Below are 54,069 nucleotides of genomic sequence, written 5' to 3' on the forward strand. Positions count from 1 at the left end.
CCGACCTGAGCAACCTTGGCCAATGAATCGAGAGTGCCGGCAAGGAAAGTGCCGTTATCGGCCCCTACGGCTTCGGCCAATAGCTCATAGCCTAGTGCCGGGTCAGGGTGGTCCACCGCGAGCGATGCGATGCGCTTACCGCCATCTTCGCTCATCGAGATTTTTATTTGCGGGACCGGACGCTTGCTCTCACGGCGCCTGTTGTAGGCAGCCTTTGATGCAAGTTCCCGAGCTGTCGGCTCGTATGACTTCACTACAGCGGTTTCCGCCTTGGCCCTCTTGGGCATTGGGACAACGGTCATCAGTGCCTCACCATACCTGCCTGCTGAATGCCGATCGCCATCAGATCCCCAAGCGCATCCGCAGCCTTGCTGAGCAAGTCCTGGCCCATGGCGTGAAAGAAGCCCGCGTTGCTGATGTCGCCCCGTTCTCGATATGCTTCCGCCAAAGCGTGACAGCCTTGGCCGTAGGCGATGAAATTGAACAGGTCGGTTTCGGTTGCTGCGGTGCACGTGAAGACATCGGAAAGGCTCTGCGCAAGCTCAGGATCCATATCAACAGAGGCGGCCTCCATGCGCTTCTCGACATAGACCATGTAGTCAGAAAGGGTTGGAATGGTCATCTCGCTACAGCCTTCCTCGACCCGGCTCTCTGGACAGTCTGGCTAGGCACGCTTATGTTTTGCGAATGGATAGAAACATCCGCGGCTTCCTCTACGCCGCCGCTTTCATAGTCGCGGCTGTTGCGATGTTCGGCGTTCATTGGCTGATGACCGGCATCAGCAAGGATTTCGGCATGGGCATCACTGTCGGTCTCTTTCTCGGTATCGGCATTGTTGCCTTGGCCTCCAAGCAGGTCAGAGAATCCGATTAACGCACCGGTAGGGCTTGCCGCTGCATCGCAGCTTCCACTGACATTGCTTGTATGAGTTCTCGCGCTCTTTGTGCCGAGATATCGCCACGTCGTTGCGCAGCCTGCACGATCCAGACCCTGCGAGTTACCGACGCCGGATCGTTCGAGGTCAGGATTTTCGCAAGCTCTGTGTTTGATGCGCGTTGGGAGGCCGACCGGGAACCACCGATGATTTTGTCCACTGTATCAGCAGCAGTATCACCGAACCTCAGGTTTAGCGCCGAACGCACAATGCCGGGGCCACCTTTCTGCGGAGCGATGTCTTGCATGGCGGCTGCCCGAGCTGCGGTTTCCGAATTGCGCGTAACGATGCCGCTCGTATCTGCGAACTGTCGCTCGCTATCGAGAATGGCAAGGATGCGGGCGGCTCGTCCCTGGCCGAACAGCGATGCCAAGCGGTCGCGGTTCCAATCACCCTCACCCTTCACAAGCCGCTGAAGCGCAACCCGGTCGTTAGCGTTGGTCCCCACGATGCGATCGATTTCCGCCCGCGCGCCTTGGCGAAGGCGAAGCGGGACGGCTGACGGCCCGAGCGTATCGCCTTGTGGCAATGCGCCGTTGTTAATCTCTGCCTGCAGCTCTGCCGGCCTTGGCGCAGTGCGACCGCTATCAAGTGCCTGCTGGCCACGCAAAAGGGCGTCGTTCTGCCGGGCGAGTTCCGCGAAACGCGCATCCACTTGGCGAATACCGGGAACCGCTCTTTCGAGTTCTTTATTTATCTGCTGTCGCGTGACGGTCAGAGCGCGAATCGCATTGCCGTCAGTCGTGCTCTCCATCAGGCCATCAATGGCTCGCCTAACCTCGAACAAGGTGCGAGGGTTAGGATCGAGGGTATTTGTTCCCGTCGTGTTGAGCATGCCGCGCACACGTTGCACCACTCGTTGTGCGTCGCCGCGCAATCCGGTTGCCATAGTGTCGAGATTGTCCGCGATTGGCCCAACGTTTACCGCTCGTGCGTTTTGGAATGCTTGGTCATAGGCCGGTCCGAGAGCTTGCTGATTGGTCTTTATCTCTCCTGCGATCTGCGAAGGTATCCGAGCCGGTCCTAGCTCACGATCCAACCCTTGAATGATGCGCGAGTTTGCAGCGGCGTCGCGCGCTGCGATGGCAGATCGAATGATGCTCTGTCCCTCACCTGGAGTCGCGGCCAATGCTCCAGCCTGGCGCTGGAGGTTCGGGCCAAGATCCATCGGCATGGCCCTATCGCCAAGGGCCTGAAGGCGCGGAGACATGTCGAGAGCGGAATCTGCCGTAGCCGCCCGGCCGAACATGCGCTCCGCAGCAGATATGGCTGGCCCGCCATAGCGCTGCGCAAGCGCACCAACGCCTTTCCCGACAAGTTGGCCGATGCCAGGCATTACAGCCCCTAAGCCACCGCCCCACGCCAGACCCTCAGGAACAGCCGCCAGCCCGTTTCGGACCCCGGCATCTGCTCCGCCGATTGCAGCGCCAGTCGCGCCTCCAGCAAGCATCCTGGCCAGCAGGGAGGCAGTCCCCGCACCAAAAGCCTCCGGAGCGGCGAGAACGGCCGGCACAGTCCCGAGTACGCCGCCGGCAATACCGCCAGCCTGAGCTGTACGCGGGTTTTTCGCCCGCACATGTTCATCCGCGCTAAGCATACCGTTGCGAATGTCATTGTAGGATTGATCGGCAAAAGGCCGCGCCAGCCCAGCGGCAATAGCTGCCGCGAGGTTTGTCATTCCCGGTCCTAGAATAGGCATCCCGTTGATTGCGCCCCCCGCGAAAGCGCCGAGCTTATCGCCGGGGCGGTTGATCTCGCCAGACTGCGGGTCATAGCCCGTCACGCCCGGGTCAAAGGCCGGCACACCGGGTGGCTGATTTGTCGTCGGGTCGACCGCCGTAGCCGGGGCCATCTCAAAGCCGGGCGGGGGCGGCGGAAATGCGCTGCCACTGCCAGCTGATTGTGACGGCAGGATTTCGAAGCCAGGGGGCGGGGGCGGCAGCTGATTATTCATTGAACTGGCACCCAGTGCGTTCCATCCCATTCGACTGATTGGCCGGTCTGACGGTTCACTGCGCGCGGCCTGGCTTGGGTTCGGTCTGGGTTGTTACCCGCTGACGGGTTCGGATTGTTGACCCGCGAGGGGCCAGCGCCGGGATCGGTCGTTCGCGTAGCCTGAAAGATTTGATCGCCCGCATCCTTGCCATGAACGACACGAAGCAAGGTGCGCTCGTAATCGTCTAACTGGTTTTGGAAATAAGGCGACTTCGGATCGAGCGCCCCCGACTTAGCGGCGAGCATCTTGCCTTCGCCCTCGGTGACATTGCCGAGTGCACCGCCGGTTTTCGATTGCGCGCGCATGGCTTGGAGATTCTCGATTGTCGCGTTCGATTTCAGAACATCAACTTGGCGATAGACCTCCGCCGCCGGGGTATTCGGGATATAGGAGGCGCCAGCCCCAACCAAGCCGGTTGCGCCCGGCTCCTTTGAAAGCGTCCTGATCTTGCCGGCGGCGCCCGTGATGACATCGGTTGCCGTGGCAGCGTTTTCACCTTTGGTCGCATTGGCCAATGATTCATCAGCAGGACCACCCGGAATAGGCTGCATGGTCCAAGCGCCGGTTGCCTGGTCTTGTTTTGCCGCATAACCGGAGGGAATGGGGCCGATGTTCGGGGCGCCCGGCAGATTAACGTTAACGCCGCCTTTGTTGTCTTTCGTCCATTGCTCGAATGAGCCCCTATACCCGTTCTGTTTTGCGAACTGGAAATTCTGGATGTCGCTGGTCGGTGTGTTTTCGTCGCCGCCGAGCTTCCCAGTCAGGATGTAATTCCGGCCCTCTGGCGTGGTGGGGTCGAGATTGTATTGCGCGGCCACCGCAGCCCGCTGGTCGTATTCATTCGGCTCCTGGCTTTTCGACCTCTGAACGATGTAGGAGCGCAATGCGCTCTTGTCCGACGCAAGAACTGTGGCCGTGCCAGGATCGAGGCCCTGGCTTCGCAGCCACTTTGCCGTGACATTCTGGGCGGCCCGATTGGGCGCGATGATGTTCTGCAGGAAATCACCAAGGCCACCAAAACCGCCAGGTGCGGGCGAGGTGGCGGCCTGTGGAGAGCTTTCCGCGGCCGGCGCGCCCTGCCTCAGCTGCGGAGGCGTTGCTGGCCGCCTCTGGCCCTGCGGAGGCATCGCCTGCTGCTGAGGCGCTTGCTGTGGCATCTGAGGGGCAAAACTCTGCTGTGCCTGCATCAGGGCGGCGGGATCGGCGTGGTCCCCGACTCGCGACGGGAAGCCGACAGATGCACCGCCCTGTCCACCGAACAGGTTAGCAAGCAGCCCTTGGAGGTCCATTTCAGCGTCCTTTCGCAGACTGCATGGCCGCAAGCGCTGCCGATGGATTGAGCACGGCAAATCCGAAGCCGCTTTCGAGCGGTTCCACCCCGGCAAGTTTCCCGGCGCGAGCGTCAGCGACTATGGAGCCGATCGGGCGGCATTCGTCGCGGTGGAGCCGCCAGAATTGCATGAGGGTTGGCAGAGTCGCGGTGGTCATGCCCATGCCCTCACGACAAGTCTCCAGTTGGCATTCGTAAAGGCGCCGTTGCCACCGCCGGTTGTCTTGTTCAGGATTGACATGGTGGTGCTGCCGAAGCGAACGTTTATACTTGTCGCATCAGCTACCATAGAAACACCCTTGTTAGATGAGTTCTCGCTACTGAGCGGAATTTCATCACCGATACTGTATCCAAGTTCAGCTGTAGCGCATTGCAGGAGCGCTATATACAGCTTTGGCTGCACACCAAGGCCATGAGCAAGGGTCAATGCCCCAGCATTCGTGATGGTCTGCTGTGCGCTTTCGAAGGACGCTGTAAAGGGCAACGTCGTCCAAGCCGGGGCCGTCGCGCCCGCATTCATCAGAAGAGCCTGGCTCGCAGTTCCCCTAGCAAGACGGGCCTTGACCTTTGCGCCTGTGAAATACTCGATATCGCCGGCCGCCGTGCTTGCCGGGATCGGCAGGAACAGTTTCGGCGCCGCGCCGTCGCCGATCGTCAGAACGTTGTCGTCGGTGTCCCACTGGATATCGCCTTCAGCCGTAGGAGTTGGCGTTGCGCTCTGCTTCAGGGTCAGTGTCGGCGTTGTGAGGGTGGCCGTGGTCAGCGTCATGCCGCTGCCGGAGCCCCCTGTGATGGTCGGCGTACTGATTGCCGGGCTGGTCAGCGTCTTGTTAGTAAGTGTCTCGGCCCCGGTCCTGGTGACAAAGCTGCTGAAATCCATTGTCGGATTAAGCAATTGCCACCCGCCAGCGGAGGCGTTGAGCGCGCTCGAATACATCAGCAGATAAATGCCGTCCGCTTGGATCTCTGCGCCTGAAAGAGCAGAGTCACCGCTCACCGTCACTTTGCGGATCGACTTTGCTCCGATGCCGTTCACATTGATCGACGCGGCTGAGGTGTTGTCCGTGGCGCCTCGAAGGGCTAGGATCAAGCCGTCTGCATAGGCAGTGAACGCCGAATTTGCAGACACGGTCAAAACATTCGCACTGCCGCCCGCCGTCAGAGCCCCGCCGATGTCGCCGAGGAACTCGGCTTGCCGTGCCATCATTTGCCGGGCACTGCCGTTCACGGTGCTCGGCAACTGGCCTTCTTGCCAGTTGACGGCGCTATCAGCCGTCGCGTTGCTGGCGGCAACCTTGCTCCAGTCCCAGATCGACGACACTAGCGTTCACCTGCCGGCCGGGTAACGGCGGCGCGCACGTATTCGGATAGAGTTAGCCCACGTCGCTTGGCAGCAAGGCGAAGTGCCTGCTTCTCCTCTGGAGAAATCCGGAGCCGGATGTTTTCGATCATCGCTGCGCTGAGGCGCATGGGAAATCTCCTGTGACGAACACAGGAAATGTATCAGCCTGGGCTATTGCTGGCGTTCCGCATTACCGGCAATGTGCGACATATTCCGCATCGAGATGGGCAGGCCTGACGATTCCAGAAATGTGAGATGCAAGGCAGCCGTTGTTCCGGCTTGCTCAGATAAGCCGTAAGGCCATGCTCGCGGTATTTGCACAGCCTTCGGATCTGCTGGCCTAATGACATTCGTAGACGAGAACGGCGGAGGCTGGGCGTGCGGCCAACGAAGCAAAAGGGGGAGATGGATATGACGACCAGTGATGAAGAGCTAGAGCGGCTCGACACCAAAATTCGATCGCTGGCCCAAGCATTTCTAGCCGCGGGCCGACCATACTTGCTGAGCCGCCTCGGGAAAGACCTTGGCGATGATCTGAAGCTAGTAAAATTCGGATACGGACGAACGCTGGGCGATTACGTAGCCGAACGTCTGGCCGCGGAATATTCCGTCATTCTCATGGGGCAGCACAAAAACGTTCAAGCCATTGTGCCTAATAATGGAAGCGCCCTCGGAATTGGACAATCAGTGACCCCAGAGGGAATGCGAGGTCCTCGATACAACTACCGGTTCTGGGCGGCATTCTCCGTCCCTCTGATAGAGGGTAGTCGTTGGTTGAACCTCGATGATTTCACCTTCAAAGATGTCCGCGAAAAGCCTGACGGCAACTATATTGAGATTAAGTCCGACCTCGTGGCGCACGAGGACGCTGAAGATCGCGACGCTCTAATCAAATCTAATATCTCGAAATGGCTCGATTCAGAAGGACTATCTCAGGAAAGGTTTATAGCCAAACCTCAGGTGGGCGACGGCAAGGAGTCGGCGATACCTATCGGCCGAACACTGTTGGAAGCGGTTATTCAGGCGCTAGACCGGAAGCAGCTCTCCGCGACAACTTTAAGTCTTGACGTGGTTGCGGACCTCTTGCGCAGGCGGCTCTAAAAGTGACGTACACGATAGTTATCGCGGGCCTTGGTCCGTTGGCTTTTGATCGCGTACGAAAAGAGTCTGACAGCCGAATCGCGCCAGGCGGCCGAGTTGTGATGACGCCAAATCACAGCAACCACTCCTACTCGTCAAGACACGCGAAGGATCTTATTGCACAGGCGCATCAAGTCGCAGTTAAATCGAACGAGGCTGATAAGTTTAGCACGTTGCTTGTCTATTCAGATTTTGGCGACAAGACGACCGAACAGCTATGGGAGAGTTTTTTCCCCTTTTGTTTGCCGATCGCAATTCAACCTTTTTCACCTCCGCCTGACGCCAGTAAACGAGTCTTGAATGAGAGCCTGAATGAGGTTGCCGCGAGGGTGATAACGTCGGCAAAGCAGCTTCGCGACCGATCAAAAATAATATCCGAATTTACACAGCTAGCAAATCTGACACCGCTCCTTCTTCCACCGCGGAACTTCCGGTCGGACGCGTTGCATCGCCTTCTTCGGGATTTGTATCGGAATTTGGCTATTGCCGACGAGCCGACTGAACTGATTAAAGGCGCCCTACAAACGTTCTTCGCAGAATGTCCGAGAACACGCGCACCCGGTCAGGAACGGCACTGCTTTTCAGATGGGCATCTTTATTTTCAGAGCCCTGGGAAGGCGAGACACGGGTTTTTCCGCAACACGAATTCTGAGCGCCACGATATAACATGCCTTCTGAATGCGAGGAGTCGGCTCGGGGGGGCATACCATTATACGTTTCACTACGACTGCGTTCCGACAAAGGGCGGGCTGAGGGCCGAATATGACAACTGCCACGGCGCGCCATGCAAGCCGAAGCCAACACACGTCAACATCGCACCAAACGACTACATGGTGTAATTATAAAGCCGGCAGCCCTCTAAGGACTGCCGGCTCGAATTGTCGCTTGCTTTTGAACAACGGGATCGCAGTCTAGAACAATCTGTTCTCGGTGCTTCATCCCTCACACCTACGGATCTTAACGACCACCGTGAAGGCGTCCTGCAGGACGATGTTCACGATCTAACCGATAAGAACACGCCTCAGTTGAGCCGCAAGCAGCTAACCTTGGCTTCGGATGGCTTTCCAGAAACCCTTTCGGGGTTCCAGTCCGCTCGTGTGTGTCCTACTAAGAATGCATATGCGACCAAAAGGCTCCTCTCCGCAAGAGATTTCCTGGTGGGACAACGCTTTGTCGCACCTTCTGGCTGAAAAATCGTTAACGCTGATCCGACCCCAACACTGAGTTTAAATGGGATTTGCCGCCAAAAGATGCAAGAGGGGTCGCCACGTCACCGTGATACCGGCCGTTGGGGCAGTACCAGCAGCTTGCCGTCATCTGCCGGCAAACGCCCGGTCATATTGCGCCAGTGCGCCAGCGTCTCCCGCCACCACAATGGCCAGCCCCACCGGATCGACACGCCACGGCGCTTTGCTGTGAAGCTGCTTCCCAATCCCGTATCGCTTGCACCATCTGGCAATCGTGTCCGGTGAAACCCCTGCGATGCCGGCTGCCTGCTGGAGTGTGAGCGTCTTTGGCCTATCCAAGGCGGCCTCCTTCCTGCGCAGAGGCCTTTTCCGCCAGATAGGCCGCGATGCTGATCGACCGAACCGGCGAGGCAGGGCCAAATGTCCCCAAAGCGTTCGATTCCGGTCGTTTCTTAACGGGCAATATCGGGTTTGCCGGCGGGGGGCAGAGCGTGCGCTGCACCTTCAGCAGGGCAGGGAACAGGGGAGCCAGCCTATGGGGCATCTGCTTACCCTGCCGGCCGAGCCTCCTAGCCAGCCAGAGCGCTTGCCGTTCGCTCTTGAGGGCGCCAACATCAACCCCGTGCCTTTGCAGCCAGCTACGGAGCCCGTGTAGAGCCTCGGGCCATTCGTAGCATCTGGAATCGCCCTTGGAGGCCTTGAGGCCGTAGGGCGCTGCCTTGGGCGCTCTAGCCCCTTTCTTCCCTCCAAAGCCTCTTGCTGCCGGTGAGGGTACGCCATCGTTCGAGAAAATGACGGTGTGTGTTTCAGTCTTGTTTCGGTCTCGGTTTTTGTCTCCGTCTCGGTCTCTGTCTAGTTTCAGTCTCTGTCTCTGTATATCGGAGTGCTTGGAAAGGGCTTTCATAGGGCTATCCCCTCCCGTTGCCAGAGAGGTAGTTTGACCCGGTTAAACGGTCATTCCCTGGGAGCTTCTCCCTTACGGAAACTACATTGGGCGAGGTCTGCGCCTTACTCTCCAAACTTTCTTCAAGTTCGGCCTCTGCCGCCTCCCTGATGGGGTCGCTGTCCAACTCGGAGATGAGCCGCATCACGCCTTGCAGATGCTTGGGATTGGTCGTCTGGTTATGGCGAAACCACCGTGGAATGAAGTACTCGAATGTTTCGGGGTCGTGTGCCACCAACTCGCAAACCACTAGCGGCGTGCGGGCCGCCTGCACTCGTTCGATGGGCCAATTAAGGTTCTCTGCGGCGTAGGCGTCGGGGAGCCTGAAGCACCCCGCGCTGGATTGATGCTCGCATGTGAGCAGATATATGTAGAGCAGCCTGGAATCGTCTGTCTGGCTCCGAAACCTTGGAGAACGCCACACCTTGGGGCTGATTTTGGAATAATCGCGCACCTTAGCCTCCTCCAATCCGTTCAGATATGGACTTGAGGAATTGCAGCCGCTCCTGATAGCCCTCACGGGCAGCCTGCCGCAGATCCGCAGCGGTTTCGGGGGAGAAAACCGCACCACCGCCCATAATGGAGACGACGGTTGCAGCTACTTCCTCGATACCTTCCGGGGTCTGGGTGAAACCGGCGTGGATATCGGAATCGGCTACAAGCTTGGCGAATGCGCGGGCTGCATCTTTGATGAAAGGGTCGCCGGGGGTCATCATGCCGCTGCCCTCGCCCCATCGCTGTCTTCGAGAATGAGAACCGTCGAGCGGAGCACATAGCGGGCGTGCGAGCCTGCATATGGCCCTGTGTGGGCCTCATGAACGGTGTCGATCACCAACCCGAACTTATGTTTCAAGTCGTGTACGTACGCCGACCAGCGCGGCGCCGGCTGGTCTATAGGTGTACAGCCCCTTTCGTCGGCCTCGATCAGGCGCCGAAGGCACCAGGCCTCACGGCCATAGATGGTCATCGGCTCGCCATCGGGCAGCACCTTGGCGCGAACCCAGATCTTGTCCTTTGCGCGGCTCATGATGTGCCTCCCAAACCGGAGAGGGAGCAGACAACACGGGCTGTCTCGATCCGCAGACGGAAACGTGACGTGAGTTTCGCGGCGGCATAATCGAAGCTTGTTGCGATGTCGGTGCGGTTTTGGTAATCCTGAGGCGCGACACCTTTCGAGACTACCGAACCGGTCAGCCCTGCCAGGCTGGCCGTTTCCATTTGTGAATTCATCGCTCAAGCCTCCGCTGTCGGCAGGCTGTTGAGAAATCTCTCCAGGTCTGAAACGAGGATGAGTGTCCGGCCCCCATTCTTTCGCTTGGGGATACGATTTTCCTTGATCGCTCGATAAATCGCCGAGCGAGACATCCCGCTCATTTCGACCGTTTCGTTAATGGTTGCTGCAAGCTTTGTCATGGTGTCCTTCTGCGTTTGGTGTTGTCTTGCAGAAGGAAGATACTGTTACGGGCGCCAGATGTATGAGGGCAAATGCAAGCCGATTTTCTCTGTTCTATTTGCCCCCATCCGATTTCTTGCCTTTCTTCATCAGGGTACGCAATCGTTCAGCTACGCCTCCGGCTGAGGTAACAGGCTCGCGGAATTCTGCGGGGAACAGCCTGTTGAGCTCAAAAAGAAAGCGGCTGAAAGACGAGGGTTCTGCTACATGGTCAAGCGGTCCGTAGATGAAGCCGTTGTCCTTGGCCCACCTGCGCATCTGTTGAAGGAAATCCTTAAAAGCATTGCCTGGCGTGAAACCTGAATGCTGCTCCGCTTCTTCGTCTGAGATTTCCTTATCAACGGCGGCCATAACGCACCCCATCGATATTCCGAAGTTCATCAGAAATTGGGCGTCAATCTTAATTGCAAGCGACCGGGAATCCTCCACCCAGTTCCAGGCAGACGAGTTTGTATCCGCGGCCACCAGAATTTGCCTACCACGGACCGAGACCGGAAAGTCTTCTAGGTTGGAATTGATTTTGCCGGAAAGCACGCCTCCCGAATCTGTGCGCGGTATCATCGTTCCGTACGCGAATGACTGGAATGCCTGAACTGCCTCGCGCACGACATTGAACTGCCTCCGAACCTCGGCATAGTTTTCGCTGTTCAACTCGGCCTTCCGCCAGCGGAGAAAACTTAGCGACAGAAACTGTAGGCGTTCGCGAGCACCTTCGTTGATGGTGACACCGTAGATCCGCTCAAGACGAGCGAACTCGTCGTTCCCGAGTTCAAATGCTGGGGGCGGCCCCGAGGATGAAAACACGCTCAAGCGCGTTTTGTAATTTGCCATCGCAGCACCTTGGCGATGCACCTGAGGGCCGCAGGGAAACCGGGAGGTGCTACCCCGGCTTGTCGGATGGCCGTCCTATCCCTGCGATCTATGAAGCTCTAGCCGACGCGCAAAGGGACCACCTTGTCGTCATCGCTTTCGGGAGGCATCAGGGGCACCACCGCCCCGGCCGACAGTTCGTCCAGTGCGTCAATGATTGCCGACGAATAATGCGTCTCGATCATCCGCGCGCTCGTGTCGTGCAGCGCTGCCACAAGGCGGACCGGCAAACCATTTCGAAGCTGGCGAACGATGGAAGAGTGCCGCAAGGCATAGGGGACGGTCCCGGCTGGAAGCTCTGCCAGCTTGACGATTTCCGCCCATGGCCGGGAGAGTTCCGACGCGGTAACCCATGGCCCCCGACTGTCGCGGACCCAAACAGCTTTCTCGTGCCCCTTGTCTTGCTTATGCCGCCAGCGCTCTAGCAACGGCTCGCCGGGACGCCTACCGGCGACTACCGGCCGCAGCGCGGTCATAACATCGGCGCCAACGCGCACGGCACTGTGCGAAGCCTTTTTGACGCCTCGCCCCTTGTGACTGGTCGGCACCATCAGCCGGTTCTGCTGCACGTCCCCAACCGCCAAGCGCTTGACCTGGGAAAACCTTGCCCCTGTGGCACTCAACACCACGACGAGTCGTAACAGATCCCCGTCCCACCCTTCGCGCTCGTCCACGGTCGCGGCGGCCATAATGGCGCGACGAATGTCAGAATCGGGCAGGGCCGACTTGTCGCGGGCAGTCGGAGTTTCCGCCTGGGAGGCAGCAAGGCCATTCTTGATAATCAGTGGGATTTCAGCAGGGAGCCGCGCGCGGTCCTTTGTCGCCGCTGCGTTCAAAGCGGCCTTCAAATCGTTGATGATGCGACGAACGGTTGTCGCGGCCAACTCACTGGATAAGCCATCGCGCCATTTCGAAAGGTCGCTCTCTTTCAACGAATGAAGCATTTTGCCTGCCAGCGGAGATGAGAGGACATGGCGGGTTAGCCTCAAGCGAGCGTCACCCCGGCTGGCCTTTTCTCCGTCCCTGGCTACTTCGCGAGTTTCCTGTGCGACCAAATAGGCATCGATCGCTAGCCGCACGGTCGGGGCCGGTCCATCAATTGCCGCTAGATCATCGGCGCGCTTGGCTGAAACGTGTCGGGCCGCGGCAGCTTTGGCGTGTTCGAATGTGAGACATGCGACACCATCGGCCTCAAGCTTGCCATCGTCGGCTGTGCCTAACGTTTCCTGCTTGTACTTCTGATCGCCCTGATACCAACGCACAAGCCAGCGCCCGCCGCGTTTCTGCTTGCGGTAGCCAAGATGAACGTCGGGACTCAGCCCGCGCCAGTGCACACCCTGCGGAAGTCCGGCGCGCGCATTGCGGGTTGTTAGCGCCGCCTCCGTCAATGTCTTGGCCATGGGGGAATCACTAAACCGTCAAATATTCGTCAAATATACGCCCGTGCACGCCCTGACACAATGGGAGACGCTAGCTAATGTGTGCGTGAATCTTTAGCGAACAGAGACGAAACAGGCGTGGACAATTGAGAACAGACGGGGACGGGCCGTATAATATGCAATTGCCCTCTCACGGCGGGAACAGGGGTTCGATTCCCCTTGGGCGTACCAAGTCTCTCCAAGCTCTCGACAAACCATCAATCCGATCCATCGCCTCGGGTCGCGGCGGGTTTGGCTCATTGCCGCTTCTGGCGCAGCGGAGCCGATTGCATTAGCATTGCATCATGGGTCTTGAGGCGCAGCTTTAGCGGCGCGCAGAACGTCGCGCTGAAGGCGTCTACCACGCTGGTCGGCACTGCCTGGAGCCGACCTGAGCTACAGCTGCCGGCGACCGATCGTTTTGGCGAGCTCGGCGAAGGGCGCCTCTCCCTCGAAGGTGGATGCCGGGAATACTCGGCCCTTAGCACTGGCCAGCGAAGCTGCGCGCAACGCGCATGGCTGGGCTCTAGACGCCATACTCCAGTTGCAGTGTCGTAGCTTCTTTGCCGTTCGAATTTCTCTCAGTCATGGCTTCGCACGATACCAAGATATGCTGCGAACGACACATCCACGGCGCGCTCAACCATTCGATCTATTCCGGCAAGCCGAATAGTGTTTGCGCGCCTGCTATTCCTCCGAGCGGATGACTGCCCATGGTGATCATCGGCTCGGTAGTTTCTGCCTCGAACACTGTCGACGCGAGCACCATCCGTCCCAACGGCTTGCACAGCCCTTCGATGCGGCTGACAAGATTTACAGCCTTGCCGATCGCGGTGAAGTCCAACCTGCCGGCAGTGCCGATATTCCCCCAGAGTATCTCGCCGACATGCAGGCCAATGCCATATCCGAGCTCAGGGCCGCCATTGCGGCGCCGAGTTTGGTTGAGATGATCTATCCCGGCGCGCGTGGCCTTCACGGCGCGTACCGCCGCGTCACATGCGGCCCTTGAATCGCGCTCGCCAATCGGGAAAATCGCGAGGACGCCATCACCTATAAACTTGAGAACCTCGCCACCAAATGCGTGCACCGCGCCGGCGACGCAATCGAACCAGGCATCAAGTACCAACACGATCTCGTCTGCATCATGAACCTCGGATAGATCGGTGAAACCTCGAAGGTCCGCGCACAGAAGCGCAGCCCGTATCGTCTCTCCCTTTACTCGACGAGAATGACCGTTGAGCACATGTGCTGCGCTGCGCTTTCCCAAATATGCTTCGAGCAATGCGCGTTTCGCGGACCGTTCTGCGAGTGCGGTCATCGGAGCCGCAGCAAACCGGGAGACTTGCCGCAGCAGCTCTGACTGCGCCTCATCCGGAGTATAATCGAACGCCCACACCAAAGTCGGTGCGACACCGCCCGCTCGCTCGTCGAACACGATCGCCCGCGTCGTGCCAAGCCACTCCCGCAGCACGAACCGGGGATCGGCATTCTGGCCGTCGGCGCCTATCCCCAAAGCCTCGACCACTTCACCCCCAGGCGCTCGCCAGAGCCAGATGCGGCGTGAAATGATCGGGTCGGGAGCATCCTGCGCCAGCGCGCCGGCGATGATCGGCAAGCCGTCTTCCATCAAATGCGTTGAGAGCTGCAATAGAAGTCGCCCACCGTCGCCAATATGCGCGGCGTCGTCCAGAAGGAATGAAAGCGAGTTTGCGAGAAGCATCGGTAGAAGGTCACTCGGCACCGGCTTATGCTTACGCCTCGAACATCTTCTTGCAACTCCCCAAATTCGCTTCAATCATGTACGGCATTCGATGCGGATGTGACCTGGAGTGAGCGATGGCGGAATCGGTTTACACAGAGATTGAGGTCGCCGCGCCACAAGCGACCGTGTTCGCGCTTTTGACGGATCCGGACCAGATCGTGCGATGGATCGGGACCGAAGCGAATTTGGATGCAACGCCGGGCGGTCTGTTTCTCGTCAATGTCGGTGGTCGCCATATGGCGCGCGGTGAGTTCACCGAGGTGATCCCGGTCCACCGTCTTGCCTACAGTTTTGGCTGGGAAGACAACGAGACCGTGCCGCCCGGCTCCAGCCATGTCGAGATCGACCTGATCGCGAGGGATGCGGGGACACTGATCCGCTTCACGCACAGCGGACTGCCGAACGCAAAGGAGCGTGACAGCCACCGAATGGGATGGGAGCACTACCTCTCAAGGCTGAAGATCACTGCCGATGGGGGACATGTCGATCCCGACGTGCCGATGAAGAATATGTGATTTTCATCTAAGGGCGCCCGTAATCCGAACCAGGCGCGGCATGCGTCAACCGGGCCCCTTTGACCTGCCTCGCCAAACCGACCGCTCGGGAAACCCAGCGACGCGATCCCGGTGCCGCTCTTGGCGCCTGCGTGGAGTTCTTGAAACTCAGCGCTTCTGGCGCAACGCCTCGGATTGAATTAGCATCCGTTCATCAAAGCTCCGGCCGCACTCCTGCAGGATGCGGAATGCGGAGCGCAGGCGAGCGAGGCCGGGCGCGGTCACATGCCGGGCGCTGATCCAAGCGCGACTGGGCATCCGAACTTCCGTTCGGCGGCAAGACGGCGTGGCCGGGAGGAGACCAATGCAAAAACTGCAATCACAAGGCGTCCATCACATCACGCTGGTCGGGGCCGGGCGCCAGACCTCGATCGATTTTTGGGAGGGCGTGCTCGGCATGCCCTTCATCTTCGAGCAGCCCAACCTCGACAAGGCAAGCGAAAGCCACCTCTATTTCGACCCAGGCGATGGGCGGCTGATCACGGTCTTCACCGACGAGAGCCGCACACCAGTCAAGCGGCGCACGCCGACCGATACGGGCTGCGTCCATCACATCGCTTTTGCGGTGTCGCGCGTCACCTTTTTGCAGGCGGTCGCCCGGCTCAACGAGCGTGAAATCAAGCACAGCGGCGTCAAGGATCGCGGTTTCATGGACTCGATCTACTTCGAGGATCCGCTCGGCCTGCTGATCGAGCTCGCCTCCTACCGTTTCGAGCCGCCGGCGGGCTTCACCCATGCCGACGTGCTGATGCAGGCGCACAAGATCCGCGTTGCGCGCGGCGACTACAACATCGCCGAAGTGCACCTTGCCGATGCGATCCAGACGCTTGTCGAGCGCTCGCGCGCAACCTTGTCGGAGGATCGCGCACCGAAAAATCCATACTGACGACACGCCAACAATGGGAGGACATAATGGCAAAGACAGCAACGAAGAGTGCGAAAAGGCCCGCGGCCAAGACTTCGGCACCGATGACAGCCAAGCCAGGAGCGAAGCCGGCGGCCAAAGCCGCCGCTAGGTCAGCGGCGAAAGTGGCAAAGCCGGCGGCGAAGGTCTCCGCCAAAAAGCTCGCGAAGGCCAAGGCGAAACCGGCGAAAAAGCCGGCGCTCACGCTCAGCATGCTGAAGCCGAGCGTCAACAATATGAGCGTTCGGGTGTTTGCACGCGCCGCCGGGCTCGACCATTCCGAGACCGACGTATGGGGCCATACGCGCTCGCCCGAATATATGGCGCGAAACCCGGCCCATTTGACGCCGATGATCGAGGACAAGGGCCTGCCGAGAGGTGTCTTGTGGGAAAGCTGCGCCATCATGCAATACCTCGCCAACAAGCACGGGCTGGATAACCTATATCCCAAGGCGCCGGCCAAGCGGGCAATGATCGACAGTGCCATGTTCTACCTGATCGGGACGCTCTACCCCTATGTGGCGCGCGCCACCTATCCTGCACTGAATTTCCCGCAATATGCCGGCGAGGTTGGTCACAGCGACGCTGATCCCGACAGGAAGTCGGAAGCCCAGAAGGCCGCTATGGAAGCGATAGCCGAGCCGCTGGAGGTGTTTCACAGCTTCTTCAGGAACGGCAAGCCGTTCATCGGCGGCAAGAACCCGTCGATCGCCGACATCCGCCTGGCGGCGACGCTCGAATTCCTCGCCGTCATCGACTATGCGCTGCCCCAATGGGCAAAAGACTATATGGCGGCGATCGAGAAGAAGCTCGGCAAGGCCTATGCCGAGCCGGCCGGCGATGTGCGCGGCTACATCGCCTATGTGCGGTCGCAGGCCAACGCCTGAGGCACGGGCAGGCCGGCGACCGTCCGCATTCCCGCAGGAGCCTGCAATGATCTGGGGTAATTCTTTTTTACTCTCCCCTGTTTGCACGATGTGGGGAGAGTAAGGTTTCGTTAACCGAAACCCTTTCTACTGGTATCCACCTCCAGCCCGCGACCACGGATGTACTGGCGCGGATGGAAAGCAAAGGTCGGCTGCTCGCCGGCCTTTTGCTTGTTGCGGCGCTGCCGAAGTTGCGGCTGACGGCGCTTCGACGCCCTGCATGGCTGATGAAGCGCGTCGCCGGCATCTTGTCATCGCCGATGTCGGCCCTACCATCGAAGTAGTCCCCGTCCTCGAGGGCGGTTCAAGGACAGAGGCCCTGTCATGAAAAGCATTGCTGGAATGGTGGTGATTGCAGGCGCCATGCTGGCGGGTGCAGCCGGTCAATCGAATGCAGCGACGCTCAACACCATGCCCGAGGTCGGGGCTGCCATCCAGGCGTGCTGGACCCCGCCAGCGAATGCCGGGAATTCCACCGTCACCCTGAGCTTCAGCTTCAGGCGCAATGGCACGCTGATCGGCCGGCCCAAGCCGACCGCCATCCGCGTGGCCGGCGACGAGAAGGCGCGGCAAGCTTTTGTCGATGCGGCGATTGCGGCCGTGGACCACTGCCTGCCGTTGAGCCTTTCACCGGCGCTGGCTGAACGCATCCCGGGCAAGGTGTTCACTCTGCAATTCAACTCGCCTAAACAAAAACAGCCTGCAACGCGAGTGCAGGCTTCGCCTTGATCTTTTCCGACATCCGGATTCCACTTTTCCTAATGCATGTCGCGCAAAGTGTGCAGCGGTTTTGCGACAACGACATGCATTAGACAAGAACCTAAGCGCGTCACATGAGGCCCGGTCGACCGCGATGCGCTTTAGTGGCGGCTTCGTCTCGCCTCGACATGTCGCGCCAGTTCCGGCATTTCGAAGACATAGTCGCTCCAGGCCGATTCCGGTATCTGGCCGGCGAGATAGCACTCCAGCAACAGCCTCTGCTCGTGGTCAAGTGGCCTCGGTGCGCGTTCATGGTCCAACCCAAGTGAATGGAACAGATTCCTGGTCAGGTCCGCGACAGTGAAGTGGATCGACATTTGCGGTCTCCTCCTTGGCCGCTCAACGCCGAACCCAGGGCTAAGGTTTCAGCAACGGCCGGCCGGTAACGCCGGATTGATCGCGATGCGGAACCCGCCGCGCGCATCAAACGTCGCCGTGGCGGGCGTCCGCCGGCGTTGCTGCCGGTTCGTCTCAATCTTGAAATAAAAATGTAATATTGAATTTACACGAGTTGATCTAATACACTAGAGCTAAAGTCTCTGTCGGCAGTTCGATCTACTTCAATTAGGTGAAACTGATTTAGCCAGTACTTATCCATAGTCGACAAAGAAGAAATCCTGTTCTCGGCGCAACAAGGATAATGGTCGTTCCAATGACACGCTTCTGGCCCTTCACGATTCTGATGCTAGTGTCGGCAATAGCCGTTGCGCTCGGCACATCCTTCTCCTACGCGGATAGCTGCGGTGCTATCAGGAGCCAATTGGTTTCGGCGGGGCGCGGCGGCGGGACCAGCCCCGAGCTTGCCCAACTGCACCGGCAACTCGCCGCGCTTCAAAAGCTGGAGAGACAACGCCGATGCACGGTGAAAACGGCCGGCTTCTTCTTCAATCCCTGCGCAGACCTGGTCAGTAGCAAGGCGGAGGTGCAACGGCAAATCGCGAGACTGGCGAATTCGGGCAGGGACACGTCCGGATTGAAGGCCAGGTTTGTCGCGCTGGGCTGCGCCGCCCCGGCTGCCAAGAAACAGCAGGCGCAGCAACGCACAGCACCCAAAGCCCAGTCCGCAGGCACAACAATTGGCGGCAATCGGATGCTGTTTTGCGTTCGCTTGTCGGACGGATACTTCTTCCCCGCGCCAAAATCGCAGTTCGCCAAGAGCGACGATCTGAAGGAAACGGTCGATCAGTGCCGCTACATCTGCGACGATGCCGGCGTCGACCTCTATACGCTGAGCGACGCCACCCGCGAGACCGAAGAGATGGTCGCACTCGAGTCGGGAAAACCCTATGTGGAGCTACCTGCCGCGTTCCGGTACCGCGACGACGCGAATTTCAAGGCCTGCGACGTCAAGCGCTACTACCGGCGCGTCGCCGAACTCAGGGCACGAACCGTGACACCGGCCAACATGACCAACGCCATCATTCCGTTGCCGACGGCAAAGCCGGATTTTGGCATCGTCGCGGAAATTCCTGAATCCGGGATCGAAACCGCCGGTGCCGCTCCCGCAGAGGCAAAAACGCAGGCTACCGAGGTGCAAGGGGCTGCCCAGCATCAGTCGATCGAAAAAGCGGTCGGAGCGCGGCCGGTGAGAGTGGTCGGGCCGGCCTTTTTCCCGGCGGACTGACCAAGGCAGGCGGCGGTCCGAGACGGCGAACGGCTGGCCAGATAGCCTCTTCAAGGCCTGGAGGCGCGCGTCGACCGACGTCGCTGGTTATTCGCAGACCATGCGGGCCCGTTTGCCGGGCTCGCTGACGTTCCTGCAAGTTAGCGGCTTCGTCGGCTCCGGCGACGGCGGGTTGACGGCAACCCTCCTCCGTGGCGCTGCAACCGAAGCTGCGCTCCTGCGCACCGCCAGCCTTTTCGGCGTTTGCGGCGCCACTGGAAAGACGTCGGTCTCCAGTTGCGACTGTTCGGCTTGCGCCTGCGGCGAAGGCCGGTCCCAGAACCGGCGAACATCGAGCGGCTTGGGAATGATGACGGTGCCGTCATAGCTGCGCGCGCAGCCGCTTCCCAGAGGCAGCGCCAGGCACAGGAAGACAGGCAGAATCCGTCGAAACATCAGCAACACCCCTGCAAGCTTATAACGCTGCTTCGGCCTGACCGACAACCGGCGGAATAGGGCGGAGGGAGTAGATACGGTGAAGTAGAAGTCTTCGCACTTCCAGTCGAAGGCCTTGCTCGAAGATCGAGCGCCGGGTCGGGCGCGGATGGAGGTCCAGCGCGAGTTAGAAACGTGCGATTCGTCAACGCTTCCAGCGTAAGGCCATGGTGCGATCGCACCATACCAAAGCCGCGCTCAATCGCGACAATGGGATTCGAAGTTCCGCTCCTCCAGTTACGGGCGGGAGCAGCGACCGCCGGCAAGAAACAGGGTCAGATTTACCCCAACGGGCCTGTTTAGGCGATGGCGCGGCCATGACACGCTCTGGCTGCATGCAACGCGCTCCCGTCCGGCTTTTTTCTTTTCAAGGCCGGTGGCTGCGATCGCCGAGCAGACGATGCCGGGCCGGAATTCACGCAAGCTGCTGATTCCAACGGCAAAGCGCGGCCCACTCCGACAAAGGCCGCAGCCGCTCCTTCTTAACCCCGGCTGGACGACGTTACCGGAGCGACATGAAACTGTCATGCGACTGTAATAATCGGGGGCTATTGGCCTCAGCGGGCGCCGGAGGTATGGCGCCGAGAGACCATATTCCGAACAGGAGCAGGCCACATGAGACATTTCATCCGCTCGGCGGCCGTTGCGATTGCAATGGCTGCGGCGACGACCACCCTCACCCTGTCCGCCGCGCTCGCCGCGGACATCTCCGGCGCCGGCGCCACCTTCCCCTACCCGATCTATGCGAAGTGGGCCGACACCTACAAGAAAGACACCGGCGTTGGCCTTAACTACCAGTCGATCGGTTCCGGCGGCGGCATCAAGCAGATCAAGGCCAAGACCGTTACCTTCGGCGCTTCGGATGCGCCGCTGAAAGGCGAAGAGCTTGAAGCGTCCGGACTGGCTCAGTTCCCGATGGTGATGGGTGGCATCGTTCCCGTCGTCAATCTCGAAGGCATCAAGCCTGGCGAGTTGGTTCTCGACGGCCCGACGCTGGCCGACATCTTCCTCGGCAAGATCACGAGCTGGGATGACGCAGCGATCAAGAAGCTCAATCCAGACGTCAAGCTGCCTTCGCAGGCGATCGCGGTCGTTCACCGTTCCGATGGTTCGGGCACGACGTTCAACTTCACCTATTACCTCGGCGACGTCAGCGCGGACTGGAAAGAAAAGGTCGGCGTCGACAAGGCCGTGGAATGGCCCGTTGGCATCGGCGCCAAGGGCAATGAGGGCGTTGCCAACAACGTCTCCCAGACTGGCGGCGCGATCGGCTATGTCGAATACGCCTATGCCAAGCAGAACAAGCTCACCCACACCGACATGATCAACAAGGACGGCAAGAAGGTCGAGCCTGCCGCGGCGGCGTTTTCGGCGGCAGCGGCCAATGCCGACTGGAGCTCGCAGCCGGGCTATGGGGTGATCCTCGCCAACGAGCCGGGCGCCGAGTCCTGGCCGATGACGGCGGCGACGTGGATCCTCCTGTACAAGAAGCCGGACGACGCCGCGACCACCGGCGAGGCGCTCAAATTCTTCGCCTGGGCGTATGACAAGGGCGACGAGATGGCGGGCGAGCTGGACTACGTTCCGATGCCCGACAAGGTGGTCGAGAGCGTCAAGGCGATGTGGGCCAAGGAAGTCGTCGGCAGCGACGGCAAGCCGCTCTACTCGGCTATGTAATCTCCTCCAGGGAGGGCGTCGACGGCGCCCTCCCTGTTGCCTTTAATCGCGAGGACCCAATGACCATCGCTTCCGATGCCATGCCATCATCCGCAGCAGCCCGGGCCAGGGAAGCTACGGTGCGGCGCTTCGCGCTCACAGATGCCATATTCCGCGGTCTCACCCGCGCTTCCGCAATTCTTGTGCTGGTCATCCTCGGCGGTGTCGCGATCTCGCTGTTTGCCGGCTCATGGCAGGCGCTGTCCTCCTTCGGTTTTTCTTTCCTGACGACTGAGAGCTGGAATCCGGTCACGGAAAAATTTGGCGCACTGGCGCCGATCTACGGCACCCTGGTAACGGCGGCCATCGCCATCCTGATCGCGGTCCCGATCGGCATCGGCATTGCAATCTTTCTCACCGAGCTCTGCCCGCGCCCGCTCAGGCGCCCGATCGGCATAGCGGTCGAGCTATTGGCCGGCATTCCCTCGATCATCTACGGCATCTGGGGCCTGTTCGTGTTCGCGCCGTTCCTGCAGACGACGATACAGCCCTTCATAATCAACATCTTCCACGGCGTGCCGGGACTATCCAGCCTTTTCGCCGGCCCTCCTTACGGCATCGGCCTTCTGACCTCGGCGCTGATCCTCGCCATCATGGTGCTGCCCTTCATCACCTCGATCACCAAGGACGTCTTCGATACGGTGCCGGCGGTGCTGAAGGAATCGGCCTACGGCATCGGCTGCACGACATGGGAAGTGACCCGGCGCGTGGTCATTCCCTATACCCGCATCGGCATCATGGGCGGCGTCATGCTTGGCCTCGGCCGGGCGCTCGGCGAGACCATGGCGGTGACCTTCGTCATCGGCAACGCCCACCGCATCAGCGCCTCTCTGTTCGCGCCGGGCACGACCATCTCGGCCACCATCGCCAATGAATTCACCGAAGCCGACGGCGATCTCTACACCTCCTCGCTGGTTTCGCTCGGCCTGATCCTGTTCGTCATCACCTTCCTGATCCTTGCCGCCGCCCGCTATATGCTGATGCGGATCGACGCCCGTACGGGAGCCTGACCGATGTCGACATCCTCATCGCTCCACAGCCGCCGCAAAGCCAGGAATTCGGTGATGATGGCGCTTTGCGTCGTCGCCGCCGGCATCGGGCTTGCCTGGCTGGCGCTCATCCTCGGCGCGCTGGTCTATAAGGGCACGGCCGGGCTTTCGCTTGCGGTCTTCACCGAGATGACGCCACCACCGGGCGAGGCCGGCGGCCTGCTCAATGCCATTGCGGGAAGCCTGCTGATGACGATCATCGCTGTTGTCGTCGGCACGCCGATCGGCGTGCTGGCGGGAACCTACATGGCCGAATATGGACGTTTCTCGCGCATCACCACCGTCGTCCGCTTCATCAACGACATCCTGTTGTCGGCGCCGTCGATCATCATCGGCTTGTTCGTCTATGAGTTGATGGTGCGGCCAATGGGGCATTTCTCGGCCATTGCCGGCGCCGTTGCGCTTGCCATCCTGGTCATTCCGGTGGTCGTGCGCACCACCGAAGACATGCTCAACCTGGTGCCGAACGCATTACGTGAAGCCGGTGCCGCGATCGGCGCGCCGCGCTGGGTGGTGATCCGTTCGGTCGCCTACCGCGCCGCATTATCCGGCATCGTCACCGGCATATTGCTGGCGATAGCGCGCATTTCCGGCGAGACGGCGCCGCTGCTCTTCACCGCGCTCAACAACCAGTTCTGGAGCAGCAATATCAACGCGCCGATGGCCAGCCTGCCGGTGACCATCTTCCAGTTCGCTCTCAGCCCTTACGAGGAATGGCAGCAACTGGCGTGGACCGGCGCACTCATAATCACCCTGACGGTTCTGGGCTTGAGCATCCTCGCCCGCAGCCTTACCGGACGCAGAGAGGACAGATGACACAGATGTTGTCCCCGGACATGACGATGACCGAAACGGTCGCCGAGAAGACGAAGATCGAGGTCAAGAACCTCAACTTCTACTACGGCCAGAGCAAGGCGCTAAAGGACATCAGCCTGTCGCTGCCCGAGCGCAGCGTCACGGCCTTCATTGGGCCTTCGGGCTGCGGGAAATCGACGCTGCTGCGTGTGTTCAACCGCATCTATGAGCTCTACCCGAAACAGACAGCCGAGGGCCAGGTGCTGCTCGACGGCAAAAACATTCTCGACCGGTCGCAGGATCTCAACCTCCTCAGGACCAAGATCGGCATGGTGTTCCAGAAGCCGACGCCGTTCCCGATGTCGATCTACGAGAACATCGCCTTCGGCGTCAGGCTCTACGAAAACCTCGGCAAGTCCGAGATGGACGGCCGCGTCGAACAGGCGTTGAAGCGCGCCGCGCTGTGGAGCGAGGTCAAGGACAAACTCAACGCCAGCGGCTTGAGCCTGTCCGGCGGCCAGCAGCAGCGGCTCTGTATCGCCCGCACCGTGGCCGTGAAGCCGGAAGTCATTCTGCTCGACGAACCGGCGTCCGCACTCGACCCATTGTCGACCGCCAAGATCGAGGAACTGATCGACGAATTGCAAGCCGACTACACGATCGTCATCGTCACCCACAACATGCAGCAGGCGGCGCGCGTGTCGCGCCAGACCGCCTTCATGTATCTCGGTGAACTGGTCGAGTTCGACCGGACCGAGAAGATCTTCACGTCGCCCCGCGAGAAGCGCACGCAGGATTATATCACCGGCCGCTTCGGCTGAGCCGTTCCGATCATGCATATGAGGACAGGACCATGGGCGAACACACAGTCGCTTCTTTCGACGAGGATCTCGAGCAGATCAGCAAGCTGATCCGCGACATGGCCGACCTCGCCGGTTCGATGGTCGGCGGGGCGACCAAGGCCCTGTTGAATTCCGACAACGTGTTGGCGCAACGCGTCGTTTCCGACGACGCCATCATGGATGCGCGTCAACGCGAACTGGACGACCGCGCCATCACCCTGATCGCCAAACGCCAGCCGATGGCCCACGATCTTCGCCATGTGGTCGGAGCGATCCGCATGGCCGGCGACCTCGAACGCATCGGCGACCTTGCCAAGAATATCGCCAAGCGTGTGAGTGCGGTCGGCCTCAGCGTCACGCCGCGCGACTTGTCGCATTCCATCGACGCGATGGCGCAGCTGGTGCTCATCCAGGTGCAGGGCGTCATCGAGGAGTATGCTGCAGGCGATGCGGCCGCGTTGGCCAAGCTGCGTGCCGCCGACGAGCGCATTGACGTCAAATACACGTCCGTGTTCCGCGAGCTATTGACCTACATGATGGAAGATCCGCGCAACATCACCGCTTGCACGCACCTGCTGTTCTGCGCCAAGAATCTGGAGCGGATCGGCGACCATGTCACCAACATCGCCGAAAATGCGTATTATGTGCTGACCGGCGAGCAATTGCCGGTCAATCGTCCGAAGCAGGACGAAACGACAATGTCCGCGCCGGTGACATGATGGGGGTGCCCAGCTGATGATCGCACCACGAGTAATGGTGGTGGAGGACGAGGAGCCGTTGGGTGTGCTGCTCCGCTACAATCTCGAATCCGAAGGCTACCAGGTCGAGGTGGTGACACGCGGCGACGAAGCCGAGATCCGTTTGCAGGAGAATGTGCCCGACCTTCTGGTGCTCGACTGGATGATACCAGCGGTTTCCGGCATCGAGCTCTGCCGCCGGTTGCGGGTGCGCCCCGAAACCGAGCGGCTGCCGATCATCATGCTGACCGCGCGCGGCGAGGAGAGCGACCGGGTGCGCGGTCTTTCGACCGGCGCCGACGACTATCTGGTCAAACCGTTTTCTACACCGGAATTCATGGCCAGGGTCAAGGCGCTGCTGCGCCGCGCCAAGCCGGAAGTGCTGTCCAGCGTGCTGAAGGTCGGCGACATCGTGCTCGATCGCGAATCGCACAGGGTCTATCGCAAGAAGAGCGAGATCAGGCTCGGACCGACCGAATTCCGGCTGCTGGAGTTTATGATGCGGCATCCGGGCCGCGTCTTCTCGCGCAGCCAGTTGCTCGATAATGTCTGGGGCGAGACGATCTACATCGACGAACGCACAGTGGACGTCCATGTCGGCCGGCTGCGCAAAGCCGTCAATAACGGCCGCATGCCGGATGTCATCCGCACCATCCGCGGTGCCGGTTATGCGATCAGGGAAGATTGATCCGCCTGGTCAGGCGACGTTCTTTCGGACGCCGGGCCTCATTTGCGCGCCCGGCGCGAAAATCTCCTGGTCGACGAAGCTTAACGCCCGCATCGCGCAGCCTTCGCGGATCAGCGGCAATTCGTTCGGCTCAGTGTCGAAAGAGATCGAGCCGGAATGCTGGCCGCCGGCGGTCTGTGCGATTGCCTTGCGCAAGGCCGGCTCGATCAGATCGAAGGCGGCGGCACTGGCGCCGACCATCGCGACCGGTGCCGGATCGATCAGCGCGAACAGCGAGCCGAGACCGAAACCCAGCGCTTCGCCGGCCTTGCAGTAGGCCTCGCGTTCCGGCCCATCTTTCTCGCGCGCCCGGGCCGCCAGGGCGCGCATGTCGGCGTCGCTGACGTCGGCGACCGGTTCGCTGTCTTCGCTCATCTGCCTGGCGTTGCGCCAGATGGCGTAGTTGCCGGCATAGGCCTCGATGCAGCCGCGTCGTCCGCAACGGCAGAGCGCGCCGCCTGGACGATGGATCATGTGGCCAAACTCGCCGCCCGAGGAATGCGTGCCGGTGAACAGCTCGCCCTTCAACACTAGCCCCATGCCGATGCCATGCGAAAGCAGGATGGCGATGAAGTCGTCGCGATGGCGGTCCGGCTTGCGCCAGCGCAGAGCCACCGCCATCATATTGCAGTCGTTCTCCACCGTTGCCGGGATGCCGAATTCGTCCTCCAGCATGTCGGCAAAGGCAATGTCGGTCTGCGGCGTGATCGGCGACCACAGCATGGCGCGTGCAGGGGAGTCGGTAATGCCCTGGATAGCTAGGGCGATGCGGGCGACACTGCGGACGTCAAGGTCTGGATCCTCAAGTCGGCGCCGGACGATGGCCATGCATTCGCGGATCAGTTCGTCGCGCGGCATGGTCAGCGTGTCCAGCCGGCGCTGTTCCTCGGCGACCACCTGTCCCGCATAGTCGATAATGGCGGCCGACAGGAAATTCAGCGACAACACCACGGTCAACACCGCCGCAGCTTCCGGGTTGAGGGCGAGGCCGACCTGCGGACGACCGCGTTTCAACGAAACGGGCTCGCTTGCCTTGCTCTCGGCGAGGATGCCTTCCCGTATCAGGTCGGAGGAGATCGCCGATATGGTCGAATGGCTGAGGCCGGTGGTTGCTGCGATCTCAGTACGCGATGGCTGGCCGGCCCGGCGCACCGCCGAGATCACCATCGCCCGGTTGCGCCGGCGCAAATCGTCATGGCGGATTCCGACCGACATCGTTTTGCTTTCCTCCCGGTTGCCGCGGCCGCTCATGAACCGGAAGCCGTCGGTAATGTCCGACAAACAGTGTCGGATGCAGGCAAATAGTGTCAGATGCGGGTGGCGCTGTCATCGTTTATTCCGACGCTCGAAAAAACTCGCAAAGTCATCAAAATCCATCAGAATCGATGTTGACAGCAGCCGGAGATCGGGCCAGTATTTTTTCGAGGCTCGAAAAAATTAGAGCTTCTAAGCTGGTCTTTGAGCCAATTGGTCACGCCGTACGCGGCGCAGGGAGGATATGATGAAGAAATTCACGACCGCCATTCTGGCGGGTGTCGCCATGACGCTGGCGCTGGCGTCGGTGGCGCAGGCTAAAGACAAGGTCATCGGCGTTTCCTGGTCGAACTTCCAGGAAGAGCGCTGGAAGACCGACGAGGCCGCAATGAAGGCGGCCATCGAGGCCGCCGGCGACAAGTATATTTCCGCCGACGCGCAGTCCAACCCCGGCAAGCAGCTCACCGACGTCGAGAGCCTGATCTCGCAGGGCGCCAACGCACTGATCATCCTTGCGCAGGACGCCTCGGCCATCGGGCCGGCCGTGCAGAAGGCGCTGGACGAAGGTATTCCGGTTGTCGGCTACGACCGGCTGATCGAGAACAAGGACGTCTTTTACCTGACCTTTGACAACAAGGAAGTCGGCCGCATGCAGGCCCGCGAAGTGTTCAAGGTGAAGCCGGAAGGCAACTACGTCTTCATCAAGGGCTCGGGTGCCGATCCGAATGCCGATTTCCTGTTTGCCGGTTCGATGGAAGTGCTGAAGGACGCTATCGACAGGGGCAAGATCAAGAATGTCGGCGAGGCCTATACCGACGGCTGGCTGCCGGCCAACGCCCAGAAAAACATGGAACAGTTCCTGACGGCGAACGACAACAAGGTCGATGCAGTGGTCGCGGCCAATGACGGTACTGCCGGCGGCGTCGTCGCAGCATTGACGGCGCAAGGGTTGGCTGGATCTGTTCCGGTCTCGGGCCAGGACGGCGACCACGCCGCGCTGAACCGCATCGCGCTCGGCACACAGACTGTGTCGGTGTGGAAGGATGCGCGCGAGCTCGGCAAGAACGCCGCCGAGATCGCCTCGCAACTGGCCGACGGCAAGCAGATGACCGACATTGCCGGCGTGAAGGATTTCACCACGCCCGGCGGCAATACCGTCAAGTCGCTGTTCCTGACCCCGGTCGCCATCACCAAGGATAACCTCAACGTCGTCATCGACGCCGGCTGGATCAAGAAAGAAGAGGTCTGCGCCGGCGTGGCGGCGGGCACTGTTGCAGTCTGCAACTGAGCCGACGTTTCCGAGACGTCCGAACGCCGCGGCCGCTCGCCGCGGCGTTTTTTCAACAAGAGTTGTTTTTCCGCTTCCGGCGGATAACTTCTAGGCTGCTTCCGGCATCCGCGGCAGACGGCAACCCGGCGGGAGAAACATGATGACCGACACGACTTCCAACACGCCGGTCGACAGCACGGCAGACCGGGCGCGTGAATCCGAGCTCGGCATCGTTGCCCGATTTCTCAAGGCAACCGAACTCGACACGCGCATGCTCGGCATGGTCGGCGCGCTGCTGGTCATCTGGGTCGGGATCCACATACTCTCGGGTGGGCTTTTCCTCACGCCGCGCAATCTCTGGAACTTGTCGGTGCAGACCTCCTCGGTCGCGATCATGGCGACCGGCATGGTGCTGGTCATCGTGATGCGCAACATCGATCTTTCGGTCGGCTCCGTCGAAGGCGTGATCGGCATGGTGATGGGCGTGGCGCAGGCCGAATTCCTCATCCGCGTCATGGAGTTCCAGCTTGGAAATCCCTGGATATGGATCATCGCGCTGGCTGCCGGCGTGGCGCTCGGCCTCCTGATCGGCGCGTTCCAGGGCTTTATCATCGCCTATCTCGAGGTTCCGGCCTTCATCGTGACGCTGGGCGGCCTGCTGGTCTGGCGCGGCATGGCATGGTTGATGACGAGCGGGCGCACCGTCGCGCCGCTCGACGCCACCTTCCAGCTCATGGGCGGCGGGCCGCGTGGCTCGATCGGCGCAACCGCAAGCTGGATCGTCGGCATTCTCGCCTGTGTGGGCGTCGCCTTCATGCTGCTCAACGGCCGGTCGCAGCGCAAGCGGTTCAAATTTCCGCTGCGCCCCGTCTGGGCGGAGACCCTGCTGGGTGTTGTCGCCTGTGCCGCCATCCTCGGCGCTGTCTGGATCGCCAATTCCTATCCCTGGCCGATCGGCATCGTTCGCCAGTACGCCCAGCGGAACGGCATCACCCTCCCGAAGGCGGGCTGTTCATCGCCCATGGCATCGCCATACCGGTGCTGATCGCTGTCGCAGTCGGCATCGTCATGACCTTCATCACCAAACGCACCCGTTTCGGCCGCTATGTCTTTGCCATTGGCGGCAACCCGGAAGCGGCGGAACTCGCCGGCATCAACACGCGCTGGGTGACCATGAAGGTGTTCATGATCATGGGCGTGCTGGCCGCGATCAGCGCGGCGATTGCTTCGGCCCGCCTCAATGCGTCGACCAATGCGCTGGGGACCCTGGACGAACTCCTGGTCATCGCGGCGGCGGTGATCGGCGGCACGTCGCTCGCCGGCGGCTCCGGCACAGTGCTCGGCGCCATGCTCGGCGCGCTTTTGATGCAGTCGCTGCAATCCGGCATGGTGCTGCTCGGCATCGATTCGCCGCTGCAGAGCATTGTTGTCGGCGCCGTGCTGGTGGTCGCGGTGTGGCTCGATACCGTCTATCGCAAACGGGTCTGAGCATGATCCCGCAAGGTGGAAACCGGTTGTCGGACAAGATCATGCTCAAGCAGGATCTATAGGGAGGAAGAACAAGCATGGCAGACAAGACCGCTCCCACGCCGCTGATCGACATGCGCAACATCTCCATCGCCTTCGGCGGCATTCGCGCCGTCGACGATGCCTCGGTCGATCTTTTCCCGGGCGAAGTGATGGCTTTGCTCGGTCACAACGGTGCCGGCAAGTCGACGTTGATAAAAATCCTGTCCGGCGCCTACAAGCGCGATGCGGGCCAGATTTTCGTCAACGGCGAGGAGGCTTCGATCTCCAATCCCCGCGACGCCAAGAAGTACGGCATCGAGACGATCTACCAGACGCTGGCGCTGGCCGACAACGTCGATGCGGCCGCCAACCTGTTTCTCGGCCGCGAGCTGATGACCGGCTGGGGTACGCTCGATGACGTCGCCATGGAGGCCGAGGCGCGCAAGGTGATGGGCAGGCTCAATCCGCGTTTCCAACGCTTCAAGGAGCCGGTCGTAAAGCTTTCAGGCGGCCAGCGGCAGTCGGTTGCGATCGCCCGCGCCATCCTGTTCAACGCCCGCATCCTGATCATGGACGAGCCGACGGCGGCACTCGGGCCGCAGGAGACGGCGCAGGTCGGCGAACTGGTCAGGCAGCTCAAGGCCGACGGCATCGGCATTTTCCTGATCAGCCATGATATTCACGACGTGTTCGAGCTTGCCGACCGCGTCTGCGTCATGAAGAACGGTCGGGTTGTCGGCACGGCGCGCACGACCGACGTCACCCAGGACGAAGTGCTCGGCATGATCATCCTCGGCAAGTGCCCACCCGGCGCCATTCCGGGGCCGGGAGCCCTGAAGATTGCCGCATGAATGAGAATTAGCCGGCTAATCACAAGCCGCCAAAATGTGCCAGCCGTCACCATGCTTTGGCCTCGCCATTGTGTTGGCGTCGGGACTTGCCCATAAAGAGCCGAACCGTCCACGGGACGTATCAGCCATTGAAGAAGCTTTTTCCGACTGTCGCTTTTATCGCCGTCGCGCTGATCAGCCTGACGATGGCGGGTTTTGCGTATTTTGCCACCCAGGAGGCGGCCCGCATTAAATTCGACGCGACGGCGGACGACGCGCTTAACCGGATCGAAAGCCGCATCGACCTGGACCTGTCGCTGCTGCGCTCAACCCGGGCGCTGTTCGACGCGCGCAATGGCGGTATCTCGCAAGGCGAGTTCAAGGCTTTCTTCAACGCGCTCGACATCAACAATAATTTCGCCGGCCTGCGCGGCATCGGCTTCCTCCGCCTGGCGAAAACGGGCAACGAGGCGGCGGTCGAGCGCGACATCCTGCACGATCACGGCGCAAGCCATCCGATCTATCCCGACACGAACTTACCGTGGCGCACGCCCATCGTGCTGTTCGAACCGCTGGATCCGTCCAACAAATCCAGCATCGGCTACGACATGTTCACCGGGCCGGCGCGGCGCGAGGCGATCGAAAGGGCGATGGCCGACGACCAGCAGCACGCCAGCGGGCTGGTGCAGCTCGGCAAGGATACGGGTGCCGCGCAGACCTTTACCGGGTTCCTGGTCTTCGTCCGGCTCAATGTCGAAACCGCGCCGGACGCCGTGAACGCGTCGAGATCCTCGACTGCCGGCTTCCTTTATGCGGCCTTCCGCGCCCGTGATCTGTTCCAGGCCGCGCTCAGCCGGGCACCATTGCTGCCGGTCAATACCGAGATCTATGACGGCACGGTGGACAGCGACAACCTGCTGTTCCAGTCGGAAACGCCGCCTGTTTCGGGCCTCGGCGACAGGCTGCTAGTCACCCGCAAGATCACCGTCGCCGGCCGGCCGTGGGTCGTCCTGTTCAGGCCGACAAGTGCTTTCTCGCAACCTTCCTCGCGCGCCATCCCGGTGATGCTCGGATTGTTCGGACTGCTGCTTGCGGGCGCCATCGCGCTGGTGGCCCGCTATCAGGAGCGGGCCTATGAGGCGGTCTCGCTGCTTCACGAAACGACCGAAAAGAGCCTGCTGGAAAAAGACCTGATGCTGCAGGAGATGAAGCATCGCATCAAGAACTCGATCACGCGGGTGCTGGCAATCGCGCGCCAGACAGCATCGCACACCACCGACGTCCAGGAATTCTCGGCTTCTTTCTCGGCCCGGCTGCAGGCGATGGCGGCTTCCCAGGACATGCTGACGCGCTCACGCTGGCAGAAAGCCGATCTCGGCGACCTGCTGCGCATCGAGCTTGGCCAGGTGTTCGGCAGCGAGCTTCCTGAGGGGCTGTTGTCGGGACCGGAGGTTCTTCTTGACGAAAAAACGACGCAGGCACTCGGCCTCGTTTTTCACGAACTGGCGACGAATGCGCTGAAGCACGGCGAAGCCGGCAATTCAGTCGGTGCGCTGAAGGTCGACTGGTCGCTCGAAGGCCGCGGCGGCGCCCGGACATTGGCTCTCAACTGGCGTGAGGCCGGTCAGAAGAAGCTCGAGACACCGGCAAAGAGCGGTTTTGGCACCAGGCTGATCGATCTCAATGTCACGCGCGAATTGCGTGGCACAATCAGGCGCGATTTTCACGAAGATGGCTTGAACGTGGAAATCAAGGTTCCGCTGCCGGCCTGAAACCGCCGTCTCGTGGGCCGCATCGCGACAGCGCCTTGGAGGTGCAAACGCGGAGACAGGTGGCCTGTCTCCGCGTTTGCTGTTCGCCTGGAGCTCGAAACTAGTTGCAGCGAGCTGTGTAGATCCGGCCGTGACGATCTCTGTACTGGCAGTAGCCATTTTGCAGACGGCGAACGAGCAGACCGCCAATCGCACCAGCGCCGGCGCCGATCAAAGCGCCCTTGCCGCCGCCGACAGCGCCACCAATGAGTGCGCCGCCCACAGTGCCGATACCCACGTTCTCTTCCGTGGTGGTGCAGCCGCTGACCGCAACCACGGCAACCATGGCAATAATCATCTTCCGCATGGAGTCATCCTCACTTTTGTCCTCACTTTAATAAGCTCCAGCCGCCATTTAGCACGAAAGTACGGCCTTCGCCCGCACGATTTCATTGTTGATTAAGATAGTCTTTTTCGGGGCGTGCGCCGTTCGATGCTACCACGAACTTGGAAATCTCCAAGGACGCATCGTTTCAAGCCGATCAAGCAGAGGCGAGTTCGATTCAGATCAGTTGGGACGCGGCGGTCAGAACGATCGCGGCCATAAGCGCGACGGCGGCGAAGCGGAGGGGCGAAGCACGAGGCGCGGGCGCTGCGGACGCGTCGGGATCCTGAAAACCGCCCATCGAGACGCGAGCGGCCTGTTCCAGTCTGTTCAAGTCGGCAGCCGTCAAGGCCCATTCCTTTCATTTTGTGCCAAACTCAATCGATGTCCGGCGGATCGGCACGTTCGGGCAGGATCGGACTTTATGGTGAACAGTCGGTTAAGGTTTGGCGATGCGCAGCATGTCTTCTCGCGGCGACCGCCGTTCGTTCAATCCGTCTCGAAATTGCCGTGTGGAACGACAAGGCGGTATTCGAGGCGGTTCCCGGTGATCTCAAGTGTCGCCGTTCCATTCAATGAAGTGGGCACGACGCGTTCGAGCGCGACGCTGCCAAAACGTTTCTCGCTGCGCTGATTGTCGTTGGCTCCGATCACTTCGGCCCATGTCAGTGACAGCGCAGGCTCGCCAGCGGAAGCTGCCGTCAGATCGGCCGTCACCTCGACGAAACCGTCGCTGCGCGACAGTGCGCCATAGCTGACCGAATTGACGGCGAGCTCATGCATGGCCAAGCCGATGTGCAAGGCGGCATTGGGGTTGAGATATGGATTTGCGCCGCGGAAACGCAGGCTGTGCAAGGGATCCGCGCCGTACCTGCCGACCTGACCGGAAACCAGCTCGCGCAGCGACGCTCCCCGCCAGTTGGATGACGTAACCAAATCCTGCGAGGAGGCCAGCGACTGCAATCGGCCCCGGAAACGCGTCAGGAAATCGTCAATGCTGCCGGAATAACGGCCCGTCTGGGTGGCGATGCTCTGGATGATGGCCAAAAGGTTCTTGGAGCGATGACTGACTTCGCGCAGCAGCGCCTTCAACGTCTGCTCCCGGCGTTTCTGCTCGGTTGTTTCGACCATGGTGGTCACGACGCCCTGCACCGCGCCGGTCTCGCTGCGGTCGGCGTCTATCCACACCTGAAACCAGCGGGCGCCGTCATCGGCCGGCACGCTGAGTTCGAGATGTTGAGGATTGCCGGAGACGATGACGTCGTGCTTGGCGGCGCCGATACGCTCGGCCTGCGCCGACGGCAAGATGCCGTTGTTGTCGGAGGCATCGGAAGTCCATGGGGCGCGCATGTTGCGCGCCCACACCGTCTTCATCTCGCGATCCTGGTACAGGACGGAAATCCCGGCATTGTGCAGTGCATGGAGAAGGGCCCGGCCAAGCTGCATCCCGCTTTCGGCGGGATGCAAAGCGATGATCTCATCACTCTGGCCGCGGTCTTTCATTTTTCCGACTCTGGAACGCATCGGTCAATTTGCTCAACCCATGTCGGGCTGAACGGCTCGCGGAAGAATGGGTTCCAAAAGGAGGAGCCTCGTATCAAGCCTTAAAAAGCGGTCCGCCGAGCGGCATCCCGTTGGAGGACACTGCCCGGCGGTGGCTGGAAACCGTTTGAGGGGTGCGGCTTCCAGTGTTCGCTCGAATGGCCGCTTGGCATTCACGCTCGTCTGATCAGGCCGGCAATAAGCGATATGATCAGGAAGGCGAGAAAGATGAAGAACAATATCTGTGCTATGCCGGCCGAGGTACCAGCGATGCCGCCGAAACCAAGCGCACCGGCGATAATCGCCACGACGAGAAATACGAGCGCCCAGTAAAGCATGATCGATCTCCTTCCAATGCTGCGGTGAAAACGTGATTCGCCTCCGTTTGTTCCACCATTTTCCGAAAAAGACGATGCCGAAAATCTTCAGGGCCCGAATTGCCGCGGTGTCTGAAAAAGGTCCAGTTGATTGCCCCAGTTGGTTGGCAGTGAGTTGAGCCGGCATCACGCCCATCTGATCCGAGGGAGCGGCTATCCCGGCGGCAGCTCGGCCGCCGGCTGTTTCATGCCGCGGCTTTCGCGTGCCGGTCAAAAAACAGGGCCTGGCTGATAAGCGCCTTGACCATGTGCGGATTGAACGGCTTGGTGACGAGGAAAGCCGGTTCCGGCCGCTCGCCGGTGAGCAGGCGCTCGGGAAAGGCGGTGATGAAGATCACCGGCACCGAGGTCGACGACAGGATCTCATTGACGGCCGCGATGCCCGAACTGCCGTCGGCGAGCTGAATATCGGCAAGCACCATCTTTGGCCTCGCCTTGCCGAACATCGCCACCGCCTCGGCATGGGTGCGCGCCGTTCCGACGACGCGGTGGCCGAGGCTTTCGACCATTTCTTCGATATCCATGGCGATCAGCGGCTCATCCTCGATGATCAGCACGTCGGTTGCCACCTGACGGGAGATCTCGTTGCTCGCCTGCGCGAGGAGTTCGGAGAATTCCTGTTCGTCGACGTCGAGAATCTCCGCCGCCTCGTCTTCGCTGAAGCCTTCGACCGCGACCAGCAGAAAGGCTTGGCGGGGACGAGGCGCAATTGCATTCAGATTGGCCGCGGCGCGCTGTTCCCATGCCGACTGGGCATGCTCCTGCGGAACGCGAATGGCCACCGAGGTGAAGAGCTTGGCAAAGACCTTGTAGAGCGCGATGCGGTCGTTCGATGCGTTCGGAAAGATATCGACATCGGCAATGATGGCCTCGAGCATTGCGGCGACCAACGCGTCGCCGCTCTCCTGCGATCCGGATACGGCGCGCGAGAAGCGGCGCAGGAACGGCAGGTGCGGAGCGATGGTTGCTGATAGGCTCATATCGGACGTCTCCCTCATATGACGTGATTGCATGTTCATGTTATAGCTAAAAACGGTTCGCAAGCCCAAAGTTAGAAACGCGGGTTGCGCGAAAAAGTTCCGGTCATGCGGAACTAAGTATGGGGGCTGGCGTTTAGGGCGGGGTTGGGCAACCAGACGAGGCTGCCGCTTGCCGTGCGTTATGTGTTGAAGGGCGGCTCAAGGCTGGGACAAAGGGCGAAATGAAGAACATGACGAAAGCTACCACGGCTGGCGTGGGCAACGGGCGCCGGGCTGCTTCCCGCGACCCGCTTGGGCCGAATTCGGAAATCGGCCGCAAACTCAAACAATACTACGACGAGCTGGTCTCCGACAATGTGCCGGATCGCTTCGCCCAACTGCTCAGCCAGTTGGAAAAGGCCGAACCTGTACAAAAGAAGGACTGAGGCATGGCGGCCGTCTCCCAGGGCTTCAAGACCGACTTGCTCGGCTCGATCCCGAGCCTGCGGGCTTTTGCCGTGTCGCTGACGCAAAACGCCGACAAGGCTGACGACCTGGTGCAGGAAACGTTGGTCAAGGCCTGGGACAAGCATGAAAGCTTCCAGCCCGGCACCAATCTGAAGGCATGGCTGTTCACAATCTTGCGCAACGAATTCTATTCGCAGATGCGCAAGCGTGGCCGCGAGGTGCAGGACAGCGATGGCGTCATGACGGCCAGGCTTGCTGTTCATCCGGCCCAGCACGGCCAGCTTGACCTCGAGGACTTTCGGGGCGCGCTCGAGTTGCTGCCCGAAGACCAGCGCGAAGCCATTATCCTCATCGGCGCGTCGGGCTTCTCCTACGAGGAAGCGGCCGAGATCTGCGGCTGCGCCGTCGGAACGATCAAGAGCCGCGTCAGCCGCGCCCGCACACGGCTGCAGGAAATCCTGAAGATCTCCGGTGAAGACGAATATGGCCCGGACGCAATTTCGGCTCAGGTAACGGGATCGACGGCTGCGTGAAGCGCGGGCGTGTTCGAACCGCTCCGCGCCTCAGCGAAGCGGCGTGCGCCTGCAGGCCGTTACCACTGCCTCAACGAGATCGTCTCCCGAATAGGGCTTGGTGACCAGCCTGACGCCGGGAAAAGTTTTCTTGATCTCGTCGGTATCCGAATAGCCCGAGGCGAACACGAACGGGATGCCCGCTTCACGCAGCCGCGAAGCAAATTGGAGCGTCGAAACGCCGCTCAGCATGAGGTCGACGATGGCCACATCGAACTGCGCGGCAATGTCTTGCTGTTCGATCTCGGTCAGATCACGGGCGATGACCACATCCAGCGCGCCGTAGTCGCGGCAAAGCTGCTCGATATCCATGGCAATCAGGAACTCATCTTCCAGGATAAGAATCCGCAAACCGTCAAGCGATGGGCGCACGCAGCAATATCTCCTCAAACGCGTCTCTATCGTGAAACGGGGAAGTCATGATGGTTATTTGGCATGCTGTCATTTAAAAAAAACGCGCTGGCGCGGATGCGTCGGCCCCGGCCCATGCAAGGCATTTGCAACGCGCGCTGCCGGAGATAGGGTTAGAAGAGGTTCGTGCCGGAACCTTGGGGTCTGTCGGGCGTTTCGACCGAGCAAAAAGCATGGAGAGTGAAGCAATGGCGACTGCCACAGGAAAGGCCGCGAACGAAGCCCGCACGAATTCCGATATTGAGGCCGACATCGCACAACTGAAGGCCGACATCGACCAACTTACCAAGCTGTTGGCCAAAACTGGCGAACATGGCTATGGAGCTGCAAGGCGAGCCGCCGCCGAAAGCGTCGAGCAGTTGCGAACCCAGGGCGAGGCGGCCTTCGACAGCCTGCGCAGCAACGCCAGGGACATCGAGGCGCAGATGATAGCCCATATGCGCGAAAAGCCGGTGACTTCGCTGGCGATCGCCGCAGGCGTCGGATTCCTCTTCGCGCTTCTCGCGCGCCGCTAGTTCTGCACGCATGGGAATGCTTGCATCGCTGATCTCGGGCATCGCCTCGGGCGAAACCATTGCAGCGGTGCAACGCGCGCGCGTCGCTGCGATTGTCTATTCGGTCGCAGCGCTCGCGGCGCTGTGCGGCCTCGGCTTTCTCGTCGGGGCGGCCTATATCTGGGCGGTGGCCCGCTATGGGCCGATGGCAGCTTCCCTGAGCTTCGGGATCGGCTTTCTGGCAATCGCCGGTCTCATCTTGCTCGTTTACCGGATATCGGCCGGCTCGCGCGCCAGGCGCCGGGCGAAGCGACGCAACGCCGACATGAAGGCTATCGGCATCACTGCGGCACTCGCCGTGCTGCCGGCGCTGCTCAAGGGCAAAGGTGGCCTGGCGAAGGGCGGGTTGGGCGCCATTCTCGGCCCGGCGATAGCACTCGCTGCCTACGCCATCTACCGCGAGAACGTGAAGCGCGGCTCGGATGATCCGGATACCGGCAAACGGGATAGTTCGGAGGGATAGTTCGGGGCAAACGATTCTGGCGCCCGGTCGCAAAATGCTGGCGTCACAAATCGAGCGGAATCGATATTTCGGCAACCACGCCATCCGGCCGGAATTCGTGGGTCACCTCGCTGGAAATGACCTTGGCCAGGCTGCGGCGGATCAGGATCGAGCCGAAGCCATGGCGTTCGGGCGGCGCAACGCGTGGGCCGCCGCTTTCGCGCCAGGCCAGCAACAGACGCCGTGCACCCTTCCCGCCTTGTACCTTCCAATCGAGATCGACCTTTCCGGAGGAAACCGAGAGCGACCCGTATTGCAGTGCGTTGCTTGCCAGTTCATGCAGGATCAGTCCGAGCCCGACTGCCTGGTCGGGTGAGAGCAGGACATCGGCGCCGGAGATCGCCATCCGCGATTGTCCGGCGGCTTGGAACGGCTTTACCTCGATCTGCACCAGCTCGCGGATGCCGATGCCGCGCCACTCGCGGTCCGACAGCAGGCTGTGCGCAACGCCCAGTGCCTGCAGCCTGGCGCCGAAGGCTTCGAGGAATTCGCTTGGCTGGCGGGCATGGCGAACGGTCTGCGTCGCCAGCGCCTGTACGGTTGCCAAAGTGTTCTTGACGCGGTGATTGAGCTCGCGCAGCAACAGTCGTTGACGTTCGTCGCCAAGCTTGCGTTCGGTGATGTCGTAATTGACGCCGAAGATCAGCGTCGGCTTGCCCTCGCCGTCGCGCTCTATGACGCGGCCGCGCGTTGCGATCCATCGCGGCGGATCGAGGCCTTTGACACGGTATTCGCCAAAATAATCGTCGCTGCCGGTCAGCGCGTCGCGAAAGCGTGTTTCGGTCTGGTGAACGTCGCGCGGGTCGATGGCGGTCAGGATGTCGCGCGCCCTCAGCCGGTTCGACTTCGGCAGGTTGAACAATTCAGACAGCAGGACATCGCAGTCGATCATGTCGCTGCGGATATCCCATGCCCAGCTGGCAAGCGAAGCCGCGTCGAGTGCGATAGCGCGCCGCTTTTCCTCTCGAACCAGTGCGGCCTTGGCTATCGCCGCGCTACGTGTTGCATCCTTCAGCGTGAACAGGCTGGCGGCGAGGCCAGCCAGCGCCGACAGCTGGTCGAGTTGGACAGAGGAGGGACGTGCGTGCGGCTTCCGGTCGAGCACGCACAGCGTGCCGATCAGCGCGCCGTCGATTACGATCGGCACGCCTGCGTAAAAGCGGATATGATGCTCGCCGGTGACCAGCGGATTGGCTTTGAACCGCAGATCCGCAGCCGCGTCGGCCACCACCATCGGCACGTTGCCGGCTGCGATGGTATAGGCGCAGAACGATGTCTCGGTTGCGGTTTCGGTCTCGTCGAGGCCGATACAGGACTTGAACCACTGCCGCTCGGCGTCGACCAGCGTGATCAGTGCGACAGGCGTTTGCATCGCCGAAGCGGCAAGACCGCCGATACGATCGAAATCAGGGTCGGCAGCCCTGTCCAGCGCGTCGAGGCCGTGCAGCACGGCAAGACGGTCCGCGGCGCCCACCACACGGCGAATATCGGCCGGCAGGCCCGGCGTGTTCTGGCTATTGTCGTCCACTATGCCCCCGGTGGCCGGCTCCGCTGATTGGTCAGGCCAACCGGCCGGTTTGCCGCCTTGCAGAGCCGGAACTTTCGCAGCGGGGGACCGTTACCAGCCAACGCCCCGCTAGTCATGCCTGCCGGCGCCAAATATGGAGCCAGACAATGCCAAAAACCATTCCTGAAAACAAAGCCCGTCAAGGGGGGCGGGGCCGGCATGTCCTTCGTATCCTGATCGCCGCGCTGTTGCTGGCTTTTATCGCCTGGGGCGTCGCCGAAATCTACGGCTGGATGATCGAGACGCCGAAGACCGAACAGGGCAACACCCCCAGCGGCTAGGCTCTTTCCATCGCCCGTGCCAGCTCGCATCACGCAACCCACATCACGCATCCCACGTCAGGCAACCTTTGCCTCGGCGGCACGCGCCGGGACGAGAACATTCAACGCGCGCGGATGGATTTCGACGGTCGTCTCGCGATCGAGCTTTACCAGTTCGCCGTCCATGACGGCCTGAACTTTCCTGTTCGTCGAATGGATTTTCAAAACGGCGCGGTTTGCCTGATGGATTTCGACATGTTCGTTGCCGCGCCATTTCCCACGGGCGACGTCAAAGAGGAACCGGATCAATTCGCCGCGCCGCCGTGCCACGGTGACATAGATGCCCAGCACGCCGCCTGCAGGATCATCGGCATAGGGCAGGTGGCCCTCGCCGAACAGATTGTTGGTGATGCCGATGCCGGTGATCCGGGTTCTGATCTCGGCCTCGCCGATCGTCAGCGTTACGTTCATCGCCGGTGGATTGTTGATCGTTGCCCAAGCGGCTCGCACCGAGGCGCGCATCTTCCCCAGCCGCGAGCCGAATTCCATCTTCTGGCGCAGTTGCACCATCCTGGCGTGCATGCCGATCGAGAATTGATGTACGAAAGGCCGGCCGTTGGCTGTTGCAACGTCAATCGCCATCACCTCGCCGTCGGCAAACGATTTCAGTGCCGCATCGAGGGTCTGCGGAATACCGAGGCCGCGCGCAAAAAGGTTCATTGTGCCAGCCGGCAGAATTGCCAGCGCCTTCTCCCCATTCATCAAACGGGCTGCCGCGGCCGAAATGGTTCCGTCGCCGCCGCCAGCCAGCACGACGTCGATGCCGCGCCTGGAAGCTACGCCGTCCAGCGTGGCAACGATATCCTTGCCGGCGACGATTTCGATATCGATCGAGTGGCCGGCAGTCTCAAGCGTGCTGCGCATCCGACTGGCGAAGGCCTCAAGATCGATGGTGCGCAGGGTGCCCCCGTCCTTGTTCAGCACCGCTGCAAACCGCATGGCCGTTCCATTTTACAGCACCTATCAGGCCGGGACGGGGCCCCAGCCGGGAGTGGAACGGGGCGGCCGGGAAAATGTTCCTTTCGACCAGCGCGGCGAATCCGAGAACCATTGACATCGCACCGGGTGCACCACGGCTTTTTTCGGAACAACAGTGTGGTCACAACGTTGTGAACATGCAGAAGACGCTGCGCCCGCAGTGACGCCAGGCGGGCAGGGCGTGCACGAAATCCGACGAGGAGACACTGAGATGATCCGCACCCTTTTAACCACGACAGCAGTCGCAACATTGATTGCGACGGGTGCATTTGCGCAATCGGCGACGACCCCGGCGCCGGCGCAACCACCCGCCGCCGAGGATACCGCTCCGGCGATACGTGCCGAGGGCAGCCTTGCCACCAACATCATCGGCGAATCCGTCTATAATGGCACCGGCGATGATGCCCAGAATATCGGCAAAATCAGCGATATCGTCTTCGACGAGCGCGGCGAGGTAAAATCCGTCGTCATCGGCGTTGGCGGTTTTCTTGGCATAGGAACCAAGAACGTCACTTTCGACTACAAGAAGATGCAATGGGCCGAAAGAAATGGCGACCGTTGGCTGATAGCGCAAACGACGAAGGATGAGTTGACGGCTCAGCCGGATTTCGACCGGAGACCTTACGATCCGCCTCCGCCACCAGCTTCGGCCGATAATGCGGTGCCTGCCGCCCCTTCCACCAGCGCGCAAAATACAACCCCTGCGCCTGCCGCGCCGGCTGAGCCAGTGAAGCGCGCCGAAGGCAATCTCGCCACCAATATCATCGGCGAGACCGTCTATAACGGCACCGGCGACGACGCCCAGAACATCGGTGACGTGAACGACATCGTCATCAACAAGGAAGCCAAGGCGCAATCGCTGATCATCGGTGTCGGCGGCTTCCTCGGCATCGGCGAAAAGAACGTCGCGTATGATTTCGACAAGGCGCAGTGGGCCGAGAGGAACGGCGATCGCTGGCTGGTCGCGCAAACGACCAAGGAAGAGCTGCAGGCGCAGCCGGACTTCAACCGCAAGGCCTATGATCCGGCCCCGGCAACCACTGCCGCGGCTACTGCGCCCGCCACCGTCACGCCTACCGTGACGGCCAGCAACACCGCGACGACCAAAACCACCGAGACGACCAGCAAGACGGCTCAAAACGCTCCGGCAGCGGCGCCTCCGGCTAATTCCACGGCCGACCAGACCAAGACCGGGTCGATCGACAAGTCGACGCTAACCGAAATGCCGATGGGCGAAATCCGGGCTGAGGATCTGGTTGGAACAACCGTTTACGGCGCCAACGATGTCAACGTCGGCAAGATCGGCGATATCGTGCTGGGCGGCGACAAGAAGGTCGACGCGATCATCATCGATGTCGGCGGCTTCCTAGGCATCGGTTCGAAGGAAGTGGCGGTTGGCATGGACAACCTGAAATTCATGACCGACAAGAACGGCAAGCGCTATCTCTACACGAACTTCACCAAGGAGCAGCTCGAGGCGCAGGCCCCCTACGACAAGGCCACCTATGCGCAAAATCGCGACAAACAGCGTATGATGATGCGCTAAGCTGCACACAGGCCGACAGAGAAGCCCGCGCCGGCAACGGCGCGGGCTTTACTTATATCGAGGGAAAGCCGGCGACATGGCCGGCAACGCCATCGTCCGTTAATTCGGCGAGCGCCAGAGACTGGTCGAGATGCTCGGCCCGCCAGGTGAGCAACTTCTCGGCAAATTCCAACCGCGCCGGCAGATAGGCTGGATCATCAGCGACGTTGGTCAGCTCGCCGGCATCCTTTTCCAGGTCGAAGAACAAGGGCGGCAGGCCGCCGCCGAAATGCACATATTTAAACTTTTGCGTGCGGACGACGGCGAGATTGCACTGACGCGGACCGATGCCGAAATACCGTTCGGCATCACCATCCGCGATCGAGCGGAAATCGAACTCCCAATGCGCCGCATCGCGCCAATTGTCCGGCTCCGTTGCGTCCAGGAAAGGCGCCAGCGAGCGGCCGTCGAGATGCGGCAGCACTTCGCCGCCAGTGAGCTCGAGCCTAGTGAGATCGAGCAAGGTCGGCGCCAAATCCACCGCCTCGGTGAAGCGGTCGACGCTGCTGCCGACAGCCTTGCGGCGGCGCGGATCGCGAATGATCAGCGGAATATGGAAGCTGCCGTCGAAGAAGCCGCCTTTGCCCAGCATGAAATGATCGCCCATCATCTCGGCGTGGTCGGAGGTCAGCACGATGACGGTGTCGTCCCATGCATCGGCCGCCTTGACCGCTTGCCAGACACGGCCAAGCTGCGCGTCGACCTCCGAGATCATGCCGTAATAGAGCGCCCGGATGCGGCGAAAATTATCGTCGCCCCAGTCGCGCACCTTGCCCTCCGAGCCGGGGCGGAATTTCGACCGTTCGTGCCGGTCAAATTCAAAGGCGAGGTAGGGGTGGCTTGCTGCTTCGGCCTGCCAGCTTTTGGCGCGGTCAAAAGCTGGACCGATGGCCGGATCGTACATGGTGTTGTAAGGCGCCGGCACGATGAAGGGCGGGTGGGGGCTGATGAAGGAAAGGTGCGCGAACCACGGCGTATCGTGCTCCTGCTCGCCGAGCCAGCGGATGAATTCGCCGGCCAGGAAGGCCGACGGCGTCTCGTCGTTCGAATAGATTGGCGGAGCGTTGCTGACCCCGCCGTCGTTTTCCAGGATTTCGCCCACCGGGCGGTGAATGGCGGGGGAGCCGGCGCCGGCATCGACGCCGCGCGCCTTGAGCCATGACAGCCAGGGCTTCTGGTGCTCGGGCAGAAGCTGGCGCACGGTGAAGCCGGGCAGCACGCCTTCATAGCTCTTCAGCTGCGGGTCGCCAGGCGCCAGCGTGCGCGGGTCGCGCGCCATGTCGGTATAACCGAACAGCGTCGGATCATAGCCAAGGGCGCGCGCCCAGAGCGCTATGTTGCCGTGGCGGGCATCGAGCGGTGTGCCGTTGCGGCAAACACGATTGTTCATCTGGTAGAGGCCGGTGTAGAGGCAGGCGCGCGCCGGCGAGCAAGGTGCGGCGCCGCCATAGTGCTTCGGGAACAGAACGCCCTCGGCAGCCAGCGCGTCGGCATTCGGCGTCCTTACCACCTTGTGGCCAGCGGCTGACAGGCAGTCGCCGCGCCATTGGTCGCAGGTGATCAGGAGAATGTTGGGGCGTTTTCCCGTCAACCGCGGTATCCTCACGCTGGCTACATGCGTCATTCATGGAGCGCAATTTCGGCGAGTATGCAAGCCGGTCCGGTTCGCCGAATGGTGAACAAAACCTGCTTGATCGTTCACTTTAACAGCACAGTCCATTCTGTATTTGCCGCCTTTGCGGCCAGGAGGCGGATCCTCATATTTGCGTGGACAGCGGCAAGAGCCGCACCACCACACACAAGGGAAGGAGCAGAAACATGCTCGACCAGGTCAAGGGCCTGCATCACGTCACCTCGATGGCCAGCAATGCACGCCAGAACAACGAATTCTTCACCGGTACACTCGGCCTGCGCCGGGTCAAGAAAACGGTCAATTTCGATGCACCCGATGTCTATCACCTCTATTACGGCGACGAGGTCGGCACGCCCGGCTCGGTGATGACCTATTTCCCGTTCCCGAACATCGGCAAAGGCCGCCATGGAGTCGGCGAAGTCGGCACCACCGCTTACTCGGTGCCCGAGGGCACGCTCGGCTATTGGGAGAAACGGTTTGCCGAGCAAGGTGTCACCGGGCTGTCCCGCGAGGAGACGTTCGGCGAGAAGCGTCTTGCGTTCGCCGGTCCCGACGGCGACGGGTTTGCGCTGGTCGAGGACAAAGCGGACAGCCGTGTGCCATGGGCCAAGGGTGGCATTCCCACCGACGAGGCGATCCGCGGCTTTCACTCGGTGTCGCTTAGGCTGAAAGATGGCGGCGCCACCGAAGAGCTGCTGAAATTCATGGGTTATGAGGAGCTCGACAAGTCCGGCAACGTCAGGCGGCTGGCGGTGAAGAGCGGCAACGGCGCCGACGTCGTCGATATCGAATCGCTGCCGGGGGCCGGCTTCGCCAATCTCGGCGCTGGCTCGGTCCACCATGTCGCTTTCGCCGTCGAGAACCGCGCCAAGCAGCTCGAAGTGCGCAAGGCGCTGGTCGATACAGGTTATCAGGTGACGCCAGTGATCGACCGCGATTATTTCTGGGCGATCTACTTCCGCACACCGGGCGGCGTGCTGTTCGAAGTCGCCACCAACGAGCCGGGCTTCGACCGCGACGAGGATACCGCCCACCTTGGCGAGGCGCTGAAACTGCCGTCGCAACACCAGCATTTGCGACCCTATCTCGAGCAGCATCTGCAGAAACTGGAAGACTGAGGGCAAGGTCATGAGCAAGGATTCATATATTCACAAAGTGCTGCCCGGTTCGCCGGGCGGACCGTTGCTCTTCGTCTTCCACGGCACCGGTGGCGACGAGGCCCAGCTTCTGTCGCTTGGACGCGATCTCGCGCCCCAAGCGACGATCGTCGCTCCGCGCGGCGATGTCTCAGAACAAGGCGCCGCACGCTTCTTCCGCCGTACCGGCGAGGGCGTTTACGACATGGGCGACCTCACGCGAGCGACGGACAAGATGGCCGGCTTCGTCAAGGCGCATGTCGAGGCGGCAAGGCCATCTTCGGTGCTCGGCCTCGGTTACTCCAACGGCGCCAACATCCTGGCCTCGGTGCTGTTTACCGAACCGTCGCTGTTCGACGCAACGGTGCTGATGCATCCGCTGATCCCGTTCGAACCGAAGGTCAAGGGCAGCCTTTGCGGCAGCCGCATCCTGGTCACCGCCGGCAGGCGGGACCCGATCTGTCCGCCTGATTTGACGGCGCGCCTCGAAGCCTATTTGCGCGCCGATGGCGCCGATGTCACAGTCGAGTGGCATGACGGCGGCCATGAGGTGCGGCCGAGCGAGATCGAGGCGGCGCGGCGGTTGTTCGCCGTGGCGTCGGATGAAAGGACCGCAAGCCATGTCTGACCTATTGCCGGAGATTGAACTGGAGGACCGCGGCTCGAAGGGCCGCTACTTCCTGCGTGGGCCGGGCGGCGCCGAGGCGGAGATGACCTTCACCAAGATCGGTGAGCACCAGATCATCATCGACCATACCGAAGTGCCGGATGCATTTCGCGGCCAGGGCGCGGGGCTTCGCCTGGTCAGCCGTGCCGTCGAGGATGCACGTGCGGTGGGCAAGACGATCATCCCGCTTTGCCCGTTCGCCAATGCTCAGTTCCGCCGCCATCCGGAATGGGCGGACGTGCTGAAGCGGTAAGGCACAGCCTCGACGAATGTCGAAAGAAGGGGTGCGCGGCTTTACCGCGTGCCGCTTTGGCTATTGGGGGCGTACAAACGCAAGGGGCAAACATACGGGATTTGCGCAGAGCGCCAACCTTGCCTAAGTATTGCCAGCAACCGGCTCGCCGTCCGCGGTCCGATCACGTCAACCGAATGGCCCTCCATGACCGAATCCGATCTCGTTCCCGTCTTCGACGGCCACAACGACACGCTGCTCAGGCTCTACCAGTCGAAGGATGCGGACGTCGAAAAGCTGTTCGTCGAGGGGACGCCGGGTGGCCATATCGACCTGCCGCGCGCGAAGAAAGGCGGGTTTGCCGGCGGCATGTTCGCGATCTTCCCGCCGCCTGTCGAGAAATCCAAACGCGGCGCGGTGCCGCTGGCGCCGAGCGACAGCGAGCCCTTGCCACCCGAGATCCCGCGCGCCGATGCGCTCAACTCGACGGTAGCGATGGCCTCGATCCTGTTCAGGCTGGAGCGGGCTTCGGCCCTTACTATCTGCCGCAGCGCCGGCGATGTGAGGAAGGCGATGGCGCAAGGCTCGATTGCGGCGGTGTTCCATATCGAAGGGGTCGAGGCGATCGACCCAGAGCTCACCCTGCTCGACGTTCTCCACGCAGCCGGCCTGCGCTCGCTCGGCATCGTCTGGAGCCGTCCCAATGCCTTCGGCCACGGCGTGCCGTTCCGCTTCCCGTCGTCGCCCGATACAGGGCCGGGGCTGACCGATGCCGGTAAGGCGCTGGTGAAAGCCTGCAACCAGCTGAAGATCATGATCGATCTTTCGCATCTCAACGAAAAAGGTTTCCGTGACGTCGTCGAGATCAGCGACGCACCGCTGGTCGCGACCCATTCCAACGTGCACGCGATCTGCGGCCATTCGCGCAACCTCACCGAATGGCAGCTCGGCGCGATCCGCGATTCGGGCGGCATGGTCGGGCTGAACTTCGCCACCGGGTTCCTGCGTGAGGACGGCAGGATGAACGCCGACACCAGCCTCGACATCATGGTGCGCCATGTCGACTCGCTGCTGCAGGCATTGGGCGAAGACGGCGTCGGCCTGGGCTCGGATTTCGACGGCGCCATGATCCCGGCCGTGATAGGCGACGTTGCTGGCCTGCCAAGACTGCTCGACGCGTTCGCGGCACGCGGCTTCGGGCGCGCGCTGATCGAGAAGATCGCCTATCGCAATTGGCTCGGCATGCTGGAAAAGACCATTGGCTAGGGCACCCAAAGTACGCGCCGCTCCGGTTCTCGAAACCACAATTTTCGACTCGGCCTGACCTGAATCTCAACACGCCCCTGGGCGAGTTATTCGAAACCCATGCGCTTCAGCCAGTCCTGACCGACGCGGCGATCGCGGATGATCGGTAGCGGATCCGTCGAATCCAGCCGCGCGCAAATGCGGTAGACCTCGAGCGTCTCGGCATTCATCTCGCCGCGTTTGTAGAAGAACATGGCCGCGGCATAGCGGGTGCGGCCCGACCATTTTTCGCCGAGCGGCGTGTTGATCAGCTGCCACTGTTCGGCGGCTTCGGCGTCGTCCTCATGACGTTCGGCTTCGTCGGACATGCTCAGAAATCCGCAGGCGGGCTGGCGGTGCGGCGATCAAGGCTGACGAACGGCCGCGGCACCAGTTTGGCACGCTTCATCGGCTTCTGGTACTGCAGCTCGCGCATGGCATAGATCTCGACCCAGAGGTCCGCTGCAGAGGGCTCGGGGGCAAATCTGGTCCACGCATCGCCGGGTCGCTACCTTTCGCCGACGGTGCCTTCGACCTCGGTTTCTCCAAGGATCCCTATCTCGACGTGAACATTGGAACTTGGCAGCCATGCAGAAGTTGCTTGACAGTGGTGAGCACCGTTCCACTGATCTTCGGGGCCGAAAGCCGGTCGGCTAGCCGGCGATGCTGGAGACCATCACCGCTGGAGACCATCACCGCTGGAGACCATCACCCGATGAAGACGACAGAGGCGCGCGAAGCCTTCCTCGAACCGGCGCGAAAAAGCGACTCCGAAAAGCGCGGCCGCAAGGCGTCGAAGGAGACAAGGCAGCTTCAACTGATCGAAGCGACAATCGATTCACTGGCCAAGCGCGGCTTTTCGGAGACGACGATGGCCGACGTCGCAGACGGCGCCGGCCTATCGCGCGGCATCGTCAATTTCCATTTCGAGAGCAAGGAGAAGCTGCTCGTCGCCACTTTGCAATACATGTATGACGAGTATTCGGCGCATTGGCGCAGCGCCTTGCAAAAGGCCGGAGATGACCCTGCCCGCCAGTTGCAGGCATTGGTCGCGGCTGATTTCGATCGCTCGATCTGCAACAAGCGCAAGCTGGCTGCCTGGTGTGCCTTCTGGGGCGAGGCCAAATCGCGGCCGAAATATCAGGCCCTGAGCAGCGCACGTGATGCCATCTACCAGCACATCTTCATCGATCTTTGCGCGGCGCTCCAGCGGGCGCTGGCACTCAGCGCCATGCTGGATGGTCTGTGGCTGCGTTTGATGATGGGCACCGAAGACACCACACGCGAGACGGCGCTGCAGGCCGCGAACGAATTCCTGTCGGCGGCATTCCCCAAGCACTATCCGAAATCTGCAGCCAGCGCTGCCAAGCCGGCGTGAACAATCAAAAGAGGATGGAACAGCAATGAAGACATTGACGCGACCTCTGAGAGCGCTGGTGGCTTCGGCTGCGGCGCTGGGGCCGGACAAGGACCTCGTTTTGTTTGACCAGTCCCGTTACGAGGACCCCGGCTCCCATCCTCAGCCGGTGGCGCCGGAGCTCAAACAGCGGATGATCGCGCAATTCGAGAAGATCAAGGCCGGCTGTTGAACTCCGAGATCGAACGAGCCGATGTGGTCGTCGTCGGCGCCGGCTTCACCGGCCTTTCGGCGGCGCTTGAGCTGAAGAAGGCCGGCGTCGATTTCGTGCTGCTCGAAGCCCGCGACCGCGTCGGCGGACGCGTCGAAGCCATGCCGAACAGACTTGGCGAGCGCATCGACAGCGGCGGCCAGTTCCTGTGCGATGACATGCCGGAAGTGATGGCGCTGGTGCGCGCGCGCGGTAAGACGCTGGTCAAGACGCATTTCACCGGCGAATTCATCACCCAGCCACGGATGAGCGAGGCGCAAGCCGCGCGCACGTATGGCGCCGCGATGCGAATACGGGAGCGGATGAACGCGATTGCACCCGACGACCCAGCCATTGCCGGTTTGACCATGGCAGCATGGCTCGATCGCCAGAACGATCCCAGCGAAGCCAAGGCGGCCTTTCATTCGCTGATCGAGGGCCTCTGGTGCCTGGCGATGGAAAGGCTGCCGCTGTGGTATGTCATCGACAATGATCGCCGTATCACCAACGAGGTGTCGGAACTGCAGTATTTCGTGCGCCAAACCATGTATTCGCTGGCGGACGATCTGGCCCTGGACCTCGGCGATCGCCTGCGGCTAAGCACGCCGATCAAAAGCATAGAACACGGACCGGAAGGGGTTCGCGTCGTCTCGGCTGCAGGCTCAATCGAGGCACGGACGGTGCTGGTCGCGGTCCCGCCGATGATGGCCTCGAAAGTGGAGTTCGTGCCGCTGCTACCGGCTGCGCTGGCAGGAGCGCTCGGCGTCTGGCAAAGCGGCGCGGTGATCAAGATGCTGGCACGTTATCCCAGGGCCTTCTGGCGAGACAGGGGCTTGAGCGGCATGGTGATGTGGCGCGACCCGCACGGGCTTTTTGCCTGCGACGCCAGCAATGACGACGCTCATCCAGCGCTTGTCGTCTTCATCGGCGGGCCGCTGGCCCGGCGCTGGCACGAACTGGGCGAGGCGGCACTGCGCGCCAAGGTGACATCAAAACTGGAGGAAGCACTCGGCGCCGAGGCGGCCGGCTTCTCAGATCTCAGCTATCGCGACTGGACGGACGATCGCTGGAGCGGCGGCGGCTACAGCGATCTGATCGTCGATGCGACGGCAACTGATGCCGAACGCATTATCCGTGCGGGTGCGTCGCCGATCCATTTCGCCTCGTCGGAGCTGTCGCCATCATTTCCGGGCTACGTCGAGGGTGCAATCGTCGCCGGGCGCGTTGCTGCACTGAAAATTATTCAGTCGGCCATCACCAGCGGAGCTTCAGAGTCATAAGCGAGGGGGATCGAACTGTCGACCGGGATCGACGCGCGCTGCCACGAACTCGGCCTGCTGGTCCGGCCACTGATCAACATGTGCGTGATGTCGCCGCCGCTGATCATCACGCGCGAGCAGATCGACGAGATGGTGTCGATCCTGCGCGAAGACATTTCGCGCACGATGGACGATCTGCGCTGGGAGAGCATATGGCAGGGATAAGCGCTTGTCGCTGCAGCTCGCCATTGCTGACGGCGGTCGTCAACGCTTACGCTGTGCGGCAGGGCCTTGATCGCCTACGTCCGGCCGCATCTCTGGGGAAACAAAGCATTAAGCCGCTGAACATCCTCAGACGATGGCCCTGTCCCAGCCGCCATAATGCGCAGCGCTGCGTGTGCCGCGCGGCAGGCTGAGCCCGACCAGCAGCGCTCCGATCGCCAGATTGGCGAGGCTTGCCGCCGCACCGCCGGCGAGGATGAACGGAGAGAGGGCGATCCAGGCGCCGAGCGCGATGTTCAGAAAGCGGACGGCTCGCGCCACCTCGGCCATCGCGGTGACGGCGACCATGATGACCAGGCAGCCGATCACATGGTCGCTGAAATAGAGCGGCGGGCTTGTGCCGAAGGCGAGCGGCGTGATCATCAGCAGGGCACCGGCGAGCGTGCTGGCAACAAGGGTCCACGGGAAGTTCACCCCGCCGGTGACGAAGTCCCGCGCCACTGCCGACAGCGGCCGGTCGAGGTCGGGCGTCGGCGTCTGGTCCTCCGAAAGTGCCGGGCCTCCGCACCAGAATGTCCGCCAGAACGGCTCTCCCGCCTGTTTCGCACGCCAGAGATACTGGCAGCTCGCCAGCACCTCGTCGACCGAATAGGGGATGAGCACGACCGCGACGGCAGCCTGGACGATGCAGAGCGTGCACAGCGCCCCGATGAGCGGTGGTTGGATGATGATGAAGCTGACGCTGACCACGCCGAGCGGGACGACCAGCAGGCCGAACAAAAGCACCATCCACGGCATGGTGCGCCAGCGGCGGCGGTCACCGATCGCGCCGGCGAGGATATCCAGCGCATAGGCGAAGGCGCCCAGCCCGGCATCGGCGATCGGAAAATCCTTGGAGACCCAGGGGTGACCACCGCCTCGCTGCCATTGCCGTTTCGCCCGGGCCAAAGAACGGTTCCCAAAGGCCATCGATATGGCCAAGCTGATAGGCGGCGAGATAACGCGAGACGAACAGGCCGACAAAGGCGAGGCCGATTATGGGAATGCGCTGGGTGAAGAGCGAGGGCGAATAGCTCCAGCCGAGCGGACGGTCGTCATCGGCGGCAAGGGCACGCCGGCTGATACCCGGCGTTGGCGGGATCATCACCGCGAACGCGACGATCAGCATGCCGGCCAACGTGTCGGTCGCGTAGGCTCCGGCGCTGGTGGTCCAGAACAGCAGCGGCGCGAACATCACCCAAACCCCGATCGAGGCCGTGATCCATTGCAGCCCGTGCCAGCGCCGGCGCATGCTGACAAGCGCCAGCGACAGGATGGCGTGGCCGGATACGATCTCGCTGATGCCGAGCCTGCCGTCGCGCGTCTCCGGCGAGGCGATCTCATGTCCGAGCGCCGGCGGAATCGGTGCTGAAGCGGGATCGAACAGGCCGAGCGTGAAGGCCGACGCCACGAGCCACAGCCCGATCGCAACGTTGGTCAGCGGCGCCCAGAGCGTTGCGGCCCGGTGGCGTCCGGTTTCCGCCTCGACCTCATCGTGCGAGCGCTCGAGCGGACCCTGCAGCCGTTCGGCGGCCTGGTCGAGCTCGGGCGCGGAAGCCGCGACCGCCGACGGTTCAAGCTTGTTCTTCTTGTACCAGTCGGTGGGATCCGCCTTCAGCCGCCGGATCATTTCCGGCAAGGGAGCGGTCAGGCTATGCCGCGGCTTCCAGCCGAGCAGTCGCCTGGCGCGGGAGATGTCGATCTCGTAGTGATCGTCGGCGTTCTCGATCATCCATGGCTTGATGTCGGTCTCCTGGGTGCGCGCGGCGATCCGTCAGACCGACGGCCATTCGCGCCGGCGGATTCGTGCACAAGTGCGGGACTCCCATTGGTCTACCGGCCGCGAAGGGAAGCGACCAGAATGTCGATCAGCAGCTTGCCGCAGCGACGATCCGGATCGCGGTCGGGATCATAGATCGTCACCTCCATCCCAATCACGCGTGGATCGTTGCACCATGTGCGAAGGGCTTCGACGGCTTCGTCGGGCAAGACGCCGCCGGCTTCCGGCGTATCGACAGCCGACATGATCTCGCTGTCCAGGACGTCGACATCGAAATGGACGAATACACCCTCGACGTCCTGCCCTGCGACCGCGTCAAGCGCTATGCGTGCGGCATTGGCGAAGCCGCGCCGCCGCACTTCAGCCAAATCCATCCGGCGAACATCGGTGTCGAAGACGGCTTTGGACGTGTAAGTCGCGGGGTCCTGCACATCGCGATAGCCAAACGCGACTACGTCGGCCTCACGGAACAAAGGAGTGTGCTCGCCGAAATCGGTCAGGAGCTTCGGTCCATGGCCGGTCACGAAGGCCAAATCCATGCCCGCGGCTCCCTTCGAGGGCGAGGTATCCGGTAATTTGAAATCGGTGTGCCCATCGAAGAAGATAAGGCCGTAGCGGCCACGACGCCGCAGAGCGAGCGCGGGGCCAAGCAACACGCTGCAATCGCCGCCGAGCATGAGCAGGAACCCTCCCGAGTTCAGCTCCTCGTCGACCGCTTCGGCAAGCGTCTCGGAATACTGGCGCAGTGCCTGCGCATTGCGCACGCCCGTCGCAGGGTCCACCTCAGGCCGATAAAGCGGAGCCCGAACCGTGTGCAACGGACCGGCGCCCAAACGGTCGGCGAGACCAAGCGATTGAAGTGCCTCCGGCGCCTTCCACACGCCGGGCTCCGGCTCACCCTCCTGTGGCATCAGCCCAAGATTGGAGGGCGCGCCGAGCAAACCGATATGTCTCGTCTGAGTGGTGGCTCGCGGCATTGTCGTGCTGGCAGCTGAGGTCATGATCAGAGTTCTCCGCGTTGTGCGCGATACGCATCGCGCTCAAGAAACAGACTGCGCTTTCCTGACCGGTCTCCCGCTGCCCTCGCCGCCGGGTACCTCCGGGTCGGTGTCCAGGCAGCGTTGCGAGCGACGAATATTGCTCGTTCAGCGCTGCCGTATCGTCAGCGGTGATTTCGAAGTCGAAGACGTCGATGTTGTCCCGTAGATGCAGGCTCTGGTTCGCCTGGGCAGCGGCGTTGTCCCGCGCTGCCGGGGCAGAGCTCGATACCGGTCGTTTGGGCCATATCGGATTTCCAGGAGGCGAACTGCCGTCTTTGAACTATGCGTGGTGTGCGCGCGTTCTGGCGGCCTTCTGCGCCGCCGCCTTCCTTCCGCTGGCGCCTTTCGTCTCGGCGGCTTTCTTTGCGGCGGCCGAACGCTCCTCAGCCGTCCGGCGCGAGGCCGCACGCTTGGCCTGCTGCGCCAGCGCCTCGTGCGACGCCGTGCCCTTCGGCTCGTGCTCGAGCACCTTGGAGACGGCTTTGGAGACCCGCGGGCGGCGTTTCGGCTTGCGTTCGCCCTGGCCGGCCTCATAGGCGTATTCGGCGCTTTTGCGCGTGCTCTCCTTCACCTTGCCCTTTTTGGGCGGGGGCAGGTCTACGCCTGCGCGTCTCGCCTCGGAAAGCCCGATGGCGATGGCCTGCTGGGTCGAGCGCGCGCCGTGCTCACCGCGGCGGATCTTATCGATCTCCTCGTGCACGAACTCGCCGGCCTGCGTGCTCGGCGATTTGCCCTCGCGCTTGTCCTTTCGGGCCTTCTCGATGGTTTTCTTGTCCGGCATTGTCTTTCTCCCACATGCGGGTTGCGACAGCCATTCGGGTTGCAGCTGCGCGCTGTCTTATGAGGATCATAAC

At 61.5% G+C, this 54,069-nt stretch carries 61 protein-coding genes and 4 pseudogenes (1 of these 65 running past the window's edge); 32 read left to right on the forward strand and 33 right to left on the reverse strand.

Translation table 11 applies throughout. The features are described 5' to 3' along the window. Positions 1 to 302, reverse strand: partial view of a hypothetical protein gene (locus NKJ46_RS18490; RefSeq protein ID WP_352666315.1) — the 5' end (the start) only. It extends 349 nt beyond the left edge of the window; the window shows 302 of its 651 coding nt (coding positions 1-302); the start codon lies at positions 300 to 302; the stop codon falls past the left edge of the window. After that, complete coding sequence (locus NKJ46_RS18495) at positions 302 to 622, reverse strand: hypothetical protein (protein WP_352666317.1); 321 nt, start codon at positions 620 to 622, stop codon at positions 302 to 304. Before NKJ46_RS18495 ends, NKJ46_RS18490 begins: the two co-directional genes overlap by 1 nt. A 65-nt stretch (positions 623 to 687) precedes the next feature. On the opposite strand from NKJ46_RS18495, the gene NKJ46_RS18500 reads away from it, so the two are divergent. Continuing rightward, on the forward strand, positions 688 to 873 hold the full coding sequence (locus tag NKJ46_RS18500) for a hypothetical protein (protein ID WP_352666318.1): 186 nt from the start codon (positions 688 to 690) through the stop codon (positions 871 to 873). Here NKJ46_RS18500 and NKJ46_RS18505 read toward each other — a convergent pair. Genes NKJ46_RS18505 through NKJ46_RS18525 form a run of 5 tightly spaced genes read right to left on the reverse strand, consistent with a single transcriptional unit; the run spans position 870 to position 5,730 of the window. Continuing rightward, complete coding sequence (locus tag NKJ46_RS18505; protein ID WP_352666319.1) at positions 870 to 2,888, reverse strand: hypothetical protein; 2,019 nt, start codon at positions 2,886 to 2,888, stop codon at positions 870 to 872. The two genes, NKJ46_RS18500 and NKJ46_RS18505, sit on opposite strands and share 4 nt — an antisense overlap. Further along, positions 2,885 to 4,219 carry a hypothetical protein gene (locus NKJ46_RS18510; RefSeq protein WP_352666321.1) on the reverse strand — a complete coding sequence of 445 codons (1,335 nt, stop codon included), beginning with the start codon at positions 4,217 to 4,219 and terminating at the stop codon, positions 2,885 to 2,887. The genes NKJ46_RS18505 and NKJ46_RS18510 overlap by 4 nt, the downstream gene beginning before the upstream one ends. Position 4,220: 1 nt before the next feature. After that, a complete protein-coding gene (locus NKJ46_RS18515) occupies positions 4,221 to 4,418 on the reverse strand; it encodes a hypothetical protein (protein WP_352666323.1) in 198 nt (65 codons plus the stop codon). After that, a complete protein-coding gene (locus NKJ46_RS18520) occupies positions 4,415 to 5,581 on the reverse strand; it encodes a hypothetical protein (protein WP_352666324.1) in 1,167 nt (388 codons plus the stop codon). Before NKJ46_RS18520 ends, NKJ46_RS18515 begins: the two co-directional genes overlap by 4 nt. Further along, positions 5,581 to 5,730, reverse strand: a complete 150-nt coding sequence (locus tag NKJ46_RS18525; RefSeq protein WP_352666325.1) for a plasmid mobilization protein — start codon at positions 5,728 to 5,730, stop codon at positions 5,581 to 5,583. Before NKJ46_RS18525 ends, NKJ46_RS18520 begins: the two co-directional genes overlap by 1 nt. 283 nt (positions 5,731 to 6,013) lie before the next feature. Between NKJ46_RS18525 and NKJ46_RS18530 the strand changes: the two genes are divergently transcribed. Next, on the forward strand, positions 6,014 to 6,703 hold the full coding sequence (locus tag NKJ46_RS18530) for a hypothetical protein (protein WP_352666327.1): 690 nt from the start codon (positions 6,014 to 6,016) through the stop codon (positions 6,701 to 6,703). A 1,352-nt stretch (positions 6,704 to 8,055) separates the two neighbouring features. Here the strand turns inward: NKJ46_RS18530 and NKJ46_RS18535 are convergent. The 9 genes from NKJ46_RS18535 to NKJ46_RS18575 all read right to left on the reverse strand — a co-directional run bounded on the left by NKJ46_RS18535 (position 8,056) and on the right by NKJ46_RS18575 (position 14,333). Next, the gene (locus NKJ46_RS18535) at positions 8,056 to 8,268 is read right to left on the reverse strand and encodes a DUF7317 family protein (protein ID WP_352666328.1); all 213 of its coding nucleotides are present in this window, start codon (positions 8,266 to 8,268) and stop codon (positions 8,056 to 8,058) included. 569 nt (positions 8,269 to 8,837) lie between these two features. Further along, complete coding sequence (locus NKJ46_RS18540) at positions 8,838 to 9,326, reverse strand: hypothetical protein (protein ID WP_352666329.1); 489 nt, start codon at positions 9,324 to 9,326, stop codon at positions 8,838 to 8,840. Between the two features lies 1 nt (position 9,327). Beyond that, complete coding sequence (locus NKJ46_RS18545) at positions 9,328 to 9,588, reverse strand: hypothetical protein (RefSeq protein ID WP_352666331.1); 261 nt, start codon at positions 9,586 to 9,588, stop codon at positions 9,328 to 9,330. Next, the gene (locus NKJ46_RS18550; protein WP_352666332.1) at positions 9,585 to 9,899 is read right to left on the reverse strand and encodes a winged helix domain-containing protein; all 315 of its coding nucleotides are present in this window, start codon (positions 9,897 to 9,899) and stop codon (positions 9,585 to 9,587) included. The genes NKJ46_RS18545 and NKJ46_RS18550 overlap by 4 nt, the downstream gene beginning before the upstream one ends. Further along, on the reverse strand, positions 9,896 to 10,102 hold the full coding sequence (locus NKJ46_RS18555) for a hypothetical protein (protein WP_352666333.1): 207 nt from the start codon (positions 10,100 to 10,102) through the stop codon (positions 9,896 to 9,898). Before NKJ46_RS18555 ends, NKJ46_RS18550 begins: the two co-directional genes overlap by 4 nt. Positions 10,103 to 10,105: 3 nt before the next feature. Continuing rightward, positions 10,106 to 10,285 carry a helix-turn-helix domain-containing protein gene (locus NKJ46_RS18560; RefSeq protein WP_352666334.1) on the reverse strand — a complete coding sequence of 60 codons (180 nt, stop codon included), beginning with the start codon at positions 10,283 to 10,285 and terminating at the stop codon, positions 10,106 to 10,108. A gap of 94 nt (positions 10,286 to 10,379) precedes the next feature. Then, complete coding sequence (locus tag NKJ46_RS18565; RefSeq protein WP_352666336.1) at positions 10,380 to 11,156, reverse strand: hypothetical protein; 777 nt, start codon at positions 11,154 to 11,156, stop codon at positions 10,380 to 10,382. Between the two features lie 98 nt (positions 11,157 to 11,254). Beyond that, positions 11,255 to 12,595: a site-specific integrase gene (locus NKJ46_RS18570; protein ID WP_352666338.1), complete on the reverse strand. Its 1,341-nt coding sequence runs from the start codon at positions 12,593 to 12,595 to the stop codon at positions 11,255 to 11,257. Between the two features lie 670 nt (positions 12,596 to 13,265). Then, on the reverse strand, positions 13,266 to 14,333 hold the full coding sequence (locus NKJ46_RS18575; protein ID WP_352666340.1) for an adenylate/guanylate cyclase domain-containing protein: 1,068 nt from the start codon (positions 14,331 to 14,333) through the stop codon (positions 13,266 to 13,268). A 116-nt stretch (positions 14,334 to 14,449) separates the two neighbouring features. Between NKJ46_RS18575 and NKJ46_RS18580 the strand changes: the two genes are divergently transcribed. The 5 genes from NKJ46_RS18580 to tolA all read left to right on the forward strand — a co-directional run bounded on the left by NKJ46_RS18580 (position 14,450) and on the right by tolA (position 17,488). Continuing rightward, entirely contained in the window at positions 14,450 to 14,890 is a 441-nt protein-coding gene (locus NKJ46_RS18580; RefSeq protein WP_352666341.1) for an SRPBCC family protein, read from the forward strand. A gap of 343 nt (positions 14,891 to 15,233) precedes the next feature. Next, a complete protein-coding gene (locus NKJ46_RS18585) occupies positions 15,234 to 15,815 on the forward strand; it encodes a VOC family protein (RefSeq protein WP_352666343.1) in 582 nt (193 codons plus the stop codon). 26 nt (positions 15,816 to 15,841) lie between these two features. Beyond that, positions 15,842 to 16,720: a glutathione S-transferase family protein gene (locus tag NKJ46_RS18590; protein ID WP_352666345.1), complete on the forward strand. Its 879-nt coding sequence runs from the start codon at positions 15,842 to 15,844 to the stop codon at positions 16,718 to 16,720. 173 nt (positions 16,721 to 16,893) lie between these two features. Further along, positions 16,894 to 17,043 (forward strand): hypothetical protein, encoded by a 150-nt coding sequence (locus tag NKJ46_RS18595; RefSeq protein ID WP_352666347.1) that lies wholly within the window; start codon positions 16,894 to 16,896, stop codon positions 17,041 to 17,043. 40 nt (positions 17,044 to 17,083) lie between these two features. After that, on the forward strand, positions 17,084 to 17,488 hold the full coding sequence (gene tolA / locus NKJ46_RS18600; protein ID WP_352666348.1) for a cell envelope integrity protein TolA: 405 nt from the start codon (positions 17,084 to 17,086) through the stop codon (positions 17,486 to 17,488). A gap of 131 nt (positions 17,489 to 17,619) precedes the next feature. On the opposite strand, the gene NKJ46_RS18605 is transcribed toward tolA, so the two are convergent. Further along, positions 17,620 to 17,835, reverse strand: a complete 216-nt coding sequence (locus NKJ46_RS18605) for a hypothetical protein (RefSeq protein WP_352468942.1) — start codon at positions 17,833 to 17,835, stop codon at positions 17,620 to 17,622. A gap of 335 nt (positions 17,836 to 18,170) precedes the next feature. Between NKJ46_RS18605 and NKJ46_RS18610 the strand changes: the two genes are divergently transcribed. Beyond that, a complete protein-coding gene (locus tag NKJ46_RS18610) occupies positions 18,171 to 19,142 on the forward strand; it encodes a DUF2865 domain-containing protein (protein ID WP_352666349.1) in 972 nt (323 codons plus the stop codon). Between the two features lie 87 nt (positions 19,143 to 19,229). On the opposite strand, the gene NKJ46_RS18615 is transcribed toward NKJ46_RS18610, so the two are convergent. After that, positions 19,230 to 19,577: a hypothetical protein gene (locus NKJ46_RS18615; protein ID WP_352666351.1), complete on the reverse strand. Its 348-nt coding sequence runs from the start codon at positions 19,575 to 19,577 to the stop codon at positions 19,230 to 19,232. 654 nt (positions 19,578 to 20,231) lie between these two features. Between NKJ46_RS18615 and pstS the strand changes: the two genes are divergently transcribed. From pstS to phoB, 6 genes are read left to right on the forward strand one after another with little or no spacing between them, the layout of a single operon-like run. Beyond that, positions 20,232 to 21,293, forward strand: a complete 1,062-nt coding sequence (gene pstS, locus NKJ46_RS18620) for a phosphate ABC transporter substrate-binding protein PstS (RefSeq protein ID WP_352666352.1) — start codon at positions 20,232 to 20,234, stop codon at positions 21,291 to 21,293. A 59-nt stretch (positions 21,294 to 21,352) separates the two neighbouring features. Then, positions 21,353 to 22,342: a phosphate ABC transporter permease subunit PstC gene (gene pstC / locus NKJ46_RS18625; protein ID WP_352634128.1), complete on the forward strand. Its 990-nt coding sequence runs from the start codon at positions 21,353 to 21,355 to the stop codon at positions 22,340 to 22,342. Positions 22,343 to 22,345: 3 nt separating this feature from the next. Beyond that, positions 22,346 to 23,197, forward strand: coding sequence for a phosphate ABC transporter permease PstA (pstA, locus tag NKJ46_RS18630; RefSeq protein WP_023678532.1), 852 nt, complete (start codon positions 22,346 to 22,348; stop codon positions 23,195 to 23,197). Beyond that, on the forward strand, positions 23,194 to 23,997 hold the full coding sequence (gene pstB / locus NKJ46_RS18635; RefSeq protein ID WP_292655560.1) for a phosphate ABC transporter ATP-binding protein PstB: 804 nt from the start codon (positions 23,194 to 23,196) through the stop codon (positions 23,995 to 23,997). Before pstA ends, pstB begins: the two co-directional genes overlap by 4 nt. A 32-nt stretch (positions 23,998 to 24,029) precedes the next feature. Continuing rightward, on the forward strand, positions 24,030 to 24,737 hold the full coding sequence (phoU, locus tag NKJ46_RS18640; protein ID WP_254816572.1) for a phosphate signaling complex protein PhoU: 708 nt from the start codon (positions 24,030 to 24,032) through the stop codon (positions 24,735 to 24,737). 16 nt (positions 24,738 to 24,753) lie between these two features. Further along, the gene (gene phoB, locus NKJ46_RS18645; RefSeq protein WP_352666354.1) at positions 24,754 to 25,443 is read left to right on the forward strand and encodes a phosphate regulon transcriptional regulator PhoB; all 690 of its coding nucleotides are present in this window, start codon (positions 24,754 to 24,756) and stop codon (positions 25,441 to 25,443) included. Positions 25,444 to 25,452: 9 nt separating this feature from the next. Here the strand turns inward: phoB and NKJ46_RS18650 are convergent, their stop codons facing one another. Next, on the reverse strand, positions 25,453 to 26,697 hold the full coding sequence (locus NKJ46_RS18650; RefSeq protein WP_352666356.1) for an ROK family protein: 1,245 nt from the start codon (positions 26,695 to 26,697) through the stop codon (positions 25,453 to 25,455). A 286-nt stretch (positions 26,698 to 26,983) separates the two neighbouring features. Between NKJ46_RS18650 and xylF the strand changes: the two genes are divergently transcribed. The 4 genes and pseudogenes from xylF (at position 26,984) to NKJ46_RS18670 (ending at position 32,117) form a co-directional block, all read left to right on the forward strand. Next, complete coding sequence (gene xylF, locus NKJ46_RS18655; protein ID WP_352666358.1) at positions 26,984 to 28,024, forward strand: D-xylose ABC transporter substrate-binding protein; 1,041 nt, start codon at positions 26,984 to 26,986, stop codon at positions 28,022 to 28,024. Between the two features lie 142 nt (positions 28,025 to 28,166). Next, a pseudogene (locus NKJ46_RS18660) lies at positions 28,167 to 29,494 on the forward strand (sugar ABC transporter permease). A gap of 77 nt (positions 29,495 to 29,571) precedes the next feature. After that, on the forward strand, positions 29,572 to 30,366 hold the full coding sequence (locus NKJ46_RS18665; protein WP_292655543.1) for an ATP-binding cassette domain-containing protein: 795 nt from the start codon (positions 29,572 to 29,574) through the stop codon (positions 30,364 to 30,366). Between the two features lie 128 nt (positions 30,367 to 30,494). Continuing rightward, positions 30,495 to 32,117, forward strand: coding sequence for a CHASE domain-containing protein (locus NKJ46_RS18670; RefSeq protein ID WP_352666360.1), 1,623 nt, complete (start codon positions 30,495 to 30,497; stop codon positions 32,115 to 32,117). A gap of 100 nt (positions 32,118 to 32,217) precedes the next feature. Here the strand turns inward: NKJ46_RS18670 and NKJ46_RS18675 are convergent, their stop codons facing one another. The 5 genes from NKJ46_RS18675 to NKJ46_RS18695 form a co-directional block, all read right to left on the reverse strand. Beyond that, positions 32,218 to 32,463 (reverse strand): YMGG-like glycine zipper-containing protein, encoded by a 246-nt coding sequence (locus NKJ46_RS18675; RefSeq protein WP_006328050.1) that lies wholly within the window; start codon positions 32,461 to 32,463, stop codon positions 32,218 to 32,220. Positions 32,464 to 32,659: 196 nt separating this feature from the next. Further along, a complete protein-coding gene (locus NKJ46_RS18680) occupies positions 32,660 to 32,830 on the reverse strand; it encodes a hypothetical protein (RefSeq protein ID WP_023678539.1) in 171 nt (56 codons plus the stop codon). A gap of 140 nt (positions 32,831 to 32,970) precedes the next feature. After that, complete coding sequence (locus NKJ46_RS18685) at positions 32,971 to 34,005, reverse strand: sensor histidine kinase (protein ID WP_352666362.1); 1,035 nt, start codon at positions 34,003 to 34,005, stop codon at positions 32,971 to 32,973. Between the two features lie 191 nt (positions 34,006 to 34,196). After that, positions 34,197 to 34,361, reverse strand: coding sequence for a DUF1328 domain-containing protein (locus tag NKJ46_RS18690; protein ID WP_023678541.1), 165 nt, complete (start codon positions 34,359 to 34,361; stop codon positions 34,197 to 34,199). Between the two features lie 224 nt (positions 34,362 to 34,585). After that, a complete protein-coding gene (locus NKJ46_RS18695) occupies positions 34,586 to 35,380 on the reverse strand; it encodes a response regulator (protein ID WP_352666364.1) in 795 nt (264 codons plus the stop codon). Between the two features lie 221 nt (positions 35,381 to 35,601). On the opposite strand from NKJ46_RS18695, the gene NKJ46_RS18700 reads away from it, so the two are divergent. Next, positions 35,602 to 35,805, forward strand: coding sequence for a NepR family anti-sigma factor (locus NKJ46_RS18700; protein WP_023720919.1), 204 nt, complete (start codon positions 35,602 to 35,604; stop codon positions 35,803 to 35,805). Between the two features lie 3 nt (positions 35,806 to 35,808). Next, a complete protein-coding gene (locus NKJ46_RS18705; protein WP_023678544.1) occupies positions 35,809 to 36,360 on the forward strand; it encodes a sigma-70 family RNA polymerase sigma factor in 552 nt (183 codons plus the stop codon). Between the two features lie 30 nt (positions 36,361 to 36,390). Here the strand turns inward: NKJ46_RS18705 and NKJ46_RS18710 are convergent, their stop codons facing one another. Further along, entirely contained in the window at positions 36,391 to 36,711 is a 321-nt protein-coding gene (locus NKJ46_RS18710; protein WP_502903417.1) for a response regulator, read from the reverse strand. 287 nt (positions 36,712 to 36,998) lie between these two features. Between NKJ46_RS18710 and NKJ46_RS18715 the strand changes: the two genes are divergently transcribed. Beyond that, positions 36,999 to 37,325: an ElaB/YgaM/YqjD family protein gene (locus tag NKJ46_RS18715; RefSeq protein ID WP_352666437.1), complete on the forward strand. Its 327-nt coding sequence runs from the start codon at positions 36,999 to 37,001 to the stop codon at positions 37,323 to 37,325. Positions 37,326 to 37,335: 10 nt separating this feature from the next. Continuing rightward, a complete protein-coding gene (locus NKJ46_RS18720) occupies positions 37,336 to 37,827 on the forward strand; it encodes a hypothetical protein (RefSeq protein WP_352666367.1) in 492 nt (163 codons plus the stop codon). A 43-nt stretch (positions 37,828 to 37,870) separates the two neighbouring features. Here NKJ46_RS18720 and NKJ46_RS18725 read toward each other — a convergent pair whose 3' ends face one another. After that, positions 37,871 to 39,394: a sensor histidine kinase gene (locus tag NKJ46_RS18725; protein WP_352666369.1), complete on the reverse strand. Its 1,524-nt coding sequence runs from the start codon at positions 39,392 to 39,394 to the stop codon at positions 37,871 to 37,873. 146 nt (positions 39,395 to 39,540) lie between these two features. On the opposite strand from NKJ46_RS18725, the gene NKJ46_RS18730 reads away from it, so the two are divergent. Beyond that, positions 39,541 to 39,714 (forward strand): hypothetical protein, encoded by a 174-nt coding sequence (locus tag NKJ46_RS18730; RefSeq protein WP_352666371.1) that lies wholly within the window; start codon positions 39,541 to 39,543, stop codon positions 39,712 to 39,714. Between the two features lie 57 nt (positions 39,715 to 39,771). On the opposite strand, the gene NKJ46_RS18735 is transcribed toward NKJ46_RS18730, so the two are convergent. After that, entirely contained in the window at positions 39,772 to 40,692 is a 921-nt protein-coding gene (locus NKJ46_RS18735; RefSeq protein WP_352666372.1) for a diacylglycerol/lipid kinase family protein, read from the reverse strand. 250 nt (positions 40,693 to 40,942) lie between these two features. Here NKJ46_RS18735 and NKJ46_RS18740 point away from each other — a divergent pair, with 250 nt between their 5' ends. After that, positions 40,943 to 42,277, forward strand: a complete 1,335-nt coding sequence (locus NKJ46_RS18740) for a PRC-barrel domain-containing protein (RefSeq protein WP_352666374.1) — start codon at positions 40,943 to 40,945, stop codon at positions 42,275 to 42,277. Between the two features lie 52 nt (positions 42,278 to 42,329). Here the strand turns inward: NKJ46_RS18740 and NKJ46_RS18745 are convergent, their stop codons facing one another. Beyond that, positions 42,330 to 43,940, reverse strand: a complete 1,611-nt coding sequence (locus NKJ46_RS18745) for an alkaline phosphatase family protein (RefSeq protein WP_502903416.1) — start codon at positions 43,938 to 43,940, stop codon at positions 42,330 to 42,332. Positions 43,941 to 44,134: 194 nt separating this feature from the next. Between NKJ46_RS18745 and NKJ46_RS18750 the strand changes: the two genes are divergently transcribed. The 4 genes from NKJ46_RS18750 (at position 44,135) to NKJ46_RS18765 (ending at position 47,250) form a co-directional block, all read left to right on the forward strand. Continuing rightward, a complete protein-coding gene (locus NKJ46_RS18750) occupies positions 44,135 to 45,067 on the forward strand; it encodes a VOC family protein (protein WP_352666377.1) in 933 nt (310 codons plus the stop codon). A 10-nt stretch (positions 45,068 to 45,077) separates the two neighbouring features. Next, positions 45,078 to 45,713: an alpha/beta hydrolase gene (locus tag NKJ46_RS18755; protein WP_352666379.1), complete on the forward strand. Its 636-nt coding sequence runs from the start codon at positions 45,078 to 45,080 to the stop codon at positions 45,711 to 45,713. After that, positions 45,706 to 46,005, forward strand: coding sequence for a GNAT family N-acetyltransferase (locus NKJ46_RS18760; protein WP_352666381.1), 300 nt, complete (start codon positions 45,706 to 45,708; stop codon positions 46,003 to 46,005). Before NKJ46_RS18755 ends, NKJ46_RS18760 begins: the two co-directional genes overlap by 8 nt. A gap of 186 nt (positions 46,006 to 46,191) precedes the next feature. Continuing rightward, positions 46,192 to 47,250 carry a dipeptidase gene (locus NKJ46_RS18765; RefSeq protein WP_352666383.1) on the forward strand — a complete coding sequence of 353 codons (1,059 nt, stop codon included), beginning with the start codon at positions 46,192 to 46,194 and terminating at the stop codon, positions 47,248 to 47,250. Between the two features lie 86 nt (positions 47,251 to 47,336). On the opposite strand, the gene NKJ46_RS18770 is transcribed toward NKJ46_RS18765, so the two are convergent. After that, entirely contained in the window at positions 47,337 to 47,597 is a 261-nt protein-coding gene (locus tag NKJ46_RS18770; protein ID WP_352666385.1) for a hypothetical protein, read from the reverse strand. Positions 47,598 to 47,599: 2 nt separating this feature from the next. Continuing rightward, a pseudogene (locus NKJ46_RS18775) lies at positions 47,600 to 47,728 on the reverse strand (aminomethyl transferase family protein); the annotation flags it as partial. 255 nt (positions 47,729 to 47,983) lie between these two features. Here NKJ46_RS18775 and betI point away from each other — a divergent pair. From betI to NKJ46_RS18795, 4 genes and pseudogenes are all read left to right on the forward strand, one after another. Beyond that, on the forward strand, positions 47,984 to 48,646 hold the full coding sequence (betI, locus tag NKJ46_RS18780) for a transcriptional regulator BetI (protein WP_352666387.1): 663 nt from the start codon (positions 47,984 to 47,986) through the stop codon (positions 48,644 to 48,646). Positions 48,647 to 48,671: 25 nt separating this feature from the next. Further along, positions 48,672 to 48,857: a hypothetical protein gene (locus tag NKJ46_RS18785; RefSeq protein WP_352666388.1), complete on the forward strand. Its 186-nt coding sequence runs from the start codon at positions 48,672 to 48,674 to the stop codon at positions 48,855 to 48,857. Further along, entirely contained in the window at positions 48,854 to 50,155 is a 1,302-nt protein-coding gene (locus tag NKJ46_RS18790; RefSeq protein WP_352666389.1) for a flavin monoamine oxidase family protein, read from the forward strand. The genes NKJ46_RS18785 and NKJ46_RS18790 overlap by 4 nt, the downstream gene beginning before the upstream one ends. 27 nt (positions 50,156 to 50,182) lie before the next feature. After that, positions 50,183 to 50,359, forward strand: a pseudogene (locus NKJ46_RS18795) (aspartate aminotransferase family protein); the annotation flags it as partial. Between the two features lie 126 nt (positions 50,360 to 50,485). Here NKJ46_RS18795 and NKJ46_RS18800 read toward each other — a convergent pair. From NKJ46_RS18800 to NKJ46_RS18810, 3 genes and pseudogenes are all read right to left on the reverse strand, one after another. Then, positions 50,486 to 52,151: pseudogene (locus tag NKJ46_RS18800) on the reverse strand (vitamin K epoxide reductase family protein); the annotation flags it as partial. A 77-nt stretch (positions 52,152 to 52,228) separates the two neighbouring features. Beyond that, positions 52,229 to 53,176 (reverse strand): arginase family protein, encoded by a 948-nt coding sequence (locus NKJ46_RS18805; RefSeq protein WP_352666390.1) that lies wholly within the window; start codon positions 53,174 to 53,176, stop codon positions 52,229 to 52,231. A gap of 319 nt (positions 53,177 to 53,495) precedes the next feature. Continuing rightward, a complete protein-coding gene (locus NKJ46_RS18810) occupies positions 53,496 to 53,996 on the reverse strand; it encodes a DUF6496 domain-containing protein (RefSeq protein ID WP_352666391.1) in 501 nt (166 codons plus the stop codon). Between the last annotated feature and the right edge of the window lie 73 nt (positions 53,997 to 54,069).

Source organism: Mesorhizobium sp. M0166 (assembly GCF_040322255.1).
Taxonomy (GTDB): Bacteria; Pseudomonadota; Alphaproteobacteria; order Rhizobiales; family Rhizobiaceae; genus Mesorhizobium.

Bases quoted from the DNA above. Each gene is read 5' to 3' on its own strand.
- NKJ46_RS18595 (WP_352666347.1), top strand. From the start codon at position 16,894: ATGGAAAGCAAAGGTCGGCTGCTCGCCGGCCTTTTGCTTGTTGCGGCG.
- NKJ46_RS18530 (WP_352666327.1), top strand. From the start codon at position 6,014: ATGACGACCAGTGATGAAGAGCTAGAGCGGCTCGACACCAAAATTCGA.
- NKJ46_RS18580 (WP_352666341.1), top strand. From the start codon at position 14,450: ATGGCGGAATCGGTTTACACAGAGATTGAGGTCGCCGCGCCACAAGCG.
- NKJ46_RS18705 (WP_023678544.1), top strand. From the start codon at position 35,809: ATGGCGGCCGTCTCCCAGGGCTTCAAGACCGACTTGCTCGGCTCGATC.
- NKJ46_RS18550 (WP_352666332.1), bottom strand. From the start codon at position 9,899: ATGAGCCGCGCAAAGGACAAGATCTGGGTTCGCGCCAAGGTGCTGCCC.
- NKJ46_RS18500 (WP_352666318.1), top strand. From the start codon at position 688: ATGGATAGAAACATCCGCGGCTTCCTCTACGCCGCCGCTTTCATAGTC.
- NKJ46_RS18700 (WP_023720919.1), top strand. From the start codon at position 35,602: ATGAAGAACATGACGAAAGCTACCACGGCTGGCGTGGGCAACGGGCGC.
- NKJ46_RS18785 (WP_352666388.1), top strand. From the start codon at position 48,672: ATGAAGACATTGACGCGACCTCTGAGAGCGCTGGTGGCTTCGGCTGCG.
- pstS (WP_352666352.1), top strand. From the start codon at position 20,232: ATGAGACATTTCATCCGCTCGGCGGCCGTTGCGATTGCAATGGCTGCG.
- NKJ46_RS18570 (WP_352666338.1), bottom strand. From the start codon at position 12,595: ATGGCCAAGACATTGACGGAGGCGGCGCTAACAACCCGCAATGCGCGC.
- phoB (WP_352666354.1), top strand. From the start codon at position 24,754: ATGATCGCACCACGAGTAATGGTGGTGGAGGACGAGGAGCCGTTGGGT.
- NKJ46_RS18585 (WP_352666343.1), top strand. From the start codon at position 15,234: ATGCAAAAACTGCAATCACAAGGCGTCCATCACATCACGCTGGTCGGG.
- NKJ46_RS18765 (WP_352666383.1), top strand. From the start codon at position 46,192: ATGACCGAATCCGATCTCGTTCCCGTCTTCGACGGCCACAACGACACG.
- xylF (WP_352666358.1), top strand. From the start codon at position 26,984: ATGAAGAAATTCACGACCGCCATTCTGGCGGGTGTCGCCATGACGCTG.
- NKJ46_RS18685 (WP_352666362.1), bottom strand. From the start codon at position 34,005: ATGCGTTCCAGAGTCGGAAAAATGAAAGACCGCGGCCAGAGTGATGAG.
- NKJ46_RS18555 (WP_352666333.1), bottom strand. From the start codon at position 10,102: ATGAATTCACAAATGGAAACGGCCAGCCTGGCAGGGCTGACCGGTTCG.
- NKJ46_RS18745 (WP_502903416.1), bottom strand. From the start codon at position 43,940: ATGACGCATGTAGCCAGCGTGAGGATACCGCGGTTGACGGGAAAACGC.
- NKJ46_RS18675 (WP_006328050.1), bottom strand. From the start codon at position 32,463: ATGCGGAAGATGATTATTGCCATGGTTGCCGTGGTTGCGGTCAGCGGC.
- betI (WP_352666387.1), top strand. From the start codon at position 47,984: ATGAAGACGACAGAGGCGCGCGAAGCCTTCCTCGAACCGGCGCGAAAA.
- NKJ46_RS18760 (WP_352666381.1), top strand. From the start codon at position 45,706: ATGTCTGACCTATTGCCGGAGATTGAACTGGAGGACCGCGGCTCGAAG.
- NKJ46_RS18740 (WP_352666374.1), top strand. From the start codon at position 40,943: ATGATCCGCACCCTTTTAACCACGACAGCAGTCGCAACATTGATTGCG.
- NKJ46_RS18610 (WP_352666349.1), top strand. From the start codon at position 18,171: ATGACACGCTTCTGGCCCTTCACGATTCTGATGCTAGTGTCGGCAATA.
- NKJ46_RS18690 (WP_023678541.1), bottom strand. From the start codon at position 34,361: ATGCTTTACTGGGCGCTCGTATTTCTCGTCGTGGCGATTATCGCCGGT.
- NKJ46_RS18510 (WP_352666321.1), bottom strand. From the start codon at position 4,219: ATGGACCTCCAAGGGCTGCTTGCTAACCTGTTCGGTGGACAGGGCGGT.
- NKJ46_RS18695 (WP_352666364.1), bottom strand. From the start codon at position 35,380: ATGAGCCTATCAGCAACCATCGCTCCGCACCTGCCGTTCCTGCGCCGC.
- NKJ46_RS18590 (WP_352666345.1), top strand. From the start codon at position 15,842: ATGGCAAAGACAGCAACGAAGAGTGCGAAAAGGCCCGCGGCCAAGACT.
- tolA (WP_352666348.1), top strand. From the start codon at position 17,084: ATGAAAAGCATTGCTGGAATGGTGGTGATTGCAGGCGCCATGCTGGCG.
- NKJ46_RS18525 (WP_352666325.1), bottom strand. From the start codon at position 5,730: ATGCGCCTCAGCGCAGCGATGATCGAAAACATCCGGCTCCGGATTTCT.
- NKJ46_RS18770 (WP_352666385.1), bottom strand. From the start codon at position 47,597: ATGTCCGACGAAGCCGAACGTCATGAGGACGACGCCGAAGCCGCCGAA.
- pstB (WP_292655560.1), top strand. From the start codon at position 23,194: ATGACACAGATGTTGTCCCCGGACATGACGATGACCGAAACGGTCGCC.
- NKJ46_RS18505 (WP_352666319.1), bottom strand. From the start codon at position 2,888: ATGAATAATCAGCTGCCGCCCCCGCCCCCTGGCTTCGAAATCCTGCCG.
- NKJ46_RS18650 (WP_352666356.1), bottom strand. From the start codon at position 26,697: ATGTCGGTCGGAATCCGCCATGACGATTTGCGCCGGCGCAACCGGGCG.
- NKJ46_RS18730 (WP_352666371.1), top strand. From the start codon at position 39,541: ATGCCAAAAACCATTCCTGAAAACAAAGCCCGTCAAGGGGGGCGGGGC.
- NKJ46_RS18720 (WP_352666367.1), top strand. From the start codon at position 37,336: ATGGGAATGCTTGCATCGCTGATCTCGGGCATCGCCTCGGGCGAAACC.
- NKJ46_RS18710 (WP_502903417.1), bottom strand. From the start codon at position 36,711: ATGGATATCGAGCAGCTTTGCCGCGACTACGGCGCGCTGGATGTGGTC.
- NKJ46_RS18495 (WP_352666317.1), bottom strand. From the start codon at position 622: ATGACCATTCCAACCCTTTCTGACTACATGGTCTATGTCGAGAAGCGC.
- NKJ46_RS18665 (WP_292655543.1), top strand. From the start codon at position 29,572: ATGGCAGACAAGACCGCTCCCACGCCGCTGATCGACATGCGCAACATC.
- NKJ46_RS18605 (WP_352468942.1), bottom strand. From the start codon at position 17,835: ATGTCGATCCACTTCACTGTCGCGGACCTGACCAGGAATCTGTTCCAT.
- NKJ46_RS18805 (WP_352666390.1), bottom strand. From the start codon at position 53,176: ATGACCTCAGCTGCCAGCACGACAATGCCGCGAGCCACCACTCAGACG.
- NKJ46_RS18810 (WP_352666391.1), bottom strand. From the start codon at position 53,996: ATGCCGGACAAGAAAACCATCGAGAAGGCCCGAAAGGACAAGCGCGAG.
- NKJ46_RS18560 (WP_352666334.1), bottom strand. From the start codon at position 10,285: ATGACAAAGCTTGCAGCAACCATTAACGAAACGGTCGAAATGAGCGGG.
- NKJ46_RS18515 (WP_352666323.1), bottom strand. From the start codon at position 4,418: ATGACCACCGCGACTCTGCCAACCCTCATGCAATTCTGGCGGCTCCAC.
- NKJ46_RS18735 (WP_352666372.1), bottom strand. From the start codon at position 40,692: ATGCGGTTTGCAGCGGTGCTGAACAAGGACGGGGGCACCCTGCGCACC.
- NKJ46_RS18565 (WP_352666336.1), bottom strand. From the start codon at position 11,156: ATGGCAAATTACAAAACGCGCTTGAGCGTGTTTTCATCCTCGGGGCCG.
- pstC (WP_352634128.1), top strand. From the start codon at position 21,353: ATGACCATCGCTTCCGATGCCATGCCATCATCCGCAGCAGCCCGGGCC.
- phoU (WP_254816572.1), top strand. From the start codon at position 24,030: ATGGGCGAACACACAGTCGCTTCTTTCGACGAGGATCTCGAGCAGATC.
- NKJ46_RS18545 (WP_352666331.1), bottom strand. From the start codon at position 9,588: ATGATGACCCCCGGCGACCCTTTCATCAAAGATGCAGCCCGCGCATTC.
- NKJ46_RS18715 (WP_352666437.1), top strand. From the start codon at position 36,999: ATGGCGACTGCCACAGGAAAGGCCGCGAACGAAGCCCGCACGAATTCC.
- NKJ46_RS18755 (WP_352666379.1), top strand. From the start codon at position 45,078: ATGAGCAAGGATTCATATATTCACAAAGTGCTGCCCGGTTCGCCGGGC.
- NKJ46_RS18575 (WP_352666340.1), bottom strand. From the start codon at position 14,333: ATGCTTCTCGCAAACTCGCTTTCATTCCTTCTGGACGACGCCGCGCAT.
- pstA (WP_023678532.1), top strand. From the start codon at position 22,346: ATGTCGACATCCTCATCGCTCCACAGCCGCCGCAAAGCCAGGAATTCG.
- NKJ46_RS18750 (WP_352666377.1), top strand. From the start codon at position 44,135: ATGCTCGACCAGGTCAAGGGCCTGCATCACGTCACCTCGATGGCCAGC.
- NKJ46_RS18615 (WP_352666351.1), bottom strand. From the start codon at position 19,577: ATGTTTCGACGGATTCTGCCTGTCTTCCTGTGCCTGGCGCTGCCTCTG.